This is a genomic window from Streptomyces sp. NPDC051020, assembly GCF_040683105.1.
Classification (GTDB): domain Bacteria; phylum Actinomycetota; class Actinomycetes; order Streptomycetales; family Streptomycetaceae; genus Streptomyces.
Map to the genome: position 1 here is coordinate 56895 of NZ_JBFBCG010000018.1, position 49836 is coordinate 106730.

Annotated in this window: 45 protein-coding genes and 5 pseudogenes (1 of these 50 cut by a window edge); 32 read left to right on the plus strand and 18 right to left on the minus strand. The window is 71.4% G+C overall.

The genetic code is table 11. The features are described from left to right. The 4 genes and pseudogenes from AB0N06_RS12575 to AB0N06_RS12590 form a co-directional block, all read left to right on the plus strand. Window positions 1-418 carry the end of an LD-carboxypeptidase gene (locus tag AB0N06_RS12575; RefSeq protein WP_366134659.1) on the plus strand. 527 nt of this gene lie to the left of the window's left edge, so 418 of the gene's 945 nt are visible here — the last part of the coding sequence; its start codon lies beyond the left edge, outside the window; its stop codon occupies window positions 416-418. A 13-nt stretch (window positions 419-431) separates the two neighbouring features. Further along, window positions 432-644: pseudogene (locus AB0N06_RS12580) on the plus strand (peptidase S15); the annotation flags it as partial. Between the two features lie 112 nt (window positions 645-756). Further along, window positions 757-996 (plus strand): LapA family protein, encoded by a 240-nt coding sequence (locus tag AB0N06_RS12585; RefSeq protein ID WP_366134660.1) that lies wholly within the window; start codon window positions 757-759, stop codon window positions 994-996. A 191-nt stretch (window positions 997-1187) separates the two neighbouring features. Continuing rightward, window positions 1188-1769, plus strand: coding sequence for a GNAT family protein (locus AB0N06_RS12590; protein WP_366134661.1), 582 nt, complete (start codon window positions 1188-1190; stop codon window positions 1767-1769). A gap of 51 nt (window positions 1770-1820) precedes the next feature. On the opposite strand, the gene AB0N06_RS12595 is transcribed toward AB0N06_RS12590, so the two are convergent. The 3 genes from AB0N06_RS12595 to AB0N06_RS12605 form a co-directional block, all read right to left on the minus strand. Further along, window positions 1821-2543, minus strand: a complete 723-nt coding sequence (locus tag AB0N06_RS12595) for a carbon-nitrogen hydrolase family protein (RefSeq protein ID WP_366134662.1) — start codon at window positions 2541-2543, stop codon at window positions 1821-1823. 302 nt (window positions 2544-2845) lie between these two features. Next, the gene (locus AB0N06_RS12600) at window positions 2846-3109 is read right to left on the minus strand and encodes a helix-turn-helix transcriptional regulator (RefSeq protein WP_366134664.1); all 264 of its coding nucleotides are present in this window, start codon (window positions 3107-3109) and stop codon (window positions 2846-2848) included. Further along, complete coding sequence (locus tag AB0N06_RS12605) at window positions 3109-3795, minus strand: DUF2975 domain-containing protein (RefSeq protein WP_366134665.1); 687 nt, start codon at window positions 3793-3795, stop codon at window positions 3109-3111. Before AB0N06_RS12605 ends, AB0N06_RS12600 begins: the two co-directional genes overlap by 1 nt. 141 nt (window positions 3796-3936) lie before the next feature. On the opposite strand from AB0N06_RS12605, the pseudogene AB0N06_RS12610 reads away from it, so the two are divergent. After that, a pseudogene (locus tag AB0N06_RS12610) lies at window positions 3937-4096 on the plus strand (YciI family protein); the annotation flags it as partial. Window positions 4097-4273: 177 nt separating this feature from the next. On the opposite strand, the gene AB0N06_RS12615 reads toward AB0N06_RS12610, so the two are convergent. The 3 genes from AB0N06_RS12615 to AB0N06_RS12625 all read right to left on the minus strand — a co-directional run bounded on the left by AB0N06_RS12615 (window position 4274) and on the right by AB0N06_RS12625 (window position 9103). Continuing rightward, window positions 4274-6496 (minus strand): NADP-dependent isocitrate dehydrogenase, encoded by a 2223-nt coding sequence (locus AB0N06_RS12615; protein WP_366134666.1) that lies wholly within the window; start codon window positions 6494-6496, stop codon window positions 4274-4276. Between the two features lie 138 nt (window positions 6497-6634). Further along, window positions 6635-7366: a sulfite exporter TauE/SafE family protein gene (locus AB0N06_RS12620; protein ID WP_366134667.1), complete on the minus strand. Its 732-nt coding sequence runs from the start codon at window positions 7364-7366 to the stop codon at window positions 6635-6637. Window positions 7367-7555: 189 nt separating this feature from the next. Next, entirely contained in the window at window positions 7556-9103 is a 1548-nt protein-coding gene (locus AB0N06_RS12625; RefSeq protein WP_366134668.1) for an esterase, read from the minus strand. A gap of 888 nt (window positions 9104-9991) precedes the next feature. Here AB0N06_RS12625 and AB0N06_RS12630 point away from each other — a divergent pair. The 3 genes from AB0N06_RS12630 to AB0N06_RS12640 all read left to right on the plus strand — a co-directional run bounded on the left by AB0N06_RS12630 (window position 9992) and on the right by AB0N06_RS12640 (window position 14048). Then, a complete protein-coding gene (locus AB0N06_RS12630; RefSeq protein ID WP_366134669.1) occupies window positions 9992-12280 on the plus strand; it encodes a tetratricopeptide repeat protein in 2289 nt (762 codons plus the stop codon). A 146-nt stretch (window positions 12281-12426) separates the two neighbouring features. Next, window positions 12427-13125: an alpha/beta hydrolase gene (locus tag AB0N06_RS12635; RefSeq protein WP_366134670.1), complete on the plus strand. Its 699-nt coding sequence runs from the start codon at window positions 12427-12429 to the stop codon at window positions 13123-13125. Window positions 13126-13208: 83 nt separating this feature from the next. Then, window positions 13209-14048, plus strand: a complete 840-nt coding sequence (locus AB0N06_RS12640) for an alpha/beta hydrolase (protein WP_366134671.1) — start codon at window positions 13209-13211, stop codon at window positions 14046-14048. A gap of 124 nt (window positions 14049-14172) precedes the next feature. Here AB0N06_RS12640 and AB0N06_RS12645 read toward each other — a convergent pair whose 3' ends face one another. Next, entirely contained in the window at window positions 14173-15471 is a 1299-nt protein-coding gene (locus AB0N06_RS12645) for an amidohydrolase family protein (RefSeq protein ID WP_366134672.1), read from the minus strand. An 80-nt stretch (window positions 15472-15551) separates the two neighbouring features. After that, a complete protein-coding gene (locus tag AB0N06_RS12650; protein ID WP_366134673.1) occupies window positions 15552-16736 on the minus strand; it encodes an aminotransferase class I/II-fold pyridoxal phosphate-dependent enzyme in 1185 nt (394 codons plus the stop codon). A 152-nt stretch (window positions 16737-16888) separates the two neighbouring features. Here AB0N06_RS12650 and AB0N06_RS12655 point away from each other — a divergent pair, with 152 nt between their 5' ends. Beyond that, entirely contained in the window at window positions 16889-17332 is a 444-nt protein-coding gene (locus AB0N06_RS12655) for an Lrp/AsnC family transcriptional regulator (protein ID WP_366134674.1), read from the plus strand. A gap of 97 nt (window positions 17333-17429) precedes the next feature. Here AB0N06_RS12655 and AB0N06_RS12660 read toward each other — a convergent pair whose 3' ends face one another. Then, window positions 17430-17855 carry a PhzF family phenazine biosynthesis protein gene (locus AB0N06_RS12660; RefSeq protein WP_366134675.1) on the minus strand — a complete coding sequence of 142 codons (426 nt, stop codon included), beginning with the start codon at window positions 17853-17855 and terminating at the stop codon, window positions 17430-17432. On the opposite strand from AB0N06_RS12660, the gene AB0N06_RS12665 reads away from it, so the two are divergent. After that, window positions 17814-18626, plus strand: coding sequence for a hypothetical protein (locus AB0N06_RS12665; RefSeq protein WP_366134676.1), 813 nt, complete (start codon window positions 17814-17816; stop codon window positions 18624-18626). The genes AB0N06_RS12660 and AB0N06_RS12665 overlap by 42 nt on opposite strands. A 21-nt stretch (window positions 18627-18647) precedes the next feature. Here AB0N06_RS12665 and AB0N06_RS12670 read toward each other — a convergent pair whose 3' ends face one another. Continuing rightward, window positions 18648-19007 (minus strand): metalloregulator ArsR/SmtB family transcription factor, encoded by a 360-nt coding sequence (locus AB0N06_RS12670; protein ID WP_366134677.1) that lies wholly within the window; start codon window positions 19005-19007, stop codon window positions 18648-18650. Window positions 19008-19069: 62 nt separating this feature from the next. On the opposite strand from AB0N06_RS12670, the gene AB0N06_RS12675 reads away from it, so the two are divergent. The 3 genes from AB0N06_RS12675 (at window position 19070) to AB0N06_RS12685 (ending at window position 21802) form a co-directional block, all read left to right on the plus strand. Beyond that, entirely contained in the window at window positions 19070-20182 is a 1113-nt protein-coding gene (locus AB0N06_RS12675) for a cation diffusion facilitator family transporter (protein ID WP_366134678.1), read from the plus strand. 155 nt (window positions 20183-20337) lie between these two features. Then, window positions 20338-20775 (plus strand): hypothetical protein, encoded by a 438-nt coding sequence (locus AB0N06_RS12680; RefSeq protein ID WP_366134679.1) that lies wholly within the window; start codon window positions 20338-20340, stop codon window positions 20773-20775. Window positions 20776-20875: 100 nt separating this feature from the next. Next, window positions 20876-21802 (plus strand): hypothetical protein, encoded by a 927-nt coding sequence (locus AB0N06_RS12685; protein ID WP_366134680.1) that lies wholly within the window; start codon window positions 20876-20878, stop codon window positions 21800-21802. Between the two features lie 71 nt (window positions 21803-21873). Here AB0N06_RS12685 and AB0N06_RS12690 read toward each other — a convergent pair whose 3' ends face one another. Then, window positions 21874-22227 carry a DUF6204 family protein gene (locus AB0N06_RS12690; protein WP_366134681.1) on the minus strand — a complete coding sequence of 118 codons (354 nt, stop codon included), beginning with the start codon at window positions 22225-22227 and terminating at the stop codon, window positions 21874-21876. A 67-nt stretch (window positions 22228-22294) separates the two neighbouring features. Between AB0N06_RS12690 and AB0N06_RS12695 the strand changes: the two are divergent. The 3 genes and pseudogenes from AB0N06_RS12695 to AB0N06_RS12705 form a co-directional block, all read left to right on the plus strand. After that, window positions 22295-22456: pseudogene (locus AB0N06_RS12695) on the plus strand (arginase family protein); the annotation flags it as partial. A gap of 201 nt (window positions 22457-22657) precedes the next feature. Then, window positions 22658-24628, plus strand: coding sequence for a DUF5107 domain-containing protein (locus AB0N06_RS12700; protein ID WP_366134682.1), 1971 nt, complete (start codon window positions 22658-22660; stop codon window positions 24626-24628). A gap of 23 nt (window positions 24629-24651) precedes the next feature. Then, window positions 24652-25194 (plus strand): AAA family ATPase, encoded by a 543-nt coding sequence (locus AB0N06_RS12705; protein WP_366134683.1) that lies wholly within the window; start codon window positions 24652-24654, stop codon window positions 25192-25194. 27 nt (window positions 25195-25221) lie between these two features. Here the strand turns inward: AB0N06_RS12705 and AB0N06_RS12710 are convergent, their stop codons facing one another. Further along, window positions 25222-25575: a VOC family protein gene (locus tag AB0N06_RS12710; RefSeq protein ID WP_366134684.1), complete on the minus strand. Its 354-nt coding sequence runs from the start codon at window positions 25573-25575 to the stop codon at window positions 25222-25224. 65 nt (window positions 25576-25640) lie between these two features. After that, window positions 25641-26450, minus strand: coding sequence for a methyltransferase domain-containing protein (locus AB0N06_RS12715; RefSeq protein WP_366134685.1), 810 nt, complete (start codon window positions 26448-26450; stop codon window positions 25641-25643). A 189-nt stretch (window positions 26451-26639) separates the two neighbouring features. Here AB0N06_RS12715 and AB0N06_RS12720 point away from each other — a divergent pair, with 189 nt between their 5' ends. From AB0N06_RS12720 to AB0N06_RS12730, 3 genes are all read left to right on the plus strand, one after another. After that, window positions 26640-27230, plus strand: a complete 591-nt coding sequence (locus AB0N06_RS12720; protein ID WP_366134686.1) for a TIGR03086 family metal-binding protein — start codon at window positions 26640-26642, stop codon at window positions 27228-27230. Window positions 27231-27481: 251 nt separating this feature from the next. Next, entirely contained in the window at window positions 27482-28750 is a 1269-nt protein-coding gene (locus tag AB0N06_RS12725) for an aminotransferase class I/II-fold pyridoxal phosphate-dependent enzyme (protein WP_366134687.1), read from the plus strand. Window positions 28751-28851: 101 nt separating this feature from the next. Continuing rightward, window positions 28852-29967: an MBL fold metallo-hydrolase gene (locus tag AB0N06_RS12730; RefSeq protein WP_366134688.1), complete on the plus strand. Its 1116-nt coding sequence runs from the start codon at window positions 28852-28854 to the stop codon at window positions 29965-29967. On the opposite strand, the gene AB0N06_RS12735 is transcribed toward AB0N06_RS12730, so the two are convergent. From AB0N06_RS12735 to AB0N06_RS12745, 3 genes are all read right to left on the minus strand, one after another. Next, entirely contained in the window at window positions 29957-30577 is a 621-nt protein-coding gene (locus AB0N06_RS12735) for a VTT domain-containing protein (protein ID WP_366134689.1), read from the minus strand. The two genes, AB0N06_RS12730 and AB0N06_RS12735, sit on opposite strands and share 11 nt — an antisense overlap. After that, window positions 30574-31356 (minus strand): MBL fold metallo-hydrolase, encoded by a 783-nt coding sequence (locus AB0N06_RS12740; RefSeq protein ID WP_366134690.1) that lies wholly within the window; start codon window positions 31354-31356, stop codon window positions 30574-30576. Before AB0N06_RS12740 ends, AB0N06_RS12735 begins: the two co-directional genes overlap by 4 nt. 103 nt (window positions 31357-31459) lie before the next feature. After that, window positions 31460-32185, minus strand: coding sequence for a helix-turn-helix domain-containing protein (locus AB0N06_RS12745; RefSeq protein WP_366134691.1), 726 nt, complete (start codon window positions 32183-32185; stop codon window positions 31460-31462). A 93-nt stretch (window positions 32186-32278) separates the two neighbouring features. Between AB0N06_RS12745 and AB0N06_RS12750 the strand changes: the two are divergent. From AB0N06_RS12750 to secD, 9 genes and pseudogenes are all read left to right on the plus strand, one after another. Continuing rightward, a pseudogene (locus AB0N06_RS12750) lies at window positions 32279-33190 on the plus strand (cytosine permease); the annotation flags it as partial. Between the two features lie 32 nt (window positions 33191-33222). After that, window positions 33223-33633: a nuclear transport factor 2 family protein gene (locus AB0N06_RS12755; RefSeq protein WP_366134692.1), complete on the plus strand. Its 411-nt coding sequence runs from the start codon at window positions 33223-33225 to the stop codon at window positions 33631-33633. 90 nt (window positions 33634-33723) lie between these two features. Next, window positions 33724-35163: a gamma-aminobutyraldehyde dehydrogenase gene (locus AB0N06_RS12760; protein ID WP_366134693.1), complete on the plus strand. Its 1440-nt coding sequence runs from the start codon at window positions 33724-33726 to the stop codon at window positions 35161-35163. A gap of 156 nt (window positions 35164-35319) precedes the next feature. Beyond that, window positions 35320-35724, plus strand: coding sequence for a hypothetical protein (locus tag AB0N06_RS12765; protein ID WP_366134694.1), 405 nt, complete (start codon window positions 35320-35322; stop codon window positions 35722-35724). A 98-nt stretch (window positions 35725-35822) separates the two neighbouring features. Next, window positions 35823-37946 carry an alkaline phosphatase family protein gene (locus AB0N06_RS12770; RefSeq protein ID WP_366134695.1) on the plus strand — a complete coding sequence of 708 codons (2124 nt, stop codon included), beginning with the start codon at window positions 35823-35825 and terminating at the stop codon, window positions 37944-37946. A 27-nt stretch (window positions 37947-37973) separates the two neighbouring features. Then, window positions 37974-40088: an NAD-dependent DNA ligase LigA gene (gene ligA, locus AB0N06_RS12775; protein WP_366134696.1), complete on the plus strand. Its 2115-nt coding sequence runs from the start codon at window positions 37974-37976 to the stop codon at window positions 40086-40088. 183 nt (window positions 40089-40271) lie between these two features. Then, a complete protein-coding gene (locus AB0N06_RS12780; protein ID WP_366134697.1) occupies window positions 40272-41102 on the plus strand; it encodes a rod shape-determining protein in 831 nt (276 codons plus the stop codon). Between the two features lie 290 nt (window positions 41103-41392). Continuing rightward, window positions 41393-41866 carry a hypothetical protein gene (locus tag AB0N06_RS12785; RefSeq protein WP_366134698.1) on the plus strand — a complete coding sequence of 158 codons (474 nt, stop codon included), beginning with the start codon at window positions 41393-41395 and terminating at the stop codon, window positions 41864-41866. A gap of 53 nt (window positions 41867-41919) precedes the next feature. Beyond that, window positions 41920-44223, plus strand: a complete 2304-nt coding sequence (gene secD / locus AB0N06_RS12790) for a protein translocase subunit SecD (protein ID WP_366134699.1) — start codon at window positions 41920-41922, stop codon at window positions 44221-44223. A 124-nt stretch (window positions 44224-44347) separates the two neighbouring features. On the opposite strand, the gene AB0N06_RS12795 is transcribed toward secD, so the two are convergent. Then, window positions 44348-45157 (minus strand): helix-turn-helix transcriptional regulator, encoded by an 810-nt coding sequence (locus AB0N06_RS12795; RefSeq protein WP_366134700.1) that lies wholly within the window; start codon window positions 45155-45157, stop codon window positions 44348-44350. A 61-nt stretch (window positions 45158-45218) separates the two neighbouring features. Here AB0N06_RS12795 and AB0N06_RS12800 point away from each other — a divergent pair, with 61 nt between their 5' ends. Continuing rightward, window positions 45219-45524 (plus strand): 4a-hydroxytetrahydrobiopterin dehydratase, encoded by a 306-nt coding sequence (locus AB0N06_RS12800; protein ID WP_358858558.1) that lies wholly within the window; start codon window positions 45219-45221, stop codon window positions 45522-45524. A gap of 168 nt (window positions 45525-45692) precedes the next feature. Beyond that, window positions 45693-46437: pseudogene (locus AB0N06_RS12805) on the plus strand (class I SAM-dependent methyltransferase). A 418-nt stretch (window positions 46438-46855) separates the two neighbouring features. Here AB0N06_RS12805 and AB0N06_RS12810 read toward each other — a convergent pair. Further along, on the minus strand, window positions 46856-47710 hold the full coding sequence (locus tag AB0N06_RS12810) for an NmrA family transcriptional regulator (protein WP_366134701.1): 855 nt from the start codon (window positions 47708-47710) through the stop codon (window positions 46856-46858). Window positions 47711-47791: 81 nt separating this feature from the next. Between AB0N06_RS12810 and AB0N06_RS12815 the strand changes: the two genes are divergently transcribed. Both AB0N06_RS12815 and AB0N06_RS12820 read left to right on the plus strand, forming a co-directional pair. Further along, window positions 47792-48763, plus strand: a complete 972-nt coding sequence (locus AB0N06_RS12815; protein WP_366134702.1) for an AraC family transcriptional regulator — start codon at window positions 47792-47794, stop codon at window positions 48761-48763. A gap of 21 nt (window positions 48764-48784) precedes the next feature. Continuing rightward, a complete protein-coding gene (locus AB0N06_RS12820) occupies window positions 48785-49714 on the plus strand; it encodes a class I SAM-dependent methyltransferase (RefSeq protein WP_366134703.1) in 930 nt (309 codons plus the stop codon). The last annotated feature ends 122 nt before the right edge of the window (window positions 49715-49836 follow it).

A 49836-nucleotide genomic window follows, 5' to 3' on the forward strand; every position in this document is an offset into this window, starting at 1 on the left:
GCTGGTGCCCGGTCGGGGCAGCGGCATCACGTACGGCGGTTGCGTGAGCCTGCTCGCCGCCGACATCGGCACCCCGCAGGCCCGGACGTCCGCCCGCGGCGGGCTGCTGATGATCGAGGACACGACGGAGGATCCGTACCGCCTCGACCGCATCTTCACTCAACTGCTGCGGGCCGGGGCGCTGTCCGGGGTTTCCGGGGTCGCCTGCGGCTCCTGGCAGGGCTGCGAACCGTACGAGGAGGTGCGTGCAGTCCTGGCCGACCGGCTCGGCGGGCTGGGCGTGCCCGTCGTCGAGGAGCTGGGCTTCGGCCACGGCCCGACGGCGCTGACGATTCCGCTCGGTGTGCCCGCGGTGCTGGACGCGCCGGAGGACGGCGGTCCGGGCACGCTCACGGTCGAGGTGCCCGCGCTGATCTGAACACAGGGTCCCGCCGGTGCGGGTGCCCGACGTCACCCGGTCGTTCACCGTACAGCTGCCGGGCATCGTGTACCGGTACGAGGAGGGGCACGGGATCGAATTCGTGATCGCGGCCGGTGACGGCGCGTACTTCGGCAATCGTGGCAGCCAACCGGTCACCGTCGTCAGCAGCCCGCAGGACACCGGTGTGCTGCAGCTGCCGGTGGTCACAGGACGGGTGAACTGATCCGGACCGGACCGTCACCTGTACGGCCGCACGCCACCCCCCCCGGGAGCGGGATGGGGGCATCCTGGAGTCGGGGGCGGTGGCGCATCAGGACCAGGGAAGGGGCCCGGCCATGAGCCCGAAGGACGTATCGAGTGGCGGCAAGGGCGGCGTCGGACCGTTCTCACCGTCCCGCATCGTTGTCCTCGTCATCGCGGTCCTGTCGATCGTCTTCATCGCCGAGAACACCGGCGAGGTCACCATCCGTATGCTGATCCCGCTGGTGACGCTGCCCCTGTACGTGGTGCTGATCGCGATGTTCGTGGCCGGCATGGTGTGCGGCGGCTATCTGTTCCGCCGCCGTCCCAAGTGAGCCCGGCGCGCTGTCCAAGGGCTGTCCCGTAATCCCTGGCGGATCAGTGCGCGGCGTCAAATGCGGTGCATCGCAAGGCGGAGGGGCGTTCTCATACTGGGCGTATTCGGGCGTTCCGACAGCGCGGCGAGGTGCCGCAGTTGTCGTCGTGCGCCCGCCAGGGATTACGGGACAGCCCTTACGCTGTCCGGATGTCTGACAACGTCTACCTGGCCGAAGGCCCGCGCGTGGGGATCCGCCCCTTCACCCCCGCGGACGGCGAGGAGTTCACCAGCCGGACCAAGGAGAGCGGCGGCCTGCACCGCCCGTGGCTGTTCCCGCCCGACGACCCGCGTGCGTACGCCGCTTACGCGGGCCGGCTGATCGAGGACCCCGCAAAGGCGGGCTTCCTCGTCTGCGAACGCACAGCCGTCGACGACGGGAACGGGACCGCGGCCGGAAGCGGCCCCATCGCAGGCTTCATCAACATCAACAACATCGTCTTCGGCGCCTTCCGCTGCGGCGCGCTGGGATACGGAGCATTCGCCCATGCGGCTGGGCGCGGCCTGATGAGCGAGGGTCTCGACCTGGTCCTGCGGCACGCCTTCGGCCCGCTCGCCCTGCACCGCCTGGAAGCGAACATCCAGCCCGGCAACAAGGGCTCGATCGCCCTGGTGCGCCGGGCCGGATTCCGGCTCGAAGGCCTCTCCCCGGACTTCCTCTTCATCGACGGGGCGTGGCGGGACCACGAACGGTGGGCGATCACGTCGGAGATGCACGCCCCAGGTCCTTGATCCGGAAGGAAGGCCCCAGGGGATGTCCCGTCCTGATCCGCCGGACACGCCTCAGGCAGGCACGGCGCCCCCGAGCGCCGCGGACACCACGGCGCCGGGCTCCGACCCGGCCTGCACGACCACGGCTCCGTCTGGACCCCAGACACCGGAACCGCCGGACGTCTCCGGATACGTACCGCTGGCCCCCGCCGAGGTGGCCAGCACCACCCACACCCCGTGAGCGAGCGCCCGCTCCCTCATGTGCCCGTCGCGCCGGGCCGCCGACTCGGGACCCGCGCCGTAGAGCGTGCCGGCCACATACGCGTGGATGCCCAGCGCGGCGGTCTCGGCGGCGTGCTCCGGGACGGCCGCGTCGTAACACACCGCAAGGCCGAGCCGCACGCCGTCGATCACCAGGACCTCCGGCTTCTCGCCCGGAGCGAAGCGGTCGAACTCCTCGCCGTGCAGCCACATCTTCCGGTAGACGACCCGCGCGCCCTCTCCCGTGACGGCCAGCGCGGCGATGTACTCACGCTCGTCCGTCTCGTGTACCGGTGCCCCGACCAGGGCGGTCGCTCCGGTGGTGCGGCACGCGGAGACGATGGGCCGGAGGCGGGCGTCGTCGGGCGAGACGGCCGGGGCAGCGAGGTCGTAGCCCGTCAGTGACAGCTCCGGGAAGACGACCAGCCGAGCCTTCGCGTCCCTGATCGCCTCGGCATGCGCTGCGGCGTTCGCGGCAACGTCGAGATGCTCACAGACGGGCTGGGCGACGGCGACGGTGAGTGGTGCGGGCATGTGCTGCTCCGAATCGGTCGGCTGCTCGAATGGCGGAGCTGTCCCGAGGTGGCCGCCCCTCGACATACTCGCAGCTCACCGGCGGTCGCACCGTACCCGGGGGCCGGGACGGGGCCGTATCGAGAGGATCGGGAGACGCTGCTCGGCACAGAACGGAGGGGAAGCGCTGGGGCTGGGCCGGTTCGCGGGGCTCCGGCACACTGGCTAGGAACGGTGCGGCGTACGCCCGGAGCCCGGGCCGACGGATCATGGCAGGGCTGCTGCTGGACTTCTACGAGCCCACGGCGTCGGCCCGGCCCGCCTCAGAGGGCTGTCGGCGGGCGCCCGCGCTCGCGTTCGGTGCTCCGGTGCGTGAGCAGGTCGCCCGGCTGGCAGTCGAGGACCTCGCAGATGCGGGTCAGCGTGGTGAAGCGGATCGCGCGGGCCCGGCCGTTCTTCAGGATGGACAGGTTCACGTTGGTCACCCCGACCCGGGACGCGAGCTCCGCGAGGCTCATGCCGCGCTCGTTGAGCATGCGGTCGAGATGGACCTCGATCGCATGGCTGTCGTGGTCGTCCGACGCCATCACACCGTCCCTTCCAGATCCTCCCGCATGGCCACCCCGGCGCGCATGATACGGGAGAACGTGAGGATGCCCAGGGCCGTGAAGACGAGTGCGTAGGGCGGCTGCCAGATTCCCAGCCAGCTGTCCGCGTCGAAGGTGTAGTCCTGGGCCAGGGTCGCCAGGAGAGCCGCGTGCGCTCCGGCTTCCACCACCTCTGCGACCAGGCAGCCGAGCAGCAGCCACCAGCCCGCGACCCGCAGGTGCTTCACTGTCCGTGCGGTGAAGACGCCCTGGCGGGACGCGTCCTGTATCAAGCGGTTGAGCAGGAACAGGATGCCCAGGACCAGCAGCCACGAGGGAAAGCCGCCGAGGAAGTCGAAAAGCCGCTGGGCACTGTCGGCGTGATCGGTGCAGTACGACGGGCGGGCCATGACCTCGACCCCTGCATGAGGTCGGAACATGCCGGTGAACCCGCCCGTGCTGAAGTCCGAGCGGGATTCGGCACACACGTGCGGACTGCTCCACTGCATGCCCAGCTCGGTGCCGATCAGGGGTCCCAGGGCGCCGACGACGAGGCACACGAGAAACAGCCGGTAGACGCCCCGGACCACAGTGGCGACCGGCTCCAGCAGCCTGGCCTCGGACCCCTGAGACGGCGGTCCATCCGGCGGCTCGGACCTCTTGGATCTCTGTACCTCAGCAGACATCAGCAACCGCCCTCATATCGAATATCGATGTTATCGAAGAACGATAAGAGTAACCGCGCGGGTGGTCAACACTTCTGAGCACCCGTCAACGCCCCACGACCACTGACCCGTTTCTCTCCCCGACGTGGGCGGGGTGGTCGCAACTGGTCCTCCAGGGACCGGTACGAGAACGAGATGATCGCCCGCGGCCCGACCTGACGCGCCCAGCGGCAGTGTGCACATCGTCGACTTGCCGGATCCCGCCGCCGCCCGCGAGTTCGCCTTCGAAGAGCCCGGCTACCAGGCCGGCGTGTACCGCGAGGGAGCGCCGTCGGCGCCCGATGCCGCCGACGGCGTCAGCCTGCGGCGGGGTCGGCGCGTGTGCCTCGGGCATGGACCGGTCTCGCGGACGGGGCCACTGGCCCTACACACGGAACCGCCCCGGTCGCATGTGCGACCGGGGCGGAACGGTTACCGCGCGCTGCGCGGCGACCGAGGCCTAGCCCAGTGCCGCGATGGCCTCGTTGAACGTCGCCGACGGGCGCATGGCGGCCGACGCCTTGGCGGCGTCCGGACGGTAGTAGCCGCCGACGTCGACGGGCGAGCCCTGCACCGCGATGAGCTCGTCGACGATCGTCTGCTCCTGCTCGGTCAGCGTCTTGGCGAGACCGGCGAACGCCTCCGCGAGCTGAGCGTCGTCGGTCTGCTTCGCCAGCTCCTGGGCCCAGTACATCGCCAGGTAGAAGTGGCTGCCGCGGTTGTCGATGCCACCCAGCTTGCGGCTCGGCGACTTGTCCTCGTTGAGGAAGGTGCCGGTGGCGCGGTCGAGGGTGTCGGCGAGCACCTGGGCGCGCGCGTTGCCCGTCGTCTGCGCCAGGTGCTCGAAGCTGACCGCGAGCGCGAGGAACTCACCCAGGCTGTCCCAGCGCAGGTAGTTCTCCTTGACCAGCTGCTGGACGTGCTTGGGAGCGGAGCCACCGGCGCCGGTCTCGAACAGGCCGCCGCCGTTCATCAGCGGGACGACCGAGAGCATCTTGGCGCTCGTGCCGAGCTCCAGGATCGGGAACAGGTCGGTCAGGTAGTCACGCAGCACGTTGCCGGTGACCGAGATGGTGTCCTCGCCCCGGCGGATGCGCTCCAGCGAGAACGCGGTCGCCTCGACCGGCGACAGGATCTTGATCTGCAGACCCTCGGTGTCGTGGTCGGCGAGGTACGTCCTGACCTTGGCGATGAGCGTCGCGTCGTGCGCGCGGCCCTCGTCCAGCCAGAACACGGCCGGGGTGCCGGTGGCGCGGGCGCGGGTGACGGCGAGCTTGACCCAGTCCTGGATCGGCAGGTCCTTGGTCTGGCACATGCGGAAGATGTCACCGGCGGCGACCGTCTGCTCCAGCACCACGTTGCCGGAACCGTCGACGACGCGGACCGTGCCCGGGGCGGCGATCTCGAAGGTCTTGTCGTGGCTGCCGTACTCTTCGGCCTTCTGCGCCATCAGACCGACGTTCGGCACCGAGCCCATCGTCGACGGGTCGAACGCACCGTGCGCCCGGCAGTCGTCGATGACGGCCTGGTAGACGCCCGAGTAGCTGCTGTCCGGCAGGACGGCCAGGGTGTCGGCCTCCTTGCCGTCCGGGCCCCACATGTGGCCGGAGGTGCGGATCATGGCCGGCATGGACGCGTCGACGATGACATCGCTCGGCACGTGCAGGTTGGTGATGCCGCGGTCGGAGTCGACCATCGCCAGGGCAGGACCCTCGGCGAGCTCGGCCTCGAAGGAGGCCTTGATCTCGGCGCCCAGGTGGGGCACGCCGTCCAGGCCGTTCAGGATCGTGCCGAGGCCATCGTTCGGCGACAGACCGGCGGCGATCAGCGCCTGGCCGTACTTCGCGAACGTCTTCGGGAAGAAGGCGCGCACCACGTGGCCGAAGACGATCGGGTCGGAGACCTTCATCATCGTGGCCTTCAGGTGCACGGAGAAGAGCACACCCTCGGCCTTGGCGCGGGCGATCTGCGCCTTGAGGAACTCGTGCAGGGCCGCCGCCCGCATCACGGACGCGTCGACGACCTCGCCCGCGAGCACGGGTACCGACTCGCGCAGGACAGTGGTGGTGCCGTCGTCACCGGCGAGCTCGATCCGCAGGGAGCCGGGCTCGGCAATGACGGCGGACTTCTCGGTGGAGCGGAAGTCGTCGGCGCTCATCGTCGCGACGTTCGTCTTCGAGTCGGCCGTCCAGGCGCCCATGCGGTGCGGGTGCGTCTTGGCGTAGTTCTTCACCGACGCGGGGGCGCGGCGGTCGGAGTTGCCCTCGCGCAGGACCGGGTTGACCGCGCTGCCCTTGATCTTGTCGTAGCGCGCGCGGACGTCCTTCTCCTCGTCCGTCTGCGGGTCGTCCGGGTAGTCCGGCAGCGCGTAGCCCTGCTGCTGCAGCTCGGCGATGGCCGCCTTCATCTGCGGGATCGACGCCGAGATGTTCGGCAGCTTGATGATGTTGGCGCTGGGCGTCTTGGCCAGCTTGCCGAGCTCGGCGAGAGCGTCATCGATGCGCTGGTTCTCGTCGAGGTGCTCCGGGAAGCTGGCAATGATCCGCCCCGCCAGTGAGATGTCGCGGTTCTCCACGGTGACCCCGGCCGTCGAGGCGTACGCCTCGATCACAGGCAAGAACGAATACGTCGCCAGGGCCGGGGCCTCGTCGGTGTGCGTATAGATGATGGTCGAGTCAGTCACCGGGTGCTCCGCTCCACGTCTGCAACATTGCTTGATATCAAGATATCCCGTGACCGTCGCCTGTTCGACAGGGCCCTGCCGACCGGACGGCGGTCCGTGAAGATCATCTGTGGGCGGATCCGGGCAGTGGCCCGACCGTCAGAGCGTCCACACTCCCTTGACGAGCGTGGTGATCCCACCGCCGAGTGCGAGCAGCAGGACGAGCAGTCGGGCCCGCTTTTCCGGCACCCGATCGGTGAGCGCCTTCCCGATCAGGGCGCCCGCCGCCAGGCCGACGGTGATCAGGAGCCAGAGGGGAGCGCTGAGCCGCGGAAGGCCGTGGGCGGCGACGGAGAATGCGTTCACCACCACCCCGTAGAACTGGGCGTTCGGCAGGAATTCCCGCACTGTCCAACCCGCATTCACGGCATACAAGGAGACCGCCGGGCCGCCGACGCCCGCCGATGAGTTCATGAACCCGCCCACGGCACCCGCGGCCACCGCCCCTCCGGGTCCGCGCAGGGCGGGCACCCGGACGCCCCGCATCACCAGCAGCACGGCCCCGCTCACCAGCGCCCCCATGCACGCCAGCAGCACCGGCTCCGGCAACCGGGCCGCCACCCAGCTCCCAGCCGGCACCGTGCACGCCGCCGCCACGACCGGGGGCACCATCGCTGCCGGGCGCACCTGCCGCCAGCCGCCCGCGAGCCCGACCAGGCTGATCGCGCCGGCCGCGCAGTTCGCGAGCACCACACCCTCGGCCGGGCCCAGCACCAGCACCATGGCGGGCACGGCTATGAGCGCGAAGCCCATCCCCGTGAGCCACTGCACCGAGGCGCCGATCAGCACGATGCCGCTCAGCAACAACTCGGCCGTCCCACCGCTCGTCACGGACGGGATCCTGCCAGGTGTGCCGCGTCAGCTCATAGAGTTCCGACGCGCTGACGATCAGCGGCGGGGATTCGGGCGGCCGACCAGGCGGCCGAGACCCCGCAGCCTTCGGCGCGGGCGCGCGGGACGTGGCCGGCGGTTCCGAGGCCGAATCGGGTGCGGGCGGGGCGAGCGCCCGCCCGCGTCGTATCAGTCGTCGATCGCCGCCCCGTACAGCGCGTCCAGGGACGGACCACCGAACGCGCTTGCCCCGTAGTTCCACGAGCCGGAGGTCGTCAAGCCGCCGGTGCCCGCGGAGAACACCCAGACATAGCCGTCGTTCGTGTTCTCACCGGGCGCCGAGACGAGCAGGCCGAAGCGTCCGTCGTCGTTGGGGTCGGTGAAGGAGACTTGGCCGCCGAACTTGTCGCCTTTCTCCACCGTGCCCGGGACCTTCGCGGTGCCCTGCGTCACCGACAGCGCGCCGGTGGCGGTCAGCCCCCGGGCCGAGCCGCGCAGCACGGTGAAGGCACCCGCGTCCGCGACCCGGCCGACGTCCTCGCCGGAGATGCCGACCGCCAGGTCCGCGAATCCGTCCTTGTTCGTGTCGCCGATGGAGAGGTCGGTGCCGAAGCCGTCGCCCCGCTCGTTCGATCCCGGTACGCCGGGAGAGTTCTGGGTCCACCAGACCGGCGGGGTGCCAGGGCCCTCCTGGCCCGCGGGGCCGGCCGCGCTGCCGTAGTAGACGCCGACCAGGCCGCCGGTCATGCTCGCGCCGCCGTCGTCCGGGCTGTGCGGCTCGCCGGTGGCCAGGTCGTCGTATCCGTCGCCGTTGATGTCGCCGGAGGCGACGACCGGGCCGCCGCGTACCGCGGTGACCGGCAGCGGCTCGTCGTTGGAGGCGGTGCCGGGGAGGATGTACGACCAGCCGTGCCCCGGCTCGGCACCGACGCTGGTGCCGGAGACCACCAGGTCGGCGTAGCCGTTGTTGTCGTAGTCGCCGGTCGTCATCGACGCGGGCCGGATGCCCGGCGCCTCGGCGGCGGACCCGGTGCGTGCCTTCTTCGACGGCGAGGAGAGCGTCGTACGCGACTTCTGTACGGGCTGCCGCGTCTGCGGGCCGGCACTCTTCGTGCTGGGCTCGGTGGCCGGCTCGAACTGGTACGTGGTCAGTCCGACCGAGTCCATGACCGCCAGCAGATCGCCCGGGGTGGTGTCGGAGAACCGGGCCGCGGCGAGCGAGGCGCCGAACTTGCCGCCTGCGGTGGGCTCTTCGGCCTGCAGCCAGTTGCTCACCGACCCGCTGAGCCCCTTCGGCGTGCCCCACAGGACGACGACGCCACCCGCGTTGGAGACGGTGCCGATGTCCTCGCCGGGAATGCCGACGACCGCGTCGTCGTAGCCGTCGCCGTCCAGGTCGCCGGTGGCCAGGGTCTTGCCGAAGCCGTCGCCGCCCTCGGCGGCGCCTGCCACACCCGAGGTGTTCTGGCTGAAGGCCCTGGCGTTGGAGGTGCCCATGCCCTTGGGCCCGCCGTACTGCACGGTGACCATGCCCGCGCCCTTGTGCCCGCCGACGGCCGCACCGGGAGCACCGACGAGCACGTCGTCGTAGCCGTCGCCGTTGAAGTCGGTGTTGCGGTCGTTGGCGTGGGTGCCGCCGGGAGTGCCGGCGTACGCGGACGGGGCGGCGGCGACGGCCGCCCCCGTCACGAGGAGAAACGATGCCGCGGCAACGGCGGCCGAGCGGTGCTTACGCATGAGCGGCTCCTTGGCTCACGAAGGGCCGGGCTTGCTCGGGGGCACGGGGGGTATCCGGAAAGGGCCCGTTCCTTGTCCGTCGCCGTGTTTGACAGCGCATGGGGCACAAGGGTTGTACACAGAATGTGTCCGGATTTCCGAAGAAGATCCCGACGCCGCGGTCCGGGGGGCGCATGTTCGCAGTGACCCTGGGTGCCGCGTCTCGTGTCGGCCCCACGTCGCCGCCCCGCGGTTCGGGGGCCGGCGGGGCGATGGCCCTCTGACCGGTGTGGTCCCGGGATGCGGGTGCGGGGCGTCAGCGTGAGGATCGGAGTACGGGCGGTGGCCCGGTAGCGTCCCGGCCCTGAGCCGGTTCTCCCTTCCGGCGCTTCCTGGACCGCCCCCGGCTGTAGGAGCTCGCGGCGCATGTCATAAGCCATCGCGCTTACCAGCAGGTCCTCGGGCTGTCTCACGCGGTGCCAGCCTGCGCTTGTCTCAGGACGGGTGGCATTTCCTCGGGCCTCGGCTGGTGGCATCGGTGAATCGCCGCAGTGCAGCGACCCCGGCGACGGTGATCCGGCCGTCAGCTCGGTTGAGTTCGTCGGTGCCGACCGGCACGTAGGCCAGCCGAGTGTCGCGGTCACGGTTGCTGTGATGCTCGCCCCGCGGTCGTCGCGCCCATGCTCGGCCTGGCACGGTCGGCGCGGGACCTGGCCGCGGATCCGGCGGGTTGCAAGTTCATGTCCCTCACGGAGTTCCGAGCGGCACGGTCCGTTCCGTCCAGGCCAGCCGGCAGGGTCGCGTGTGGGCTCCTACTCGTAGCCAGGCAACGGAAGCTGGACGGGTTCGACAGAAGCCATATCACTTCTTCACGGACTCCGTACGATTGCCCCCATTCGAATGGTTCACATGCTTGCTCCGCTCTCAGGAGGTGTCACCATCGCCGACGATCCGAGTCTCGCGGAGCTGCTGCGCCGCCATCGTCAGGCGGCTCGCCTGACGCTCGAACAACTCGCGGAAGTCTCCAGGGTCAGCGCCCGAACGCTTTCCGACATGGAGCGCGGCCGCAGCAGGGGGCCCCAGCACCGGACCGTTGTCGCGGTGGCGGACGCCCTCGCGCTGACGGCCGAGGACCGCAAGCGGCTCATCGATCTGGCACGCGACGGTCGCCTGCGGGACCACTGGGCTCGTCCCAGCGGTCTGTGCGAACTGCCCCGCGCAGTCGATGACTTCACCGGCCGGACCGCGGAACTGGCCTGGATCGACGGCCTTGCCCGGGCCACCGACCCGCCGGGTAGTGCAATGGTCGGGCTCGTCACCGGCTCTGCCGGGTCGGGCAAGACCACCTTCGTGATCCGCGCCGCGCACGCTCTGCGGCCGGACTTCACGGACGGGGTGCTCTTCCTCGATCTGCTGGGCATGTCCGCGCGCCCCCGGTCGGCCGCCGACGCCCTGAGGCTATTGCTGGGAGCGCTGGGTGTCACCGACCGTCAGGTACCGGCCGACGTCCGGGCACGTGCCTCGCTCTACCGGTCTTTGCTGCATGAGCGGCGGATCCTGGTCGTGCTGGACAACGCCGCATCCGAGGAGCAGATCCGCCCGCTGCTCGCGGCGGGCGGAGCGAGCCGGGTCCTGGCCACCAGCCGTCGGCTGCTGGCGGGCTTGGAGGGGGTGCGCCGCCTGGTGCTGGGCCCGCTGCAGCTACCCGAGGCCACGGAGCTGCTCACCGGCATCGTCGGCGAGCGGTCCGCCACGGACGGACAGGCGGCACTGGTCCGGCTCGCGCGCCTGTGCGGCGGTCTGCCGCTGGCTCTGCGAATCATCGGCAACCGGCTCGTGAGCCGCCCAGGTTGGAGCGCCGGCGAACTCGCCGCCCGGCTGTCGGACGAGGAACACCGTCTGGAGCAGTTCAAAGCGGGCGACCTGAAGATCGCCAACGCGTTCGGGATGTCCTACGAGCAGCTGGGCGCCGCTGCCCGCCGGGTGTTTCGCCGCCTGGCAGCGGTACCGGGCCAGGACTTCGACGCCACCCTCGCGGCCGTGGCCGGCGCCATCGAACTCGCCGACGCCTGGGATGCCCTGGACGAACTCGTCGATCTCGGTCTGCTGCAGGACGGCACCACGGGCCGCTACCGCTTCCACGACCTCGTACGCCTCTTCGCCCGCGACCGGTTGCAGGCGGAGGAGACGGACGCCGACCGCACTGCGCTGACTGCCGAGGTGAGGTCCTGGCTGCTGCGGATGGCGACGACGGCCGGGCGGTGGTTCGAACCCGCCTATGGCCGCCCGGATCGGCCCGACGCCGACCTGCCGGTCCCGTCCTGCGCAGAGGAAGCGGAGCGATGGCTGCGGGCCAACGTGGAGAACTGGCTCGGTGCCCTGCGCCAGGCCGACACCTGTGGCGAGTATGCCGTCGTGCTGGACTGCGCCGAGGCCATGCACTGGTTTTCCGACCGCTGGGTCCACGCCGCGCACTGGCAGGAGGTCTTCACGCTCGGCGCGCATGCCGCAGCCGCACTGGGCGATCTCGTACAGGAGGCGACCCAACTGAACTATCTGGCCTGGGTGCACGGCATCCCGTTGAACGACCCCGAGGGCGCGCTGCGCCATGCGGCCCAGGCGCTGGATCTCGCCACCCGCAGCGAGGCCACGGCGCAGATCGCCTGGGCCCACAACTACACGGCGGTCGCCCTGCGCAGGCTCAACCGGTTCGATGAGGCCATCAGTTCGGCGACGCGGGCGGCGGATCTGTTCAAGTCTCTCGTTGACGCGGATGCGCAGGTGGCGTGCGTCAGCAGTATGGGGCACTGCCTTCGTGAGGCCGGGCGCCCCGCCGAAGCGGTGGAGCGCTATCGCGAGGCCCTCGCCCTGGCCGAGGGCGAAGGCTCTGGGGTCACGCCGAGCATCGCGGCATACCTGGTTCCGCATTATCTGGCGGACCTCGGCTGGTGCCTGGGGCAGCTCGGTCGCCGGGGCGAGGCGATCGCCACGCTCACCGATGCCACCGACCTCATGGAGGCGTACGACGCCAACTATCTGCACGGCCGCGCGCTCGAAGTCCTCGCCGGCCTGCTGGCCCAGGAGGGCCGTGCCCGGGAGAGCCGTCTCACCTACCGCCGTGCGGCCGATGTGTTCGAGACGGTGGGCGACATCGAGGCGCACCGTCGGTGCCGCAGCCTTTCCGTCGGCGCTGACTGACCTCGGCGGCCGCGAGGGGGACGCTCCGCGAGCGGTCGTACGCAGAACTTCTGCGTGCTCTTCTGCATGGTCCGCCCCGCGTCTCATGGCTTCACTGGAGGGCACCGGACAGGCGATGGGCCTGTCCCTCTCCGGCAGGAGTGACCATGGCAACCATCAGGAACATCGTGCTGGTACACGGTGGATTCGTGGACGGCTCGGGCTGGCAGGGCGTCCACGAGCAACTGACCGCCGACGGCTACCGGGTGGCCGTTGTGCAGAACCCGACCCAGTCGCTGGCCGGCGACGTCGCGGCCACCCACCAGATCCTCGACGCCCTCGACGGACCGGCCGTGCTGGTCGGCCACTCCTACGGCGGCGCCGTCATCACCGAGGCCGGCAGCCACCCCAACGTCGCCGCTCTCGTCTACATCACCGCCTTCGCCCCGGACAAGGGAGAGTCGGTCAACACCCTGATCGCCGACCCGCCGCCCGGCGCATCGGTGCCGCCGATCCTGCCCCCGCAGGGCGGGTTCCTGTTCCTGGACCGGGTCAAGTTCGCGGACTCGTTCGCTGCCGACCTGCCTGCGGCGCAGTCCGCGTTCCTGGCCGACTCCCAGGTGCCCTGGGGCATCGACGCGCTCGAGGGGGCCATCTCCGAACCCGCCTGGCGGGTCAAGCCCGCCTGGTACCTGGTCGCCACCGACGACCGCATGATCCCGCCGCCCGCCCAGCGCGCCATGGCCGAGCGCACCGGCGCCACCGTCTCCGAGACCCCCGGAAGCCACGCGGTCTACGTCTCCCGCCCCGCCACAGTGGCCGCCGTCATCACCCAGGCCGCCGAAGGCCGCAACGGCAACGCATAACAGCTCCTCGCGCCAACACCCTTCCTTCTGCCCGGGCGGGCACCCCGCCCGGGCGCACCTCTACCTCGACGAGGGAGACCCGCATGCCCGCACGCCCCACGTTCACCCGCCGCAGAGTCATCGCCACCGGCGCGGCCGCCGCGGCATCGGCCGCGATCCTCACCCCGAGCAGCGCCACCGCCGCGGTCACCAGCCACAACTCGCCGGGCGCCAAGCCGACCATCGTGCTGGTCCACGGCGGCTACGCCGATTCGTCGTGCTGGAACGGAGTCATTCAGGAGCTGCAGAGCAAGGGTTACACCACGATCGCCGGGGCGAACCCGCTGAGGGGTATCCCCACCGACGCCCCGTACATCGCGAGTTTGCTGGACTCCATCAGCGGGCCGATCGTGCTGGTCGCACGTTCCATGGGTGGAACCGTCATCACGAATGCCGCTGCCGGAAAGAGCAACGTCAAGGCGTTGGTCTACATCGCAGCGTTCGTGCCCGATGTGGGCGAGACCCAGGGGGAGCTCATCGACAAGTTCCCCGGCAGCGAGGTCCTGCCCGTGAGCGTGCCGGTCCCCTACACGAAGCCCGACGGCACCACCGGAACCGACCTGTACCTGAGCAAGGACGGCCAGGCCGCCTTCGCCGCCGACGTGTCCACAGCTACGTTCCGACTCCTGCAGTCCACTCAGCGGCCCTTCGACGCGGACTCCTTCACCTATCCGACTCAGGCCGCCGCGTGGCGGACGATCCCGTCGTGGGGGCTGGTCGCCGGCCAGGACAAGGCGATCCCGCCCGCCGCCGAACGCTGGATGTATCGCCGTGCCAACTTCCGCAAGGTCGTCGAAGTGCCGACCTCGTCCCACGTCGCCATGATCAGTCACCCGAAGGCCACCGCGAAGCTGATCGAGGACGCAGCCAGAGCCACCAGGTGACCACCACCGCCCCGGCCTGCTCCTGCGGGCCGGGGCTCGCATGCACGTCACGACCGCGGGAGAAGCCGATGACCGTCCACGGAGTTGATCTGCTCATCCGGGCCGCCGACGCAACCAGGTCGTCCTACGCCGATGTCGGCTGCGGGTCCCAGCTGCCGTCGAGCGGGACGTCGGCGGCAGTGGCGATCCGGTTGCGGGACGCGAGCAGGCGGGACTTCAGAGCCGAGAGGTCTCCGTCCACGAGCGCGCCGTCGCGCTTGACCACGCGGCCGGCGACGAGGACGGTGTCCACCAGACCGGCGTGACCGGCGCTGACGATGGTGCCGACCGGGTCGGTGACCGGGAAGACGGTCAGGTCGTCGGTGCGCAGCAGGATGATGTCGGCGTCCTTGCCAGGAGTGACACTGCCGGTGCGGGCATCGAGGCCGCACGACTGGGCGGCGTCGAGGGTGGCGAACTGCAGCAGGTCCCGGGCGCGCAGGCCGCCGTCCAGCCCGCGCTGGGCGGCGAAGGCGGCGCGCATCGCGGAGAACATGTCGCCGGCGACCGAGGGGACGACATCGATGGACAGGGTCGGGCGCAGGCCGGCGGCCAGAGCCCGGCCGGTCACCGGCGAACCGAAGCCCATCTTCAGCTCGACGTCGGGGCTGATCGAGATCGAGCTGCCCGCGTCGGCGAGCATCCGCAGTTCTTCGTCGCTGATGCCGTTGGCGTGCACGAATGTGGTGGTGTTCCGCAGCAGGCCGTGCTCGCGCAGCTCCGCGATGGGGCGCTGGGTTCCGTCGGAGCCGGTGTGCAGGCTGGTGCGCAGGCCGAGTTCGGCGGCGAGTTTCAGTTCCCGGGTGACGGTGTCGATGCTGGTGTCTTCGACTCCGCGCAGTCCCCAGGCCATGGTGACCAGGTCGTCTCCGTCCAGTTTGCTGCGGACGCGGCGGATGTCGTCGTCGACGGAGTGGGGCGCGGCCCATCCGGCGCCGAGGCAGAAGATCGACCGCGCCGGAGCAGCCCGCAGCGCGGCGACGGCGGCGTCTTCGTGTTCGTGGCCCTGTGCGACGTGGTACCAGTCCAACATGGTGGTGATGCCGGAGTGCAGAGCCTCCAGGCGGCCGAGCAGGGTGGCTACGTAGACGTCCTCGGGCGTGTAGTGGGGTTTGACTGTGCCGTGCATGGCCGCCGCCCACTGGGGAAACGTCCAGTCCGCGCCGATACCTCGGAATGCGGTCTGCCAGGTGTGGCGGTGATTGTCGATGAAACCCGGCAGGACGATGCGGTCACTCGCGTCGATCACCTGGGCGTCCGGTGCGTCGATGCGCTCGGCCACCTTGACGATCACGCCGTTCTCGACGAGCACGTCGCTGCGGTCGAGGTCGCCGACAGCCGGGTCCATGCTGACCACGGTGCCGCCGGAGAGCAGCGTCTTCATGGGGGGCTCCTTCACTTCGGATGGTTCACGATCGCGTTGTGGGGTGCGGTGTCGTCGTGGTCGCAGCGCAGAAGGGCCGCTCAGGCGTCTGTTGCCTCGGCGAGTACGGCGTCGGCGGCGGCGAGCGCGTCGGCGACCAGGTCGGCGGTGTCCTCGGTGCCTGCGGCCAGGCGGATCAGGCCGCGCGGTACCGCGTCGGTGATCTGGTCTTCGCTGAGCATGCCGCGCCACATGGACGCCGGGTGCACGGCCAGGGATTCCACGCCGCCGAGGCTGGCCGAGCGGCGCGGGTAGCGCAGCCGGCCAAGGAAGGCGTCCGCCATCTCGAAGCCGCCGGAGAACTCGATGCCGAGCACTCCGCCGAAGCCGCTCATCTGGTCGGCGGCCAGCCTGTGCTGCGGGTGGGCCGCCAGGCCGGGGTAGTGCACCCGGCTCACGGCGGGATGGTCGTGCAGCGCTTCGGCGAGGGCCTGGCCGTTGGCGTTGTGCCGAGGCACGCGCAGCGGCAGGGTGCGTATGCCGCGCAGCAGCAGCCAGGCGTCGATCGGGCCGAGCGTGGCACCGGTGAGCAGGCCGACGTCCCAGACGCGGTTCAGGGTCTGTGCCGGGCCGGCCAGGACTCCGGCGGACACGTCGGAGTGCCCGTTGAGGTACTTGGTCGCGCTGTGCATGACCAGATCGATGCCGAACTCCGCCGGCCGCTGGTTCAGTGGCGTGGCGAAGGTGTTGTCCGCCACGGTCAGCACATCGTGGGCGCGGGCCAGGTCCGCGACGGCGCGCAGGTCGGTGATCTGCAGCAGCGGATTGCTCGGTGTTTCCACCAGGATCAGGCGTGTTGTGGGGGTCAGCGCCTTCTCGAACGCCTCCGGATCGGTCTGGTCCACCAGGGTGGTGGACACGCCCAGGCGCGGCAGCAGGTTCTGCAGCACCGACGCGGTGCCACCGTAGGTGGACTTCTGCCCGATGACATGGTCACCGGCGGAGACCAGGGCCAGCACGGCCGTGGTGAGCGCAGCCATCCCGGACGCGGTGACCATGGCCGCTTCGGTTCCCTCCAACTCCGCAACGACGGCCGCGACCTGGGCGTGATTGGGATTGCCGAAGCGGGTGTAGAAATCCTTGCCGCGCGGTTCGACGGCCCCCTGCGCGAACGTCTCGCCGTCCTCGGCCCAGAACGTCGCCGTCTGGTAGATGGGCGGTGCCACGGCACGACTGGGATGGATTTCGCGATCGGCGTGGACGGTGATGGTGCTGTTGCCCAGCATGGCTGCCCTCCGTGGACGGTTGGGGTTACGCCATGAAGCGTGAGCGACCGACGCTCAGAAATGGATTAAGCGCGGCAATTTTGGCAGAAAATTGCGCTCACTATAGGCGCACGATTGTGATACTCGGCGGCTCAGCGCAATAATCTGCCACCATGGACGAGGTGGACCGGTCGATTCTGGCCGTGCTCGAACGGAACGGTCGGATCAGCAACAACGAGCTCGCCGCCCGGGTCGGACTGTCGCCGTCACCCTGCCTGCGGCGCGTGCGCCAACTGGAGGAAGCCGGCGTCATCCGCGGTTACCGGGCGCTGATCGATCCCGCCGCGGTCGGCCGCAGTCTGCGGGTGTTCGCCGGAGTCCGGCTGATGCGGCACACCCGCGCGGACGTGGTCGCGTTCGAGCGTGAGATCACCGGGCTGCCTGAGGTGGTCGCCTGCCACCACATCACCGGCAACTTCGACTACCTGCTCCAGGTCGAGGTGGCCGACCTGCCCGCCTATGAGGACTTCCACGCCAACCAACTGGCCGCCCTGCCCGGCGTGGCCACGGTGACCAGCTACGTCACCATGAAGACGCTCTCCCCCGACACCACATGACGGCCTGGTCCCGACGACACCAGTGGTCCGGCACATGGAACGCCGTGTAACTGCCCGCGCTCCGGCAACTGCTGCGTGAGCGCGGGCGGAGGGGTGGTCAGAGGGTGACGGTGCCGCGGATGCAGACCGTGGCGGCGCCGCTCACCCAGACGGTGCCGTCCGGATCGGCGGTGATCTCGATGCTGGCGGCCCGCCCCAGCCTCGTGCCCTGGGAGACCCGGTAGGAGGAGGGTGCGCCGCCGGTGGCAGTGAGCCACTGCCCGACGCCGGCGTTCATGCTGCCGCACGCGGGGTCCTCGGGCACACCGGCGCCGGGGGCGAAGGTGCGCATCTCGAAGTGGTGCCTGGATCCCTCGGGGTGGGCCCCGATCGTGCCGACCATCGCGGTCGGGATGATGGACAGGTCGGGTTCGAGGCGGAGGACCTCCTCGGCGGTCGCCAGCTGGATCACGGCCCAGCCGGGCCCGTTGTCCACCCACTGGTGGGCCAGGACCTGCTCACGCGCGATGCCGAACGCGGCCACGACCCGCTCTTCGCACTGCTCGCCGTCGTCCAGGCCCGCGCCCTGCCCCCGTGCAGCCCGGCCGCCGACGCCGAGCGCGCGGGCGGGCTGCACGGTATCGCCGCGGACTGGCGGACCATCGCCACCAATCGGCCCTTCGTCCTGTTCTCCGCCGCGATGGCCGGCTCCTACCTCCTGGCTTTCCAGACCTATCTCGCCCTGCCGCTGCAGGCCCGCACCCTCTTCGGTGACAACAGCGGCACCGCCATGGGCGTGATTTTCGCCGTCTCGGCCCTGACCTCCGTCGCCGGACAACTGCGACTCACCGCTTGGGCCGGAAAACGCTTCGAAGCCCCCAAGGCCATCGCGATCGGCCTCGTTCTGATGGGTGCGGCCTTCCTGCCTCTGCTGCTCGGCCCCCACCATCGGGCCGACGGCCTGTCGGCCGGGGGCGGGGCGACCGGCCTGGTGCTGTGCGCGTGCCTGCTGGCAGTCGGCTCGGCGCTGCTGTACCCGTTCGAGATGGACACCCTGGTCCGGCTGTCCGGCGAGCGGCTGGTCGCCACGTACTACGGCGCGTACAGCACTGTCTCCGGGATCGCGGTGGCCGCGGGGAACCTGGGCGTGGGAGCCCTGTTCGACCTCGCCGCCCGCCTGGGCACACCGTGGCTGCCCTGGGCGGCGCTGGCCGCTGTGGGCGGTGGTTGCGCGGCGGCCCTGATCGCACTGCGCCGCACCGGCCATCTCGCCCCTGCCACCGCTGTCCCGGCGCCGGCGCCGGCGGTGGCCTGAGCCCCTGACCGCGGGTGCGTCTCACGCGTGGGGCGCACGCCCGGTCAGCCGGTGATCGGCCAGCTCCAGGGCTTCGGCCACCACACGTCGCAGATGCCCGTCGGGCAGCGTGTAGATCACCCGCCGGCCCTCCTTGCGGGTCGTCACCAGCCCGGACATGCGCAACCGGGCGAGATGCTGGCTGACCGCGGGCCGGGCCGCTCCTACGGCCTCCGCCAGTGAGGTGACGTCCGCTTCATTCGCTGCCAGGACATGCAGCAGTGCCAGACGGGTGCGGTCCGCCAGAAGGCCCAGGACCTCGGCCGCGACCAGGAAATGCTCAGTGCCCACGTCTCGCGGCTGCGAACTCTGCGCAGTTGATAGATGCATGCGTGCATTCATACGCACATAATAGGCGGGTGGGATCTCCGTCCACCCCGCCGCCTGACGAAAGCGAGCGCGCTGTGAGCCACCAGCATCACCATGGTCACGACGGCCCGGGTGCCGGGCACGGGCATGACCACGGTCACCACGGTCACGAGGACGCGCACGACCACGGGCACCCGCAGAGCGACGAGCGCGACGGCTCGCGCTGGTCGCGGGTGCGGCACCAGGTCTCCCATGTGGTCACGCCGCACAGTCACGAGGTCGTCGACAAGGTCGACTCGGCGATGGAGACCTCCAGGGAGGGGATGCGCACCCTGTGGCTGTCCCTGGGCATCCTGGGGGCGACCACGGTGATCCAGGCGGTCGTCGTCGTGCTGTCGGGGTCGGTCGCGCTGCTGGGCGACACCATCCACAACGCCGCCGACGCATTGACCGCCATCCCGCTGGGCATCGCGTTCGTCCTGGGCCGCCGTGCGGCGAACCGCCGCTACACCTACGGTTACGGACGCGCCGAGGATCTGGCCGGCGTCGCCATCGTGCTCACCATCGCCGCATCCTCCGCCCTGGCTGCGTACGAGGCGGTCGACCGGCTCCTCAGGCCACGCGACATCACCCACCTGTGGGCGGTCGCCGCCGCCGCGGTGGTCGGCTTCATCGGCAACGAATGGGTGGCCCGCTACCGCATCCGCACCGGTCGCAGGATCGGCTCCGCCGCCCTCGTCGCCGACGGACTGCACGCCCGCACCGACGGCTTCACCTCGCTCGCCGTTCTCCTCGGCGCCGGCGGCGCGGCACTCGGATGGCGGGCCGCCGACCCGATCGTCGGGCTGCTCATCACCGTCGCGATCCTCATGGTGCTGAGGCAAGCCGCCCGCGAGGTCTACCGGCGGTTGATGGACTCCGTCGACCCCGCGCTGGTCGACACCGCCGAAACCGCCTTGCGCGCCGTGGACGGCGTCCGCGACATCGGGCAGGTCCGCATGCGGTGGATCGGCCACGCGTTGCGCGCCGAGGCCGACATCGTCGTCGACCCGCAGCTCACCGTGGTCCAGGCCCACGCCCTGGCCGTCACAGCCGAGCACACCCTCATCCATGCCGTCCCCCGCCTGGTCGGCGCCACCGTGCACACCGACCACACCGCCGACCACGGCGACCCCCACGCCGTCCTCGCCCACCACTGGGCCACCTGACCTCGGCATCATGTGGGGCGGGCAGAGTCGGCGACGAACGGTACGCACTCATCGCCCGCGTCCGACGGGCGGAGGAGCCTCGGGTACCCGGCCGGGGTATTGTCGAAGGGGTCGGCGGCTACAGGCGCCCAGCAACGCGGAGGAAAGGAGCGGCAGTGGGCATCGGACAACCGAGCGAGCGGGGCAGCGCCCGGCTCATCGCGGTCTGTGCCGTCCTGCTCGGTCTGTTCCTCATGCACGGCGCGCCGGCCACCGCCGCCGAGGGCTGCCACGGTGCGATGCCCTCGGTCACCGGACCCATGCACGACGGCCACGCCGCTCCGACGATGACCTCAGCGGCGCTGCCGACCACCGCGCAGAGTGCTCAGGCCGCCCGGGCCGGGGACGGTGCGGGGACGCACGGGGTGCAGTGCGTCTCCACCCCCGCGCACAAGCGGAACCCGCTGCCGACGGCCGGCCTGTACGCCGCCGTCGCACTGCCGGCCGCATGGCTACCGGCCGGATTGCGGGCGGCCACCGGCTGGACACGGCGGCGCGGGCCGCCGGCCGGCGGGCGGGATCTCCTTATCCAGGTGTGCGTCGCGCGGACGTGACAGGCACCGCGCCGAACCCGGTCAAGACCGGGCCGGCCCCGTGTCCTGCCCTTCCCGCGCGCCACCGGCGTGGTGCGCCCACCCGGAAAGACTCCCTCTCATGTTCGCCTCTTCCCGATTCACCACGCGTCGCCGCGCCGTCGCGGCAGCCGGCACCGCAGCGGCCCTCGCGCTGACCCTGGCCGCGTGCGGCTCCTCCGACGACTCCTCGGCCATGCCGGGGATGAACCACGGCGCGAAAGCCTCGGATTCCTCTTCGCGCAGCGCGTCGCCTTCGATGAGTGACATGCCCGGCATGGACCACATGGCCGCCGACAACGGCCTGTCCGACAACAAGGACGGCTACCGCCTCACCCCCCACGACGCGACCCTGCCCTCCGGCAAGCGGGCCGCGTACCGGTTCACGGTCAACGGCCCGGACGGCAAGCCGGTCACCGACTTCGCCGTCGACCAGACCAAGCGGATGCACTTCTACGCCATCCGCTCGGACCTGACCGGCTTCCAGCACATCCACCCGGTCATGGCCGCCGACGGCACCTGGACCGCCGACCTCACCGCCCTCGCCCCCGGCTCCTGGCGCATGTTCGCCTCCTTCACCCCGGACACCGGCGCAGGGAAGGGCAAGGACTTCGTCCTGAGCCGCAGCGTCACCGTCCCCGGGACGACCGCGAAGACCCCGCTGCCCGCCGGGGCCGGCAGCGCCGAGGTCGACGGGTACACCGTCACCGTCAAGGGCGAGCCGATGGCCGGCATGGCGCACCCGTTGACCGTCACCGTGTCCAAGGACGGCGAGCCGGTCACCGATTTGCAGCCCTACCTGGACACCTACGCCCACCTGACCGCCTTCCACGAGGGCGACGCCGCATTCGCCCACCTTCACCCGACCACCAAGGTGAACGGTGACCACGGTGGCCCCGACCTGGCTTTCCACGCCGAACTGCCCACCTCGGGCAACTGGCGGCTGTTCCTGCAGTTCCGGACCGGCGGCAAGCTCCACACCGCTGCCCTGACCCTGCCCGTGGGCTGACCCGCAGGGGCGCCGCCCGAGCGGCGGCGCCCCTCGTCATCAGAGCCCGTCCGGCGGCTCTCGATGCGGCGTCACGCCGAGCCCGCCGTGCGCCGCCCCTTGTAATTGATCTTCATGGTGTCCATGTCCGTGGCGGTGGAGCGCAGTTCACGGAAGCCGTAGCCGTACTCCTTCAGCGCCGTCTCCGCCCGGTCCTCGGCGATCGCCGACGCCATCTCCTCGCCGTCCTCGGCGTCCGACACGACCACGTACCGGAAGCTGAAGTGCTTGAGCACCGCGTCGTAGGTGAGTGAACCCTCCTCGGTGAACTGCATCGCCGCCAGGCCGTGCTGCTCGACCTCGGCCAGCAGTCGGGCGCGTGCCTCGTCCGTGAGGCCGTCAAAGGTGCCGCGCACGATCACTCGGTAGGTGTGCTGGGTGCCCATCCTGTCCTGCCGCCTTCATCGCATGAGTCGTTGGGGGACCAAGGCTATGACGGCGAGGACGAACGGCATGCGGAATATTGCCGTCGTCGACGCCCCCTGCAACCTCGGGCTGCGGCCGCCCGCTCCCGGCACCGTCCCCGGCTGCTCGCAGCCGGCCGGTGAACTGCGCGAGCAGCGGATCGTGCAGAGGCTCGGGGCGCTGGAGGGCGGCGTCGTCCGCTCGCCGCGCTGTGTCGGCCTCTCTGTCACGGTGTGCGGCCCCGATCTCGACCCCGACGGCACCGCCGGAGCACTGCTCGCCGACCTGCTGGTGGCGGCTTTTGCCGAAGTCTGACGGCTGCGCCCCTGGTCGGGGCGGCTTCCAGCGTGTTCCATGGTCATCGGGGGGCGCCCGGACCTGCGGCGGCCCGCGCGAGGGAGCGAGGTTGCCTTGGCCACGACCGTACGACGTGCCGTACTGACTCTGCCCGCCGCACCGCTGGGCCCGGAGAACCCGCTGCCGGCCCTGCGGCCGCTCGACGAGATGCATGTCGTCGACGACCGGGCCCGCGCAGGACTACCGCGTGACATGGCACGGCAGATCGGTTATGAGCCGCTGGGCACCGTCCTGCCGGTCCGCATCCTCGACGGGTACGGGCGCGAGCGCACGCCCACCGGTCTGGACGCGATCATCATCGAGAACGACCGGCTGCGGGCCACCGTCCTGCCCGGGCTCGGCGGCCGGATCCATTCCCTCCACCACAAGCCGACCGGCCGCGAACTGCTCTACACCAACCCCGTCCTGCAGCCCGCCGACTTCGCGCTCAACGGCGCCTGGTTCTCCGGCGGCATCGAGTGGAACATCGGCGCCACGGGTCACACCACGCTGTCCTGCGCCCCCGTGCATGCCGCGCGTGTCGCTGCCCCCGACGGCGGCGAGATGGTCCGGCTCTGGGAGTGGGAGCGACTGCGCGACCTCCCGTTCCAGGTGGATCTGTGGTTGCCGGAGGACTCCGACTTCCTCCATGTCGGCGTACGGATACGCAATCCGCACGAGCACACCGCGCCCGTCTACTGGTGGTCCAACATCGCCGTCCCGGAAGGCGAACGCACCCGGATCCTGGCCCCTGCCGACGAGGCCTGGCACTTCGGTTACGAACGGACACTGACCCGGGTTCCCGTCCCGGAGACCGATTCCGTCGACCGTACGTACCCGCTGCTCAGCGACTTCCCCGCCGACTACTTCTACGAAGTGCCCGACGGCGCCCGCCGCTGGATCGCCTCCCTCGACACCGAGGGCCAGGGCCTCGTCCAGACCTCCACCGACCTGCTGCGCGGCCGCAAACTCTTCGTCTGGGGCAAGGGGCCCGGCGGACGCCGCTGGCAGCAGTGGCTCACCGAACCCGGCACCGTCGGCTACGCGGAGATCCAGGCCGGACTGGCCCGCACCCAGTTGGAGCACATCCCGCTCGAACCCGGCGCCGAGTTCAGCTGGCTGGAGTCCTACGGCCCGCTGTCCGCGGACCCCCGGGTCGCGCACGGCGACGACTGGACCGCAGCCCGCGCCGAGACCGAACAACGGCTGGCCGAGGCGCTGCCGCGGGCCGACGTCGATGCCGCGTACGCGGCCTGGCGCCCGTACGCCGACACAGATCCCGGTGAGAGCCTCGCCACCGGCTCCGGCTGGGGCGCCCTCGAAGTCCGGCGCGCCGGATTCAAGCTCCCCGGCACGCCGTTCGCCGAGTCCACCCTGGGCGAGCAGCAGGCGCCCTGGCTGCACCTGCTCGACCGGGGCGGCTTTCCCGAACCGCGCCGCGTGGCGCCGCCAGGACCGTCGCTGGTTTCCGCGCACTGGCGCGACATGCTGGAGACGGCAGCGGCCGAACCCCTCACCGAGTACCACCTCGGCGTCGCCCAGTGGCACGCGGGCGACCGCGCCCAGGCGGTCCGCAGCTGGGAACGCGGCCTCACCCTCGCTCCGTCCCGCTGGCCGCTGCTGCGCTGCCTGGCCGTCGCCGCCCAGGAGGGCGGCCAGCGCGACCGGGCAGCCGACCTCTACACCGAGGCGTTCGGTGACCTGTGCGCGGAGGCCCGGGACGACGGCGATGACTGGACGGCAGCCACCACCGCTCTCGGCCGCGAGGCGATCGAGGCGCTGCTGGCGGCCGGGCGGACCGAGGTCGCCCGGACGGTCTGGACCGGCCTGCGGCCCGCGATCCAGCAGCTCGGCCGGTTCCGCCTGCTGGAGGCCCGACTCCTGCTGGCCGAGGGAGACCGCGCTGCCGCCCGTGCCGTCTTCGACGAGGGCTTCGAGGTCGCGGACCTGCGGGAGGGGGCGGAGATCCTGGACGAGGTATGGTCCGCGCTCACCGACGAGCCACTGCCTGATGTGTACAACTACCGGATGCGGCCGAAGAGTTGACCGGACGAGTCGAGGAGCGGCGCGTGATCGTCTGGGTGAACGGGGCGTTCGGCAGCGGCAAGACCACACTCGTGGCCGAACTGCACCGGCGGTGGCCCGAGGCCCTCGTCTACGACCCCGAGCAGATCGGTTACGTCCTGCGGGGCATCGTGGAGGTGCCGAAGGGCAACTTCCAGCACCTGCCGCTGTGGCGAAGGCAGGTCGCCTCGATGGCCATCGGGCTGGTCGAGGAGTACGGGCGGCCCGTCCTGGCCCCGATGACCGTCGTCGATCCGCAGTACGCGGACGAGATCTTCGGAGCCCTGGAAGCAGCTGGAGTGAGAGTCCATCACTTCTTCCTCGAGGTGCCCGCCGATGTCCTGGAGCAACGGCTCGATGCCCGGGTCGTCGCGCCGGACGACCCCGTACGCGACGAGGCCGCCCGGCGGTGGTGCAAGGCGCAGATCGCGCAGTGCGTGGCCGCGGTCGACACGCTGCGGGCCGGGACGGTGCTCCTGGACGGCGAGCGGCCCACGCGCCAACTGGCGGACGCCGTGCTGACGCACGTGGGCATGGAGGCGCAGTAGGGGGCGCCGCGACCGGAACCCGCCGGGTCAGACAGGCAGGTTCCGGTCGACGTACTCGAAGACCGAGCCGTCCGGATGGACGGCGATCAGGTTCCGGCCGACCGGAGTCGGCACCGGGCCCGCGACGATCCGGGCGCCGACCCGGACGAGGGCCTCGTGGGCGTCGTCGACATTCTTCACCGCGATCGTCGCTGTCACCTTGCGCAGGACCTCGAGCTCCGACTCGGGGCCGCTCATCAGGAGAAAGCAGCTGATCGCGGCGACCGAGACCCCGCCGCGCTCGAAGCGCAGCGCCGAACTGGCCGTGAGGTCCTCGTAGAAGGCCACCGCGGCCTCCAGGTCATCGACGCAGATACGCAGCGTGGTTCCCAGAATTTCCATGTGGAACAGGGTAGTTGGCGGGTCTGGCCCATGTGATCGATTCCACCTGCCGGACCTCGGCGGTGTCAGGCGCGGCAGAGCACCTCGCCGTGCGGGACCATGAACCACGCGTCGTCCTGCTCGCCCCAGGTGCGCCAGGCCGCCGCGATGTCGGTCAGCTGCTCGGAGGTCGCGTGGCCGCCGTCCACGGCCAGCTTCGCGTACACCGAGCCGACCGTGCGGTCCGCCCACAGGCCGCTCCACCAGGCGCGGTTCTCCGGCGTGGCGTAACACCAGGTGGCGGCCGACGGGGTGATGTCGGTGAAGCCGGCCTGCCGGGCCCAGGAGAGCAGTCGCCGGCCCGCGTCCGGCTCGCCGCCGTTGGCGCGGGCGACTCGTCCGTACAGCTCCTGCCACGCGTCCATGACGGGCATGTCCGGGTACCAGGTCATCGCCGCGTAGTCGCTGTCGCGGGCCGCGACGATGCCGCCGGGACGGCAGACCCGCCTCATCTCGCGCAGTGCCTGGACCGGGTCGCCCACGTGCTGCAGCACCTGGTGGGCGTGCACCACATCGAAGGAGTCGTCGGGGAAGTCCAGGGAGTGCACATCGGCGGTAGTGAACTCGACGTTGTCCAGGCCGCGTTCGGCGGCGACCTCGGCGGCCTGGTCCAGGATCTCGCGGTCGGTGTCGACGGCGGTCACCCTGCCGGGGGCGACCAGTGCCGCCAGATCCGCGGTGATGGTGCCGGGACCGCAGCCGACGTCCAGCACAGCCATGCCGGGCCGGAGTTCGCCGATCAGATAGGCCGCCGAGTTGGCGGCAGTGCGCCAGCGGTGCGAGCGCAGCACCGATTCGTGGTGGCCGTGGGTGTAGACGGCGGTCTCCTTCGGCATGGCTGTGCGTCCTTTCCCGGAGCGTGATGCGAAGCGCTGAGCGATGCGCCAACCGTACGCCGGGATGTCGGATGGTGAGATACCTGTCTTGATATCTGGAACTGCGGGCGATGGCTCACACGGGCATCGGACAGGAGACGGTCAGCAGGCGCGCTCGCGCGCGGCTCTCCGGACGGAGACAGTGGTTCCATGTCATCTCACTCCTCTTCCGACCGCGATCTGCTCGACCGCCACTGCGAGGCGCTCCAGCTCTTCACGGACCGGGTGCACGCCGTGCGCGACGACCAGTGGTCCGCGCCGACGCCGTGCACCGCGTGGTCCGTCCGTGATCTGGTCGCCCATCTCACGTCCGAGCAGCTGTGGGTCCCGCCGCTGGTCACGGAAGGTCGTACGGTCGCCGAGGTCGGTGACGCCTACGACGGCGATGTGCTGGGCGACGACCCCGTTGCCGTCTGGGACCGTGCGGCGGCAGGGGCGCGCAAGGCGTTCGCGGCACCGGGTGTGTTCAGGCGGACCGTGAACCTGTCGTACGGGGACACCGCCGCCGACGCGTACTGTGCGCAGATGGTGAGCGACGCGGTGGTGCACTCCTGGGACCTGGCCCGGGCGATCGGTGCCGACGAGCGGCTGCCGGAAGATCTGGTCGCGTTCACGCGGCGCGAGGTCGGACCGTATGCGAAGGGGCTTTCGCAGACCGGTCTGTTCGCCCCGGCCGTCAGGACCGAGAAGGACGCCGACCCGCAGACCCAGCTGCTCGCACTCCTCGGCCGGCGGGTCTGACAACGAGGCCGTAAACGGGTCCCATCGGCGTGTCGGCGGGGTATCGGACCGGGTCCGGGTTCGGTTCCCCGCCGAGGTCGAACTCCTGCTCGGACGGTCCGGCCGTGCCCCCGGGGCGGCGCACCGGCGACTCTGCCGGGCGGGCGGTGTCGCTCAAACCTCCGTATAAAGGGCCCTGGGAGCGAGACGGCACAAGGCAGGGCGAGCCGGAGCCGGACAGGGTGACGGAGCGGCAGTGAAGGAGACCCGGGATGGCGCGGGAGCGGACCGAGCGGGCCGGGCCGGGAGGGGACGCCGCGCGTGCCCCGTGGACCCCTCGGGAGGATCGGGGGCCCGTACGCTACGGGCCGCCCGCCCCCGATCCGGGGCTGCCCGTGCTGCCCGAGCTGGCCGGTGTGGTCGCCGCGGCAGCCGGGCGCAGCGAGCCCGAACCAACCGGTGGCGGCGAACCCCTGCGCGAGGCGGCCGCCGCCTACTGGACCCGGCGCGGGCTGCGCGGCGGACCGGAGTGCGTCGCCGCCGCCCCCGGCGCCTCGCCGCTGCTGCTCGCCCTGATCGCCGCGCACGGAGGCGATGTCCTCACGCCGCGCCCCTGTCCCGCCACCTGGATCCCGCAGGCCCGGCTGCTCGGCCGGCCCGCCTACCATGTGCCGACCCCGGCCGAGTGCGGCGGCGTGCCCGACCCGTACGCGCTGCTGGAGACCGTACGAAGGGTGCGTGCCGAAGGCGGCCGACCCCGGCTGCTGCTGATCTCCGTCGTCGACGACCCGACCGCCACCGTCGCCCCACCGGAACTCGTCCGCGAGGCGTGCGAGGCAGCCGTCGCCGAGGGGATGCACATCGTCAGCGACGAGACCTGGCGCGACACCCTCCACCGCCCCCACGACACGGTCCTGCTCAGCCCGGCCGAGATGTGCCCCGACGACGTCACCGTCGTCTGCGATCTGGCCGGGGCGCTGACCCCGTCCGCCTGGCCGGTCGCGGTCGCCAGATTTCCCGACACCGAACGGGCGGCGGTGCGGCACGCCCGTACCCTCGACATCCTCACCGCCCTGGGCGCCCTCGTCGCGGGCCCGGTCGCCGCCGCGGCCGCCCACGCGCTGAACGAACCGGAGGCCGTCACAGCCCGGGTCCGCCGGGCCGCCGCGCTGCAGGCGCAGGTCGCCGCGGCGGCCCACCGGGCGGTGCTCGCCGCGGGCGCGCTGGCCCGGCCCCCGCAGGCGGGCCGCCATCTCTACGCCGACCTGGGGCCGCTCCGGGCCCGGCTGGCCACCCGCGGCGTCACGGACTCGCTGGAACTGGAGGAGTACCTCACCGACCGCCTCGGCGCGCCTACCCCCGGCGGCCACCGCTTCGGGGACGAACTGGGCGCGCTGAGGGTGCGGCTGGGCACCGGACCGCTGCTCGGGTCAACCCCGGAGCAGCAGATGGAGTCCCTCACTGCGGTGGAGCCCCTGAAATTGCCGCATGTCGCCCGAGCGCTGAGCATTTTCGGAACAGCCCTCGACGAACTCCGATGACGAATCGAACTCCGATGACGTACGTGCCGATGTGCCGACGACGCACTGGCATACGTGAGCGCTGACGTACCGACGACGCCTTCCGGGACGGGAGTACTTCGATGACGGAACAGACCGAGCGCTCCGATGTCGGGGCCGCGCCTTCGGCGCCCCGCGGCGAGATCGTCTCGCCGCGCCCCCTCGGTGAGGTGCGGGTCTGGCCCGCCGGCTTCGCCGACCGGCTCACCGCCCCGCTCCCGGGTGTCAGGGGCATGCCCAGGCTGGCCCGCGAGCGCGCGATGCGGCCCAACGCGGAGGGGCTGCGCGGCATCCACCGGCTGCCGTACGCCCCCGAACCGCTGCCCGCCACCGACGCGGGCACGACCTCCGTCACCTGGGCCGGGCATGCCAGCTGGATCATCCGCACCGGCGGGCTGACCATCCTCACCGACCCCGTCTGGTCCCGCCGCATCCTCGGCACACCCGCCAGGATCACGCCCGTCGGCGTCCGCTGGGAGGACCTGCCGCCCGCCGACGCGGTCGTCATCAGCCACAACCACTACGACCATCTCGACGCCCCCACCCTGCGCAGGCTGCCGCGCGACACTCCGCTGTTCGTCCCCGCCGGGCTCGGCCGGTGGTGCCGTCGCCGCGGCTTCTCCTGCGTCACCGAGCTCGACTGGTGGGAATCGGCGGTTCTGCGCGGCGTCCGCTTCGACTTCGTGCCCTCCCACCACTGGTCCAAGCGGACCCTCACCGACACCTGCCGCTCCCTGTGGGGCGGCTGGGTCGTCCACGCCATCGATGGCGGCGACGGGCCGCGGGTCTACTTCGCCGGGGACAGCGGCTACGGGCACTGGTTCACGGAGATCGGTCGCCGCCACCCCGGGATCGATCTGGCCCTGCTGCCGATCGGGGCCTACGAACCGCGCTGGTGGCTCGGCGACGTGCACACCGACCCGGAAGAGGCCGTCCAGGCGTACGAGGATCTCGGCGCCCGCGCGATGGCGCCGATGCACTGGGCTACGTTCCTGCTCTCTGCGGAGCCCGTACTCGAGCCGCTCACCCGGCTCCGTACCGCCTGGCAGCGCGCCGGACATCCGCGCGAACACCTGTGGGACCTGCCGATCGGTGGCTCCCGGCTGCTGGACGGGACCCATGCCCCGCAGACACCCCGCACCCCGCAGAAGCACCGCACCCCGCACACCCCCCGGGCGCCCCGGGGCGTCAGTGGCTGAACCGGGCCCGCATCCTGCGCCACACCGCAGGAGAAGCACTGATCAGCAGCGTCAGACCGACCGCCGCGACCACCCCCTGCCACGGCTTCGGGAACAGCGAACCGCCCATGATGCCGATCAGCTGATAGGTCGCCGCCCAGGCCAGACAGGCCGGTATGTCCCCACGCGCGAACCTCCGCAGCGGCATGCGCCCCAGCAGACATGCCAGCATCACCGGAATTCGCCCGGCCGGCACCAGCCGTGACAGCACCAGCACCACCGCACCGTGCTCGTCCAGCTTCTGCTGCGCCTGCGCAAGCTGCTCCGGCGCCGCCCGGTCCCTGATCGTCCGCAGCCACTTCGAGCCGTTCTTCGACCGCACCCCGCGCTGCCCCAGCCAGTACAGACAGATGTCCCCGAGGAACGCCGCCGCCGACGCCACTGCGAACACCACCAGCAGCGCGAACGGGTCCGCCTGGTGGAACGCCACCACGGCCGCCGAACTCACCAGCGCCCCCGTCGGCACCACCGGCACCAGTGCACCCAGCGCCACCAGCAGGAACAGGGACGGATAGCCGACGGCCTGCTGCGTCGACTCAGGGGGCAGTTGCCCCACGACCTCCGGGATCACCTGGCGGCCTCCGGCCGCACATGCTCGCCGTGAGTCAGCCGGTGCACCGCCACGTCCGGCGCCAGCAGCGCCGCCTGCCGGACGAACTCGTCACCCGGTGAGTGGAACTCGTGCGGCCGGACCCCGTCCATTCCGATCGGCCAGTACGTGCCGTAGTGCACCGGCACGGCCGAGCGCGGCGCCAGCCGGGCCAGCGCCTGCGCGGCCCGGCCCGCGTCCAGGTGAGTGTGGCCGAGATACGGGCCCCAGCCGCCGACCGGCAGCAGCGCCACATCCACCGGGCCGACCGCCTCCGCCATGTGGTCGAACAGCCCGGTGTCCCCGGCGAAGTAGGTGCGGGCCTCGCCCTCGACGACATAGCCCAGGGCGGGGGAGCGGTGCGGGCCCACCGGGAGCCGCCGGCCGTCGTGCTGCGCGGGGACGGCCCGTACCAGAAGCTCACCGACGCGCACCTCATCACCCGCCGCCACCTCGGTGATCCGCAGCCCGCGCACGCTGCGCAGCATCCGCAGCCCCGGTACGGAACGGACGGCGCCCACCGGCACGATCAGCCGGGTACCGGGGGCGAGACGGGCCAGCGACGGCAGATGCAGGTGGTCGGAGTGCAGATGGGAGACGAGGACGACATCCGCGACGGCGGCCTCGGGGCCCGGCAGCGCACCCCGGCGACGGCGCAGATGCGCGAAGCGGCGTACGAAGAGGGGGTCGGTCAGGACGCGGACTCCGGAGTCCTCGATCGTGCAGGTGGCATGACCCCACCAGGTGACTTCCACCGGCACCGTCTGTCTCCCGTCCGTCGTGGCTCGCTGTTCCGGTCCCTCGAGCGTAGTGCCGGAGCGGGTGCGGGCGGATGCCTCCGGCCGCTGAACCGAAGAGGCGCCCTCAGTCCGTCAGCCCCAGCGCCCCCGCTGCCTGGATCGCCAGCCAGACCTCCGCCAGCGCCCCCGTCGACGCCAGATCGCGGTCGGCCAGCGAACCGAATCGCCGCAGCCGGTACGTCAGGGTGTTGGGATGGATGTGGAGCGCGGCCGCCGCCGCATCCGTGCGGCGGTCGCGCTCCATCCAGGTGCGGGCAGAGACCAGCAGCTGCGAATCGTGCGCCTCGTCGTAGCGCAGCACCTCACCGAGGACATGCTCGACCAGCGCGGTCAGGACCGCCGGGTCGTCGGGCAGCCAGCGGCCCATGGAATCGTCCCCGTAACGGATCATCGGGCGGCCCGACTCGACGGCCTTCGAGACCGCCCAGAGCGCCTCGCGCTGCGCGACCCGCAGCGCAGCGCCCGGCAGGAACGGGCGGCTCATCCCGGCCGCCACGCCCGGCAGCCCGCCGATCTCCACGGCCAGCTGCGGCGCCCCGAGGACATAGCGGTCCTCGCCCCGGGTGAGCAGCAGATGCGGATGGACCTGGAGGCAGCGCAACAGCGCCTCGTCCGTGGTCTGCCGGACCACGAGCAGCACGGTGTCGCCCTCGATCGCATGCCGAGCGAGCCTGCGCCGTGCCGCTTCCGGGTCGAGGACCTCCTGCAGCAGCTCGGCGAGGGTCTCCGCGCCCTCGCGGCGCAGCGTCTCGCGCTCGTTGCGCACCATCGCGACCCGCAGCGCCGCCACTGTGGCGATGTGCTGGACGACGGCGAGTCCGGCGGGCTGGGCACCCTCCCGCTCGTACGCGACAAGGAACCCGGCCGGACCGCCGGGCGCCTGGCCTTCATCGGCTCCGCGCTGATCGTCCTGTCCAACCCGGTCTCGTTCGGCGCCTTCCTCGGCGACTGGTCGCGCTACACCCCGACCGCCACGCCGCGCCGCCGGGTCATGGGCGCCGCGTTCCTCGCCCAGGTCGCCACCCTGCTGCCGTTCCTCTTCGGCCTGGCCACCGCCTCGATCATCGCCGCCAAGGCCGCGAAGTACGTCGACCCGGCCGCCCCCAACTACGTCGGCGGACTGCTCGCCATCTCGCCCGGCTGGTATTTCCTGCCGCTCTGCCTGATCGCCCTGATCGGTGGCCTCTCCACCGGCACGACCGCGCTGTACGGCACCGGGCTCGACGTCTCCAGCGTGTTCACGCGCTTCAGCCGGGTCCAGTCGACGTTCTTCATCGGGGCCCTGTCGATCGCCTTCATCTTCGTCGGCCGGTTCGCGCTCAACCTCGCGCAGTCCATCTCCACCTTCGCCACCCTGATCATCACGTGCACGGCCCCGTGGATGATCGTCATGGCCCTCGGCTACTTCACCCGGCGCGGCTGGTACGACGCGGACGCCCTCCAGGTCTTCAACCGCCGTCAGACCGGTGGACGCTACTGGTTCAACCACGGCTGGAACTGGCGCGGCATGTCCACCTGGGTCATCTCGGCCGTCGTGGCGCTCCTCTTCACCAACCTGCCCGGCCAGTTCGTCGGCCCGCTCGGCAACCTCGCGAACGGTGCGGACATCTCCCTGCCGGTCGGTCTCGCCCTGGCGGCCGTGCTCTACCTCACCCTGCTCACCGTGTTCCCGGAGCCGCGCGGGGTGTACGGGCCGGACGGACCCCGAATCGTCCGGGCGTCGGACACCGAGGTCCCGCCGATCACCGGCGGTACGGAGGAGCCCTTCGCCGCCGAACCCGCCGCCGCTCACTGAGCGCTCGCCCCGCCTGTCACCAGGAGCCACCCATGAACACGACCGAGAACACCCCCGTCCAGGAGATCCGGGCCGCCGCCGACGCGCTCGTCGCCGCCTTCGCCGAGGGACGCCTCGACGACTACTTCGGTGCCTTCGCGCCGGACGCCACCTTCGTCTTCCACTCCACCCCGCAGCGGCTCGCCTCCACGGCCGAGTACCGAGCGCTGTGGCAGCAGTGGGTGGCCGAGGACGACTTCCGGATCCTGGCCTGCACCTCCACCGGACAGCTGATCCAGCACCTCGGCTCCACCGCCGTCTTCAGCCACGACGTCGAGACCAGGATCGCCACCCGGGCCGGCGAGGAGACCGTCCACGAGCGGGAGACGATCATCTTCGCCCGCGCTGAGGACGGCAGCTGGCCCGCCGTCCACGAGCACCTGTCCGCCCGCACCACCGGCTGACGGCACCGCCGCGCCGAACGTCTGCCCGCACCACCGGGTGACCACGAGCACCACCCGTACCGCCGCCCGACCATGAGAAAGACCGGTTCCATGAGCATCACGTTCCGCAACTACATCGACGGCGCCTTCGCGGACGCCTCGGACGGCCGCACGCTCGATGTCGTGGACCCCAGCACCGGCGAGGTCTACGCCACCTCCCCGCTCTCCGGCGCCGCGGACGTCGACGCGGCGATGGTGGCCGCCGCTGCCGCGTTCCCCGTCTGGCGCGACACCACCCCGTCCGTACGCCAGCTGGCCCTGCTGAAGATCGCCGACGCGATGGAGGCGCGCGCCGACGAACTCGTCGCCGCGGAGAGCCGGGACACCGGCAAGCCGCTCCACCTCACCCGCAGCGAGGAACTGGCCCCCGCCATCGACCAGGTCCGCTTCTTCGCGGGTGCGGCGCGGATGCTCGAAGGCCGCTCGGCCGGCGAGTACATGGAGGGGATGACCTCGATCATCCGCCGCGAGCCGGTCGGCGTCTGCGCCCAGGTAGCACCCTGGAACTACCCGCTCCTCATGGCGGTCTGGAAGTTCGCGCCCGCGCTCGCCGCGGGCAACGCCGTGGTCCTCAAGCCCTCGGACACCACCCCGGCCTCCACCGTGCTCATCGCCGAGATCATCGGCGGCGTTCTGGAGGAGCTGGAGCTGCCCCGCGGCATCTTCAACGTGATCTGCGGCGACCGTGAGACCGGCCGGATGATGGTCGAGCACCCCACCCCGGCGATGGCGTCCATCACCGGTTCGGTCCGGGCCGGCATCCAGGTCGCGCAGAGCGCCGCCAAGGACGTCAAGCGTGTCCACCTGGAGCTCGGTGGCAAGGCCCCGGCCGTCGTCTTCGAGGACGCCGACCTGGAGAAGGCGGTCGAGGACCTGATCGTCGGCGGCTTCTTCAACGCCGGCCAGGACTGCACCGCCGCGACCCGCGTCCTGGTCCAGGAGTCCGTCCACGACGCGTTCGTCGCCGCCCTCGCCAAGGCCGCGGCCGACACCAGGACCGGGCAGCCGGACGACGAAGACGTGCTGTACGGCCCGCTCAACAACGCGGGTCAGCTCGCCCAGGTCAGCGGCTTCATCGACCGCCTCCCCGCCCACGCCAGGGTCGAGGCGGGCGGCCACCGGGTCGGCGACAAGGGCTACTTCTACGCCCCGACCGTCGTCTCCGGTCTGCGGCAGGACGACGAGATCGTCCAGAACGAGGTCTTCGGACCCGTCATGACCGTCCAGTCGTTCACGGACGAGGCCCAGGCCGTGGAGTACGCGAACGGCGTCGACTACGCCCTCGCCTCCTCGGTGTGGACCAAGGACCACGCACGGGCGATGCGGATGTCGAAGAACCTCGACTTCGGTTGCGTGTGGATCAACACGCACATGGCGCTCGTCGCCGAGATGCCGCACGGCGGCTACAAGCAGTCGGGCTACGGCAAGGACCTCTCCGCGTACGGCTTCGAGGACTACACGCGCATCAAGCACGTCATGACCTCGCTCTGACACCTGCCCCTCCATGCGCCCCCGCCCCGGGTGCCACCCCGGCGCCGGGGGCGCATGTGTGTGCCGGCACGTACTCCTCCCGGCCTGACATACGCCTTTTTGTACGGGAGTCGGAGAGGTAGGGTCGCCCGTACGCCTAGCACGGGGGGAACGCCCATGGAGGACGTACGGGTGGCGGCCATCGCCAGTCTCACGCCGCTGGAGGAGCTCGACAGCGACCCGTTCCTCGTGGACACGCGCAGCCAGCACGCCATGTGCGCCCGCTGGGCTGCAGAACAGGGCTACGTGGTCACGCGGCAATTGCGGTTCTACGGGCTGCGCCCCGACCACCACGCGCTGTGGGCGGATGTCGACGACGATGACGTCGAACTCTTCGTGGCGCCCAACGACCGGGTGCTCGCCCGGGCACTCACCTCGGTGCCGGAGTTCTCCGCGGAGTGCGAGCGGCGAGGCGTACGGCTGGAGTTCGCCGGTTTCGACGAGCCGTCGTACAGCTCCCGCATGAAGGCGAGCGTGCACCGCAGGCTCTCCATGCCGACCGCCGGATACGACGGCTGCTGACCGTCGCCCGCCCCGGGCTCCGCGCCGTGCGAAGCTGCTGTGAAAGGCTGGGGTCGGGTCGGGAACGGCAGGGCCCGGACGTGTGAGGTGGGAACGGCGTGAGTGACGGGCGATGGCGTACGGCCGGCAGCGCCCTGATGCGAGTGTTGGTGGTGTGGGGCGTCTCAACCCTCACCATGCTGATACTCGCGGGGATTCTGCCCGACTTCCAGCTCCAGTCGGACAACGGCGACAGCTTCACCAAGATCGCGTTCACCGCTGCCTGGGGCGCCGGCGCGTTCGGTCTGCTCTCCGCGCTGGTCTGGCCGGTCGTCGTGCGGGCGCTGCTCATCGTGCCCGCCTTCGTCCTCGGGATGCTGGTCTTCTTCCTCAACGGCTCGCTGCTGCTCGTCGCCCTGCGGCTCATCCCGGACGGGCGCGGCGCAGTCAATCCGGAGACCGCGGTCGTCGTCGCCGCCGTGATGTCCGCCGTCGCCTCCGCGACCTCCACCGCACTCGCCGTCCGTGACGACAATGCCTACCGCCGCAGGCTCTCCCGCCTCGCCGACCGGCGCCGCCGTCGCAGCGGCGGGGACGGCGGCCGCAGCGGACCGCCGGGTACGGTCTTCATCCAGCTCGACGGCGTCGGCCACGACGTGCTCGCGCGGGCCGCCGCGGGCGGTCTGATGCCCACCGTCGCGCACTGGCTCGCCGATGGGTCGGGCCACCGGCTCACCCCGTGGCGCACCGACTGGTCCAGCCAGACCGGCGCGAGCCAGCTGGGCATCCTGCACGGCAGCAACTTCGACATCCCCGCCTTCCGCTGGTACGAGAAGGAGACCGGCGACGTCATGGTCTCCAGCAGACCCGCGAGCGCCCTCGAACTGCAGCGCCGCGCCATCGTGCGCACCCGAGACGGCGGGCTGCTCACCCTCGACGGCGCCAGCCGGGGAAACCTCTTCAGCGGCGGCGCCGACCAGCTCGCCCTCGTCCTGTCGATGGCTGCCCGGCGTGGCAAGGGGCGCCGCTCCCGGGCCGGTTACTTCGCGTATTTCTCCGACCCGGCCAACGCCGTCCGTACCGCCCTGTCGTTCGTCGCCGAGGTCGGCCGGGAGATCGGCCAGTCGACCCGGGCACGGATCCGGAAGGACGCACCCCGGATCAAGCGCGGCGGGCTCTACCCCTTCATCCGTGCCTTCGCGACCGTCGTCGAGCGCGACGTGGTGGTCGCGGCGCTCATCGGGGACATGTTCGCCGGACGCACCGCCGTCTACGCCGACCTCGTCGCGTACGACGAAGTGGCGCACCACTCCGGGCCCCACAGCCGCGACGCCGACAAGGTCCTCGCGCGCCTGGACCGTTCCCTCGCCCTGATCGTCAAGGTCGCCGAACACACCCCTCGCCGCTACCGGATCGTGTTGCTCTCCGACCACGGACAGAGTCCGGGGGAGACCTTCGCCGGGGCGTACGGGCTGACGCTCAAGGACCTGGTGCGGGCGGGCTGCGGGCTGCCCGTGCCCCGGCGGGCGCAGCGTACGAAGAGCGGCTCGGAGGCGCGGGACGCGGTACGGATCGCCCTGCACCGGCCCGTCGAGGAAGGAGAGGCGGAACTCCCCGCGACCCCGTCCGGCCCGGTCGTCCTCGCCTCCGGCAACCTCGGCCTGATCTCCTTCCCCGACATCGACGGGCGCGCGACCCGCGAACAGCTCGACCGCCGCCATCCCGCGCTGCTGAGCACCCTCGCCAACCACCCCGGCATCGGCTTCCTGCTGGTCCGCAGCGAGCTGCACGGATCGGTGGTGCTGGGGCGTGGCGGCGCACAGACACCGGTGTCGGAACTGGCGGACGGGGAAGGCCTGCTGGAGCCGTTCGGCCCGGGCGCGGCGGACGCGGTGCGGCGCACCGACACCTTCCCGCATGTCGCCGATGTGATGGTCAACTCGATCTACGACCCCACCACGGGCTGTGTGCACGCCTTCGAGGAACAGATCGGCTCCCACGGCGGGTTGGGAGGCGAGCAGTCCCGGCCGTTCCTGCTCCACCCGCGCAGCATGTCGGAGCCGGTGACCTCTCGCATATCGGCGGGGCCGGGTGCGGACGGTGGGGAGCTGGTGGGGGCCGAGCAGGTGCATGAGGTGCTGCGGCGCTGGCTGCGGGAGTGTTCCGGACCGCAGGTACCGCTGACTTCGGACGACGCCGATGATTCCGGCAGGGCGGACGGGACGGCGGCGGAGGCCGGCTGAGGGGCATTGTCAGTGGTGGACGGCAGGATGGTGCCCATGACGAACTCAGCTGTTGTGCTCGCCGATGCCGCCTCCTACGCCGCCGCGGTCGAAGAAGCGTCGGCGGCCGCCGCGGCGTACTACGCCGCAGGCGAGAGCACGCTCGACGACGACGCGTACGACCGGCTGGTGCGCGGGATCGCCGCATACGAGGAGGAGCACCCGCAGGACGTGCTGGCCGCCTCGCCGACCGGCAAGGTGGCCGGCGGCGCCGCGGGCGGGGACGTACCGCACACGGTGCCGATGCTCTCCCTGGACAACGTGTTCTCCGCCGAGCAGTTCGCCACCTGGACGGCGTCCCTGGAGCGCCGGATCGGCAGACCGGTCGATGCGTGGAGCGTGGAGCCCAAGCTCGACGGGCTCGCGGTCGCAGCCCGCTACCGGTCGGGCCGCTTGGAGCGCCTGATCACCCGGGGCGACGGCACGGCGGGCGAGGACGTGTCGCATGCAGTCGGCACCGTCGTCGGGCTCCCGGAGCAGCTCGGCGAGCCGGTGACGATAGAGGTCCGCGGCGAGATCCTGATGACGAACGAGCAGTTCGAACAGGCCAACACGGCCCGCACCGAGCACGGCGGCGCCCCCTTCGCCAACCCGAGGAACGGCGCGGCGGGAACCCTCCGCGCCAAGGACCGCCCCTACACGGTCGAGATGACGTTCTTCGCGTACGGCGCCCTGCCACTGCCCGAGTCCGGCGAGCTGACCGACACGCTGGCCGGACTCCCGCACAGCGAAGTCCTCGGGTACGTCGCCGGGCTCGGCGTGCACACCGCGGCCGACACGGACGTGGCGCCGCGCACCGTCACCACGGTCGATCAGGTGCAGGCCCGGGTCGAGGAAATCGCCGCGCTGCGCGCCTCGTTGCCGTTCGGTATCGACGGCATCGTGATCAAGGCCGATCTCGCGGCCGACCAGCGCGAGGCCGGTACGGGCACCCGGGCGCCGCGCTGGGCCATCGCGTACAAGCTCCCGGCCGTCGAGAAGGTCACCCGGCTCCTCGGCGTCGAGTGGAACGTCGGCAGGACCGGCATCATCGCCCCGCGCGCGGTGCTGGAACCCGTCGAGATCGACGGATCGACTGTGAGTTACGCCACGCTTCACAACCCCGCCGACATCACCCGCCGCGATCTGCGCCTGGGTGACCGGGTGATGGTCTACAAGGCCGGCGACATCATCCCCCGCATCGAGGCACCGGTCGCCCATCTGCGGACCGGCGACGAGCAGCCCATCGTCTTCCCCGAGACATGTCCGCAGTGCGGTTCCGAGATCGACACGAGCGAGCAGCGCTGGCGCTGTGTCCGGGGCCGCGACTGCCGCCTCGTCGCCTCCATCTCGTATGCGGCGGGCCGCGACCAGCTCGACATCGAGGGCCTCGGCGCGACCCGCGTCGTCCAGCTCGTCGATGCCGGCCTGGTCACCGACTTCGCCGATCTCTTCACCCTTGAACGCGAGCAGCTGCTCGGCCTGGAGCGGATGGGTGAGACGAGCACCGACAACCTCCTGGCCGCCATCGAGACGGCGCGTACCCGCCCGCTCTCCCGGGTCTTCTGCGCCCTGGGCGTACGGGGCACGGGGCGTTCGATGTCGCGGCGTATCGCCCGCTACTTCGCCAGCATGGACCGGATCCGCGCCGCCGACGTCGACACGCTCCAGCGGGTCGACGGCATCGGCAAGGAGAAGGCCGCCGGGGTGGTCGCGGAACTGGTCGAGCTCGCCCCGCTGATCGAGAAGCTGGTCGCCGCCGGAGTCACCATGGTGGAGCCCGGCGCGACGCCGCCGCCGGAGCCGGGCGAGGAGCGCACGGACGCGGCTGCCGTCGTCGCGGACGGTGAGACGGCGGCCGAAGGGCCGCTTGACGGAATGACCGTGGTCGTCACCGGGGCCATGACCGGGGCGCTGGAGAAGCTCTCCCGGAACCAGATGAACGAGCTGATCGAGCGGGCCGGCGGGAAGTCCTCGTCCAGCGTCTCCAAGCGCACCACGCTGCTCGTCGCCGGCGAGAAGGCCGGGTCCAAGCGCACCAAGGCGGAGGACCTCGGCGTGCGGATCGCCGCGCCCGACGAGTTCGCCACACTGATCGCCGAGTTCCTGCCGTCGGGGGCGTGAGGGGCTCACGCGCGGGCGCCCGTCCTCGAGGGCGGACGGGCGGGCGCGCCGAGCCCTTGGATTTTGCCTGAGAGTGGCTTTCTTTGCCTTCTTATTGCATAGTGAGGGCTCGGTCATGCCTCGCTATCGGCGAGCCGACGAGTGTGTGAACGGCTGCTGCGGCAGGCCGGGGGATGAGGGACGATGCATTCTCCGCACGACGGACTGCGACACGGCCGGTCCGTCCGCCAGGGATACCGCGGTGTCACCCGCGGACTCGCCCTCGACCTCGGCAGTTCCCGCACGCGCGCCTGGGTCCCCGGACTCGGCATCGTCACCGACGCCGACGCCGAATCCACCGACGATCCCCAGGGTGCGCGCGGCCACGGCCGTCCGGTCCGGCGCGGGCGCATCGTCGACCGCGAGTCCTGCGGCCGGATACTCAGCCGCATCGCCGACACGGCACTGGGCACCGACCGCAGCGAGACCCTGATCGTCCTCAGCCACCCGGTCCTCGCCGGGCCCGAACACCGCGCCGAGGCGCGGGAGCTCCTCGCCGCACTCGGGCCGACGAGCGTCATCGTGCTGAACAGCGCCAGGGCCGCCGCCGCATGCGGCGGGCCGCAGGACGGCGGCCCGCTGCTCGTCGTCGACATCGGCGCCGAGCTGACCGAAGTCACCCTCCTGGTCGACGGAATGGTCCGGGATGCCCGCGAGGCCGAGACCGGACTCAGCGACCTCGGACCCGCCGAGCCGCCCACCCCCGTCGTCCGCACCGCACTGGACATGATCATGGAGATGTGGCAGCAGGACCGGCACGGCGCGGTCCTCGGAGCCCTGCGCAAGGGACCGTTGCTCGCCGGAGGCGGTGCCCTGCGCCCCGACATCACCAACCGGATCGCGGTCCGCCTCGGGGTTCCGGTGCGGCTCGCCGACGACCCGGCCACCACGGTGGTCCGCGGCGCCGGGCTGATCCTCAGCTCCGCGCTCCGGCACGCCGCCGCGGCACCGGCCCTGCCCGGCCCGGCGAGGTGACCCCCTTCCCGGGGCCGCCCCCGGGGAACACACTCCCGAGAGGGCGACCGGACAGCCCGGCACACCGTACGGCGCGCCGAGGGCGCGCGACAGCGGCCCGTCAGGCCCTAGGCCCTGTCCGGCCGATCTTCGTGGGCCCGCGACGTCCGGCACGGCACCTCGCCGCGTTGTCGAAGTCGCCCGAGTACGCCCAGTACGAGGACGATCCTCCGCCTTGCGATCGCACGCACCAGACACCGCCGGGCCCGCCCTTCGGGCGGACGGCGGGACTTCCGACACACGCCCTGGTCGTGTTCCTCCTCGTCGTGCTCGCCGTCGTCGGCGGCGCGTCCGCAGCCGTCGCGGCCGCCGGAGCTGTAACCCCGCCACGCTCCCTGTCCGGTCCGTCGCCCGCCGCCGCGCACACGGCTGTCGTTCCGCCGTCCGCCCAGCACACCGACCGGACCACCCGCCCCGGCCACCCGCACGACACCCGGCAGACCGACACGGCCACGTCAGGTCACGACCGCACAGCTCTTCCGGCCGTTCCTCGCCCCTGGGTCGCCACCGACCACATCCGCATCCAGCACCAGCTGCCGCCGCCCGGCCCCGGCGGCGCCCTGCTGCCGGGGACGCCCGGCATCCTCGTACCCCTTCCGGCTCGGCAACGGGCCCCGGACACCCCCTCCTTCGCAGCCGATCCCCTCCGCGTGGCGCTCCCCGGCGTACGCGGCCCTCCGAGGACGGACCGTTTCCCCGGCCACCGTTCTGCTCGACAGACCTGACGCCGTGTCCTTGCCGAGGCGAGTGCGGCCGGCGTCCCTCTCGGAGGATTTCCATGACTCGCGCCACCACGGTGCGAGCGGTTCTGGCTGCGGCCGTGCTGCTCGTCTCCGTGCTCATCACGCTGACCATGTCACCCAGATTCGGCCTCGACCTTCAGGGCGGCACCAGGATGGTGCTCCAGGCCAAGGACTCCGCCACCACGAAGGCGGACCGGGAGAGCACCGACCAAACCCTTGAGGTGCTCCGCCAGCGCATCGACTCGCTCGGTGTCTCCGAACCGACCCTGACCCGGTCCGGAGAGGACCGGATCATCGTCGAACTGCCCGACGTCCAGGATCCGCGCAAGGCCGCCGAAGTCATCGGCAGGACCGCCCAGCTCAGCTTCCACGCCGTCCAGGGCCCCGGCACGGAACAGGAGAAGGGAAAGGCCACCGGGCTGACGCTGCCCGACGAGGAGGGCCGCCCTCTCGCCCTCGGCCCGGCCCGGCTCACCGGCGCGGGCGTCAAGGACGCCGCGGCCTCCTTCGATGCCCAGCAGGGCGCCGGCTGGACCGTTGCCCTCGACTTCCACAAGGGCGCGGGCCGGGACTGGACCCGGCTGACCGGCGAAGCCGCCTGTCATCCCGTTCAGGACGATCGGCGGAGGGTCGCGATCGTCCTCGACGACCAGGTGATCTCCTCGCCCCAGGTCGCCCCGTCCGTCGGCTGCAACGTCGGCCTTCCGTCCGGCTCCACACAGATCACCGGCTCCTTCGGCGCCGACGAGGCCCGCGACCTCGCGCTGCTCATCAAGGGCGGCGCGCTGCCCCTTCCCGTCGAGATCGTCGAACAGCGGACCGTCGGTCCGACGCTCGGCGCCGCCGCCATCGACGCCAGCGCCCAAGCCGCCCTCATCGGCGCCGCCGCCACAGCCCTCTTCATCACGTTCGTCTACCGGCTCTTCGGCGCCCTCGCCGCGGTGGCCCTGGCCGCGTACGGAGTCATCTCGTACGCCGCGCTGGTCGCTCTCGGCGTCACCCTCACCCTCCCCGGACTCGCCGGCTTCGTCCTCGCCATCGGGATGGCGGTCGACGCGAATGTGCTGGTCTTCGAACGCGCCAGGGAGGAGTACGCGGAACGTCCCGGCCGCTCCCTGCGCTCCGCGATGACCGCCGGATTCCGTAACGCCTGGAGCGCGGTCGCCGACTCCAACGTCACCACCCTGATCGCAGCCGGTCTGCTCTTCTTCCTCGGCTCGGGACCGGTCAAGGGCTTCGGAGTCACGCTCGCCATCGGTGTTCTCGCGTCGATGTTCTCGGCGCTCGTCATCGCTCGCGCCCTCACCGAGATCGCGTCCCGTTCGCGGTTCGTCAGCGACTACCGGGGTGTCAACGGCATTGCCCGCCCCGGCCGTGTACGGACCTGGCTGGCCCGCCGTGATCCGCAGCTGTTCCGGTCCCCCCGCCGCTGGCTGCTGATCTCCACGGCGCTGATCGCCGTCGCGGTCCTCGGTATCGTCGTACGGGGTGTCAATCTGGGCGTGGAGTTCACCGGAGGCCGGCTCGTCGAGTACTCCACCAGCCGGCCCGTCGACGTGGAGACCGCCCGCACTGCCCTGGCCGACGCGGGGTTCGGCGACGCCGAGGTCACCACGGCGGGCGCGGGCGACCTCTCCGTACGTACCGGGGACCTCAGCAACGACGAGGAGCACGCCCTGCGTGCCGCCCTTGCCGAGGAGGGCGGCCACACCACCAAGGTCCGCGACGAACTCATCGGACCCAGCCTCGGCGACGAACTGCGGCGCAACGCGCTGATCGCGCTCGCCATCGCCGTTCTCGTGCAACTCGGATATCTGGCGGTTCGGTTCCGCTGGACGTTCGCCCTGGCATCGGTCGCCGCGCTCGTCCATGACGTCATCATTCTGATCGGCGCGTTCGCCTGGCTCGGCCGCACCGTCGACGGCATCTTCCTGGCCGCCCTCCTCACCGTGATCGGCTACTCCGTCAACGACTCGGTGGTCGTCTTCGACCGGGTCCGCGAACTGTGGGCGAAGGCGCGCCGCGTACCCGTGGCGACCATCGCCAACCGCGCCGTCCTGCAGACCGTTCCCAGAACCGTCAACACCGGCATGGGCGCACTCTTCATCCTGGCCGCTCTCGCCGTGCTGGGCGGCGACTCCCTCGCGGACTTCGCGCTCGCCCTGCTCATCGGTATCTGCGTCGGCACGTACTCCTCGGTCCTGACCGCCGTACCGGTCGCGCTCACCCTGGAGAAGAGCAGCAAGGCCCCGCCGCCCGCCCGCAAGCGTGCCCCCGGGCGCACGTCACGCGCGGGGACGAAACGCCGGGACCCGCTCGACAACGGGGCGCGTGTGTAACCGCTTCGCGCTCCCGCAGCGTGCCGCCGCCGCCCAGCAGGGCGGCGGCGGCACACGTCGCGGCGGTCCTGTGTTCCGCACCCCGGTCACGGCACGATCCTGATTCCGACCCGGACACGGACCGTCAGGACGGGAGCGACTTCAGATACGCGGCGGTTTCCTGGTCGGCGGGCAGAAACGTCTCGATCGCCAATTCGGCCACCGTCACGTCCATCGGCGTATTGAACGTCGCGATGGAGGAGACGAATGAGAGCACCCGCCCGTCGTGCTCAATCACCATCGGCAACGCGAACGACAGTGCCGACGGCGGTCCCGCCGGCTCGTCCTGCCCGTCGGCGCTCTTCGGCAGGGGATAGGCGGCGACCTCCTCGTACAGCTCACGCAGCTCCGCCGAACGGGCCAGCGCGATCTGACGTTCCATCTGCGCCAGCAGATCGGCCCGCCATTCCCGGAGATTGCGGATCCGCGGAGCCACGCCCTCCGGGTGGAGGGTGAGCCGCATGGCGTTGAGCGGAGGTGCGAGCAGGTGCTCGGCCACCCCCTCCAGCATCATGGCGATACCCCGATTGGCGGCCACCACGTTATACGTCCCGTCGACGACGAGCGCCGGATACGGGTCGTACCCCCGCAACAGCTGCTCCATGCCCTCGCGCAGCGCGCCCATCGCGGGATCGTCGAGCGCGGTCTCCGCGTAACGGGGCGCATAACCGGCCACCACCAGCAGGGCATTGCGTTCCCTGACCGGTACATCGAGATGCTCGGCCAGCCGGAGGATCATTTCCTCGCTGGGGCGGGAACGGCCCGTCTCGATGAAGGAGATGTGGCGGGCCGAGGAGTCCGCGCGCAGCGCCAGCTCCAGCTGGCTCAATCGGCGCTGCTCCCGCCAGCTGCGCAGCAGTGGCCCTACCCCCGTGTCAAGCGCGACAGTTGTCATACGGAGACCGTAACGTCACCGGCACCGCCCATCGACATCGACCTTGTGAGGGAGCCGCACCATGCCCGCCGAACCATTGTCGCAGAAAGAGATCGAGGACCGGCTGCGCGAGCTGCCCGGCTGGGCGCTGGAGGGAGACCGGATCACCCGCAGATACCGGTTCCGCTCGCACTTCGCCGCCGCCGGACTCACCATCCATGTCGCGCAGATCCAGGAGGAGCTGAACCACCACTCCGATCTGACGCTCGGCTACAACACCGTCTCCCTGTCGGTGAACACGCACGACGCGGGCGGGGTGGTCACCGAGAACGACCTGGAACTTGCCGAGCGCGTGGAGGCGATTGCCGCGGGGCACGGCGCGGCGTGACGGAGCGAGGGCGCCGCGCTCGTCGGGGCGCCCCCGACCCGAATCGGGGGTGCGCGGCGAGTCGGCGCGTGTACGTCGGTTCAGCGGTGAGAGCCCAGGTGAACCGGCAATACACCCCCTGTCCTTATCTGTTCAGCGATACGGGGCGGCTGCCCTGCAGTCGCCCTCATGCTGGATTACAACGCTGAGGCGGCTGCATACGACGCGACGCGCGGCGGTGTGCCCCGGGCCGAGGCGGCGGCTCGCGCGCTGCTCGGGCTGGTCCCGGAGTCCGCCCGCACGCTGCTGGACATCGGCTGCGGTACGGGACTGGTCACCGAGCGGATGGCGCTGGCCCGGCCCGCACTGCGGGTGCTGGGCACCGATGCCTCGTACGGCATGGCACGGTTCGCACGGCAGCGGATCGGCGCCGTGGCGCTGGCCGACGCACGGCGGCTGCCGCTGCCCGCCGCCGCGGTCGACGCCGTGGGCACGGTCTGGCTGCTGCATCTGTTGCGGGGGGGCGGGTGACGTGCGGGCGGTGGTGTCCGAGGCGGCACGGGTGCTGCGGTCCGGCGGTGTGTTCGTCACCACGGTCGACAAGGACGCGGCGCACGACGTGGGCAGCGACATCGACGAGCTGTTCGCCCCGTACCTGCGTCCCAGCCCATCCGACCCCGAGGAACTGGTCGTCGCGTACGGGGTGGAGGCCGGGCTCGATGTGGTGGGGGAGAATCGATTCCTCGGACACGGGCAGGGGCGGACGCCGCGCAGTGCCGCGCATGCTGTGCGCGCCGGCTACTTCGTCTCACGTCTGGAGCTGCCGGGGGCGGCGGCGGACGAACTGGCGGCGGCGCTCCTGGCGCTGCCCGAACCGGACCGGCCGCGCCCCGAGCCGGAGTACCGGCTGCTGGCGTTCCGACGCAGGGGCTGAGGTCCCGCGGGGTCGGGGGCGTCCGGGACCGCATCGCAGGACCCCGAGTTCGTGGTGACGCCCTCGCCCGCGCGGGCGGCAGACTGCAGGTTCAGGCAATCCCCTGCGGGCGGGCTGCCTGAACCTGCCCGACAACGGTTTGGCCGTCCGTATCCCGCGCGTCATCGGGGCGCGCAGGCCGCATCGGGTCGCCCGCGTCGGTCGGCGGTCCGGCAGATGACCTCCTTGGACCGCCCGGCACATGGGGGTGGGTGAAGGAGCGGGACTGGGTGCGTGCAGCTGCCAGGCGGAGGAGGGAGGCAACGCGAAGGGGGCCCCACCCATGCCTTTCGGGCCATGGGGGAGTTGGTGACCGACGACAACGCCGCAGATGTGCGCACCCAGCCCCGCGACGCCGCCCCCCACGTGCCGGACGGTCTTACGCCACCGTCCAGGCCCCGTCCTCCGCGGCCTCCCGCGCGAACGTGCCGAAGTCCTTCGGAGCCCGCCCCAGCACGCGCTCCACCCCGTCCGTCGTGCTCGCGTTGTGACCGTCCAGCAGCGTCGTGAACAGTTCGGCCAGGAAGCCCGCTTCGGCGCCCGACATGCCGAACTCCTCGAGGACCGAAGCGTACTGAGGTCCCGTCACCGGCATGTACCGCACCTGGCGCCCCGCGGCCCGCGTGAGCTCCGACGCCACCTCGTCGAAGGTCAGAAGCCGAGGTCCGGTCAGTTCGTGCACCAGGCCCCCGTGACCCTCCTCGGTGAGCGCGGCGACCACCACATCCGCCAGGTCGTCGGCATCGACGAACGGCTCAGCGGTCCCGCCCGCCGGGAACACCACCTCACCGCCGAACACCCCGTCGAGCAGCGCGCCCTCGCTGAAGTTCTGCGCGAAGAACGCCGACCGCACGACGGTGAGCGTGGCCCCGGCCGCCGCCGCCCGCAGCTTCTCCTCCGCCACCACCGCCTGTGGTTCGCCCCGCCCGGAGAGCAGCACCAGCCGGTGCACCCCGTTCTCCACCGCGATCCGCCCGAAGGCCGCCATCGCCTCCGGGGCACCGGGCGCCGCCAGATCGGGGTAGTACGCGACGTACGCGGCATCCACGCCCCGAAGGGCGGGCGCCCAGCTCGACTCGTCCGCCCAGTCGAAGCGGACCTCGCCACCGCGCGAGCCGGCCCGTACCGGCACTCCGCGGGCGGCGAGCCGCTCCACCACCCGGCGGCCCGTCTTTCCCGTACCGCTCGTCACCAACACTGTCTCGCGCTTCACGTTCTCCGTGTTCCGTGTCATGACTCAAGCGTCGCGGGGAGGCTCCACGGGGACCATGCGCGAACCGCTCAGACCCCTACGCGTACGTCTAGGCTGCTGACCATGGACGCACTCGCCGGACTGCTCGACGGACCACGGGCCAGAGGCGCCTTCCTGCTGCGCATGGTGATGGAACCGCCCTGGTCCGTACGGATCGAGGACCGGGCGCCGCTCTGTCTGATGTCCATGACCCACGGTGAGGCCTGGATCGTCCCCGCAGGCGCGCCGGACCCGGTGCTGCTGCGGCCCGGTGACATCGCCATCGCCCGCGGCCCGGAGCCGTACACCGTCGCCGACACCCCCGGCACCGCGCCGCACGCCCGGATCGGCCCCGGCGGCGCCTGCGGCACCCTGCGCGGCGAGCCGCTCTCGGAGTCCATGCAATTGGGGGTACGGACCTGGGGTAACGCCCCCGACGGCGCGGCGAACATGCTCATCGGCACCTACCTGCTGGAGGGCGAGATCAGCAGGCGGCTCCTCGACGCGCTGCCCCCGCTGCTCCTCCTGCCCTCCGACGCCCGAAGCGACCCCCTGCTGATGCTGCTCGACGCCGAGATATCCCGGGACGAGCCGGGCCAGAGCGTGGTCCTCGACCGGTTGCTCGATCTGCTGCTCATCGCCGTACTGCGCAGCTGGTTCTCCCGGCCCGGGGCCGAGGGACCGGCCTGGTACCGGGCGATGGGCGACCCGGTCGTCGGACAGGCGCTACGGCTGCTGCAGAACGAACCGGCGCATCCCTGGACGGTCGCCGCACTGGCCGCCCGGACCGGAGTCTCGCGGGCCGGACTCGCCCGCCGCTTCACTGAACTGGTGGGGGAGCCGCCGATGGCGTACCTGACCGGCTGGCGCCTGGCCGTCGCCGCGGATCTGCTGCGGGAGACGGACGCCACCGTGGAGGCAGTGGCTCGGAAGGTCGGCTACAGCGGGTCGTTCGCCTTCAGCACCGCCTTCAAACGCGGCCGCGGCGTCAGCCCCCAGGAGTACCGGAGAGGCCACGGCTTGCCGAACCGGCAACAAAGTTCGCCACCTGCGTGAGGCCCGGCGAGGCTTGTCGGCATGACGAAGCACGCCGATCACGGCCCTCATCACAGCAGCAACCAGGACCGGCCCGACCGTACCGGGCACAGCCACCACCACGACACCACCGACCTCGACTGGGACGTCATGGGTCCGCAGCTGGAGCGGAACGGCGAGCTCAGCAGCCCCCAGTACGCGGCGGCCGCCCACTGGATCGCCGGACTGCCCACCGCCCCGCAGGTACGCAGGGTCCTGGACATCGGCAGCGGACCGGGTGTGATCTCCTGCCTGCTCGCCGAGGAGTTCCCCGAGGCCGAAGTCGTCGCCGTGGACAGCACTCCGGCACTCCTCGAGCGCACCCGGGCCCGCGCCCAACGCCTCGGACTCGGCGACCGCGTCCGTACCCTGCACGCCGAAATCCCCGACGAGCTCGCCAAGTTGGGAGAAGCGGACCTGATCTGGGCGGGCAACGCCCTGCATCACATGGGAGACCAGCGCGCCGTCCTCGCCGGCTTCGCCGGACTGCTGCGCAACGGCGGGACCGTCGCCCTCGTGGAGGGCGGGCTGCCGCCCCGTCAGCTTCCGCGCGACATCGGCATCGGCCGGCCCGGCCTGGAGGCCAGGCTCGACGCGATCACCGCGGAGTGGTTCGAGGAGATGCGGGCGGCGCTCCCGGAGGCCACGCGGGAGATCGAGGACTGGAGCGCCCTGTTCACCGCGGTGGGGCTGGCCCCGCAGGGCACTCGCAGCTTCCTGCTCGACCTGCCCGCACCCCTCTCCGGCCAGGCGCGCGACCATGTCATCGACGAATTTGCCCGCCGCCGCGAGATGTTCGCCGGGGAACTCGCCGCCGACGACCTCGCCACACTCGACCGGCTGCTCGACCCCGAGGACCCGGCCGGACTGCACCACCGCCCCGACGTCTTCCTGCTGACGGCGCGCACGGTCCACCTGGCCCGACGCGCCTAGGGCGTGTTTCGAAAGTCCCGCCTGCCAGGCGGCGTCTGGCACGCACGCTCGCTGCGTTGTCGGGCTCGCCCCGATACGCCCAGTATCGGGGCGACCCTCCGCCTTGCGATCGCACGCACCAG

Coding starts and splice junctions, on each gene's coding strand:
- AB0N06_RS12625 (WP_366134668.1), bottom strand. CDS start 9,103: ATGCGTAAGCACCGCTCGGCCGCCGTTGCCGCGGCATCGTTTCTCCTC.
- AB0N06_RS12655 (WP_366134674.1), top strand. CDS start 16,889: ATGGACGAGGTGGACCGGTCGATTCTGGCCGTGCTCGAACGGAACGGT.
- AB0N06_RS12755 (WP_366134692.1), top strand. CDS start 33,223: ATGAACACGACCGAGAACACCCCCGTCCAGGAGATCCGGGCCGCCGCC.
- AB0N06_RS12670 (WP_366134677.1), bottom strand. CDS start 19,007: ATGAATGCACGCATGCATCTATCAACTGCGCAGAGTTCGCAGCCGCGA.
- AB0N06_RS12800 (WP_358858558.1), top strand. CDS start 45,219: ATGCCCGCCGAACCATTGTCGCAGAAAGAGATCGAGGACCGGCTGCGC.
- AB0N06_RS12725 (WP_366134687.1), top strand. CDS start 27,482: ATGGCGCGGGAGCGGACCGAGCGGGCCGGGCCGGGAGGGGACGCCGCG.
- AB0N06_RS12685 (WP_366134680.1), top strand. CDS start 20,876: ATGTTCGCCTCTTCCCGATTCACCACGCGTCGCCGCGCCGTCGCGGCA.
- AB0N06_RS12795 (WP_366134700.1), bottom strand. CDS start 45,157: ATGACAACTGTCGCGCTTGACACGGGGGTAGGGCCACTGCTGCGCAGC.
- AB0N06_RS12690 (WP_366134681.1), bottom strand. CDS start 22,227: ATGGGCACCCAGCACACCTACCGAGTGATCGTGCGCGGCACCTTTGAC.
- AB0N06_RS12630 (WP_366134669.1), top strand. CDS start 9,992: ATGCTTGCTCCGCTCTCAGGAGGTGTCACCATCGCCGACGATCCGAGT.
- AB0N06_RS12730 (WP_366134688.1), top strand. CDS start 28,852: ATGACGGAACAGACCGAGCGCTCCGATGTCGGGGCCGCGCCTTCGGCG.
- AB0N06_RS12815 (WP_366134702.1), top strand. CDS start 47,792: ATGGACGCACTCGCCGGACTGCTCGACGGACCACGGGCCAGAGGCGCC.
- AB0N06_RS12720 (WP_366134686.1), top strand. CDS start 26,640: ATGTCATCTCACTCCTCTTCCGACCGCGATCTGCTCGACCGCCACTGC.
- AB0N06_RS12810 (WP_366134701.1), bottom strand. CDS start 47,710: ATGACACGGAACACGGAGAACGTGAAGCGCGAGACAGTGTTGGTGACG.
- AB0N06_RS12820 (WP_366134703.1), top strand. CDS start 48,785: ATGACGAAGCACGCCGATCACGGCCCTCATCACAGCAGCAACCAGGAC.
- ligA (WP_366134696.1), top strand. CDS start 37,974: ATGGTGCCCATGACGAACTCAGCTGTTGTGCTCGCCGATGCCGCCTCC.
- AB0N06_RS12715 (WP_366134685.1), bottom strand. CDS start 26,450: ATGCCGAAGGAGACCGCCGTCTACACCCACGGCCACCACGAATCGGTG.
- AB0N06_RS12600 (WP_366134664.1), bottom strand. CDS start 3,109: ATGGCGTCGGACGACCACGACAGCCATGCGATCGAGGTCCATCTCGAC.
- AB0N06_RS12760 (WP_366134693.1), top strand. CDS start 33,724: ATGAGCATCACGTTCCGCAACTACATCGACGGCGCCTTCGCGGACGCC.
- AB0N06_RS12645 (WP_366134672.1), bottom strand. CDS start 15,471: ATGAAGACGCTGCTCTCCGGCGGCACCGTGGTCAGCATGGACCCGGCT.
- AB0N06_RS12765 (WP_366134694.1), top strand. CDS start 35,320: ATGGAGGACGTACGGGTGGCGGCCATCGCCAGTCTCACGCCGCTGGAG.
- AB0N06_RS12780 (WP_366134697.1), top strand. CDS start 40,272: ATGCATTCTCCGCACGACGGACTGCGACACGGCCGGTCCGTCCGCCAG.
- AB0N06_RS12590 (WP_366134661.1), top strand. CDS start 1,188: ATGTCTGACAACGTCTACCTGGCCGAAGGCCCGCGCGTGGGGATCCGC.
- AB0N06_RS12585 (WP_366134660.1), top strand. CDS start 757: ATGAGCCCGAAGGACGTATCGAGTGGCGGCAAGGGCGGCGTCGGACCG.
- AB0N06_RS12650 (WP_366134673.1), bottom strand. CDS start 16,736: ATGCTGGGCAACAGCACCATCACCGTCCACGCCGATCGCGAAATCCAT.
- AB0N06_RS12635 (WP_366134670.1), top strand. CDS start 12,427: ATGGCAACCATCAGGAACATCGTGCTGGTACACGGTGGATTCGTGGAC.
- AB0N06_RS12605 (WP_366134665.1), bottom strand. CDS start 3,795: ATGTCTGCTGAGGTACAGAGATCCAAGAGGTCCGAGCCGCCGGATGGA.
- secD (WP_366134699.1), top strand. CDS start 41,920: ATGACTCGCGCCACCACGGTGCGAGCGGTTCTGGCTGCGGCCGTGCTG.
- AB0N06_RS12595 (WP_366134662.1), bottom strand. CDS start 2,543: ATGCCCGCACCACTCACCGTCGCCGTCGCCCAGCCCGTCTGTGAGCAT.
- AB0N06_RS12710 (WP_366134684.1), bottom strand. CDS start 25,575: ATGGAAATTCTGGGAACCACGCTGCGTATCTGCGTCGATGACCTGGAG.
- AB0N06_RS12640 (WP_366134671.1), top strand. CDS start 13,209: ATGCCCGCACGCCCCACGTTCACCCGCCGCAGAGTCATCGCCACCGGC.